We start from the raw sequence: 57,108 nt of genomic DNA, 5'->3' as shown, positions 1-57,108 counted from the left end.
GCCGGGCGGCAGACATGGGTCGACTGGATCGAGAAGACCGAGGCCGCGGGCCATCCCGCGCGCGCCACGGCAAGGCTCTATGCCGAACTGATCCAGGCCGAGGGCGGCAGCCTGCCCGAGGGCGTGGCCGAGTACCTGGCCGAGTGATCGCACCGGCGGGCGCATCCCGCGCCCGCCACTCCTGCACCCCGAACACCTGAGCAGAGATGTCCCAAGTCGTCATCATATGGTTCGTGCTGGGCTGGTTCCTTGCCTTCCTCGTGCTGGGGCAGGCGGTGGCAAGTTGCCTCCTGGGCGCCGGTATCGTCGGCATCGTTCTCTGGACCGACGGGTTCCGGGTGCTGTCGGGGATCATCGGCGGCGACGTCTTCTACACCACCTCGACCTACTCGCTGTCGATCATCCCGCTGTACCTTCTGATGGCGCAGATGCTGGTGCGGGGCGGTGTCATCCTCGACTTGTTCCGCGTTGGACACCGGATCGTGGGCTACCGGCGCTATCCGCTGGGGGTCGCCACGCTGATCACGGGCGGGATGCTGGGCGCCGTTTCTGGGTCGGCCTCGGCCTCGTCGGCGGCGCTTGCCTCTCTCGCGGGGCCGGAGCTGGAGCGGGTCGGCTATACGCGCGCCTTCTCCGTCTCGCTGGCCGCCGTGTCGGGGTCGCTGTCCGCGATCATTCCGCCCAGCATCGTCTTCATCATCTACGGCTCGCTCACGCTGGTGCCGATCGGGCACATGTTCATCGGGGCGCTGGGGCCGGCGCTGGTCTGCATCCTGGTCTACATGCTGTGCCTGCGGCTTTTCGCGCGTGTCCAGCCCGGCGCGGTGGACGGCATGAAGGCGGGGGGCGAGGCTGTGGACGACCGGGTGACAGGGCGGACGCTGACCGCGACGGGCTTCGTCGTCTTCCTGATGGTCACGGTATTCGGCACGATCTACGGCGGGATCGTCACGGTGGGCGAGGCGGGTGCGCTGGGGGCCTTCCTGTCGGTCGTCGGCATGTTCGCGATGCGCCGCGTCACACTGGCGGGCTTCGGCGAGGCGCTGGCCGAAAGCGTCAAGGTCACCGCCATGCTGATGATGCTGGTGATCGGCGCGCAGATCTTCGCCCGCTTCCTGTCCTTTTCGCGTGTGCCGCGGATGCTGCTGGAAGTCACGGAGCCTCTGCTGGCGCAGCCCAGCCTGCTGATCGCGCTGCTGCTGGCCATCATCTTCGTCGCGGGCATGTTTCTCGAAAGCGCGGCAGTCATCGTGCTGATGGTGCCCATCCTGATGCCGATCATCGACGCCGCGCAGATCGACCCGCTGTGGTTCGGGGTGATGGCGATGCTGATGATATCGGTCGGGCTGCTGACGCCGCCGGTGGGGCTGGCCGTCTATGCCGCCGCCGCGGCGGGCAAGGTGCCCGTGGGCCCGGTGTTCCGGGGTGCCTTTCCCTTCGCGCTGCTGGCGGCGCTGGTCTGCGGGCTGGTGATGATCCTGCTGCCGGGCATCGTGACCTGGCTGCCCGGGCTGATGTGAGGGTGTCGTCATGAGTTTCCGTTCATCCCTCGGTCTTTTCGAGCATCGCCTCGCCGCCATCGGCGCGGGCACGGCCCTGACGCTGATGATGCTGATCTCGGTCGCCAGCGTGGTCGGGCGCTACGTGTTGCACACCGACCTGATCCCGGGCGCCTACAACATCATCGAGCGGGTGATCTTTCCGCTGCTGGTGTTCTGGGCGCTGCCCGCGGCGCACCGCGAATCGTTGTTCCCCCGGCTGGAACTGCTGGCCGATTCCCTGCCGGCGCGCGGTGCCGCGGCGGTGTCGGTCTTCGTGCTGCTGGTGGAACTGGCGATCTACGCCGTGCTGGTGTGGTTCGTGTTCTGGTTCGCGGTGGATGCGATTCAGACGGGGCGGCAGATGCAGGTGGGCACCGGATTCTGGCCGCTTTGGCCGGTGGTGATCTTCGTGCCCTTCGCCTTCGGCTTGATGGTGATCGAGATGCTGCGGGTGATCTGGGTGGACCTGCGGCGGCTGACGGGGCAGGCCGATGGCTGATACGCTCAACGATATTCGGCCCTTCGACCCTTTCGACAGCGCGCGTGTGCAGGGGGAGCTGACCGACTTTCTCGAACGCCGCACTGGTGGACCGGTGGAGGTGGGCCGGCTCAACCGCTTCACCGTCGGCTTCTCGTGGGTGACTTACGGGTTCACCGCCCGTTGGGGAGGCGAGACGCGAGAGCTGATCCTGCGCGTCGGCCCGCCGAACGGCATCTTCGGCCCCTACCGGGCCAAGCCGGAGTTCGTGGTGCTGGGCGCGTTGAAGGAGGCCGGGCTGCCGGTGCCGGGAGTCTACTGGTACGACGACAGCGGCGCGGTCTTCGGTGCGCCCTTCTTCATCTGCGACCGGGTGGCGGGCGAGGTGCCGATCCCGTGGACGGCGGACGGCGGCCCGGCCTTCGACGAGGTGATGCGCAAGCGGCTGGGGCACCAGTTCTTCGACATCCTTGGTGATCTGCACAATTTTGACTGGCGCAGCACCCCGGTGGCCGACCTCGACCCCGGCGTGACGGCTCGGAACGCGACGGTGCGCCAGATCGACCACTGGGTCGCGCGGATGCACGAGTGGTCGGACCAACGCATCCCGATGCTGGAATGGGCGGCGGAATGGTTCCGCGAACATGCGCCCGAAGCGGAGCGGATCAGCGTGATCCACGGCGATTTCCGCATCGGCAACTTCCTTGAGGTGGACGGCGACATTCAGGCGTTCCTCGACTGGGAGACGGTGCATCTGGGCGACCCGCTGGAGGACTTGGGCTGGACCTGCCTGCGGGCATGGCGGGGGAAGTCGCAGTACATGTGCCACCTGCTCACGCGGGAGGAGCTGGTCGACCGTTACGTCGCGCGCACGGGGCTGGAGGTTGCGCCGAAGCGGCTGGCCTATTTCGAGGCGTTCGGGACGTTCAAGCTGGCTGTGATGCACCTCGGCGCCTTCGACTGCTTCAACCGGCGGGGGTTCAACGACATGCGGATGGCCGGGATGGGGGCGCAGATACCGCGCCTTCTTTTGCAGGTGGAACGGGCATTGGAGGCGGCGGCATGAAACCTTCGGTGGCGCGGATGATGCAGGGGATCGTGGAGACGCTGCGCGACGACGTGATCCCGCATGTCGGTGACGGATACGCCCGCGGTCAGGCGCTGGGGGTGATCGACCTGCTGAACAACTACGGCGCGCGGCTGGACTGGGACGGCGTGCAGATCGCGGGCCAGATCGCGGCCAAGCGGGCGGCACTGGCCGAGGCGGAGGCGCTGGCGGGCGGCTCCGGGGCAGTCACGGGCACGGTCGAGGTGCCACAAAGCACGGCTTTGCTGGCCGAGGCTGCGGAACTGGACCGGCAGATATCGGAGCGGCTGCTGGGCTGGATGGCCGAGGGCGCGGGGGCCGAGGCCGCCGTCGCCCGGCTGCGCCGCCACATGCACGACGAGCTGCGCGAGGACATGAAACTGACGCACCGCCCCTCCTTCGCCGAGATCGCGAAGGGCGGGGCCAGCGGAAAGGAGAGCGGGACATGAGCGTTCACGTCGATCCCCGGATGCCGGCGGCGGAAGACTGCATCCAGCGGCACCTGCTGGAACGGCACGCCGCTACGCAACCCGACAAGGTCTTTGCCGTCTGGCCGGATGGTGGCACATGGACCTATGCCGAGACGCTGGCGCTGACCATCCGCACCGCTCATGCCCTCCGCGCACTGGGGGTGAAACGCGGCGACCGGGTGCTGGTCTGGATGCCCAACTGCGCCGAGGCGCTGCGGGTCTGGTTCGGGCTGAACTACCTCGGTGCCGTCTTCGTGCCGATGAACACCGCCTACCGCGGCACCCTTCTGGCCCATGCCGCCACCTTGTCCGAGGCGCGGCTGGCCATCGTCCACGCGGAGCTTGCGCCGCACCTTGGCGACGTGACGCCGGGGCAGGTGGCGGAGGTCGTGGTGCTGATGGGCACACCCTGCGCCTTGCCGGGGCTGACCGTCCACGGCGCGGAGGTACTGGAGAGCGAGGCGAAAGATCCGATCCCGCTGGACGAACCGATGCACCCGCGCGAGTTGCAGTCGATCATCTTTACCTCGGGCACCACGGGGCCGTCGAAGGGGGTCATGTCCTCCTACTGCCATCTCTACTTCATGGCGCTGTCGGCGCCGTTTCTCGATGCCGACGACCGCTACATGATCAACCTGCCGCTGTTCCATTCGGGCGGGGTGATGCCGGTGACGGCGATGCTGATCCACGGCGGGTCGATCGCGATGGTCGAAAGCTTCAAGACCGACGCTTTCTGGGATGTCGTGCGCGAGACGGGTATCACCACCGCGATCCTGCTGGGGGTGATGGGCAGCTTCCTCATCAAGCAACCGGTGCGCGACGACGACCGCGACCACAGTCTGCGCAGCTGCACCTACGTGCCGATGAACGAAAGCGCGGTGCGGTTCCACGAACGTTTCGCCACCGACGTGCACACGCATTTCAACATGACCGAAATCTCCATGCCGATCGTGTCGGACCCGAACCCGACCGCGATGGGCAGCGCCGGGCGGCCGCGCAAGGGGGTCGAGGTGCGCATCGTCGATGCCAACGACTGCGAGGTGCCGGTGGGCGAGATGGGCGAGCTGATCGTGCGCACCGACTGTCCCTGGGCGATGAACCACGGCTATGCCGCCAACCCGGAGGCGACGGCCGAGGCGTGGCGCAACGGCTGGTTCCACACCGGCGACGGGTTCCGCAAGGATGCCGACGGCAACTTCTATTTCTGCGACCGGATAAAGGACGCGATCCGCCGGCGGGGCGAGAACATCTCTTCCTTCGAGGTGGAGAGCGAGATCGCGGCGCATCCGGCGGTGCAGGAGGCCGCCGTCGTCGCGGTCAGGAGCGAGGTGGCCGAGGACGAGGTCATGGGCATCGTCGCCCTGCGTGCCGGAGAGGTGCTGGACCCCGCCGACCTGATCGAGTTTCTGCGCCCCCGCATGGCGCATTTCATGGTGCCCCGCTACCTGCGCTTCGTTCCCGAACTGCCGCGCACGCCGACCGCGAAGATCCGCAAGGTCGAACTGCGCGAGGCCGGGCTGACCCCCGACACCTGGGACCGCGAGGCCGCCGGCATCACCATCAAGCGCGAGAAACTGAACACGTAAGGCAGGCCATGTTTGCAGAACTCGACGACAAGACACGCGATCTGAAGGACAAGCTGACCGCCTTCATGGCGGAGCATGTCTATCCCAACGAAGGCGAACTGCTGGACGAGGGCCGGGTGGAGAACCGCTGGCGCCACACGCCGCTGATGCGTGCGTTGCAGGAGAAGGCGCGGGCGCAGGGGCTGTGGAACCTGTTCTATCATCACGGCCCGGAAGGGCAGGGGCTGTCGAACTACCAGTACACGCACCTGTGCGAGATCCTCGGGCGGTCGCTGGCGGCACCCGAGATCTTCAACTGCAACGCGCCCGACGTGGGCAACATGGAGATTCTCGCCACCTACGGCACGGAGGCGCAGAAGGAACGCTGGCTGAAACCGCTGCTGGCGGCGGAGATCCGGTCCTGCTTTGCCATGACGGAGCCCGCGGTCGCCTCGTCGGACGCCACCAACGTCGAGACCCGGATCGAGCGGGACGGCGACGGCTATGTGGTAACGGGCCGCAAGTGGTGGATCACCGGCGCCATGGCCGAGGACTGCAAGGTCGCCATCGTCATGGGCAAGAACGACCCCGACGCGCCGAAGCACCAGCAGCAGTCGATGATCCTTGTCCCGATGGACACGCCCGGCGTGACGGTCGAACGCCCGCTGTCGGTCTACGGCTTCCAGCATCCGCCATTGGGCCATGCCGAGGTCGTCTTTGACGGCGCGCGGGTGGGGGCAGACAACATGCTGCTGGGCGAGGGGCGCGGCTTCGAGATCGCGCAGGGCAGGCTCGGGCCGGGACGCATCCATCACTGCATGCGCTTCATCGGGCTGGCCGAGCGCGCCATCGAGGAGATGTGCGCGCGGGCCGCCAGCCGCACCGCATTCGGCAGCCGCCTGTCCGAGATGGGCGGCGTGCGGCAGGTGATCGGCCAGTGCCGGACCGAGCTTGAGGCGGCGCGGCTGATGACGCTGAAGGCGGCCTGGGCGATGGACCGCCACGGCAACAAGGCGGCGCGCAACGAGATCGCGATGGCCAAGATATTCGTGCCCACCGTGACCGGCCAGATCATCGATCGGGCGATCCAGGTGCACGGCGGCGGCGGCCTGTCGGAGGATTTCTTCCTCGCCGCCGCCTTCGCCGAGACACGCTTCCTGCGGATCGGCGACGGGCCGGACGAGGTGCACCGCGAGGCGCTGGCCCGGGCCGAGCTGAAGCGGGCAGCAACGCGAGAAAAGGAGACCGAGCAATGAAAGACGACACCTTCCTGATGCGGCCCGAGGACGAATACCCGCACACCCCAGACGCGGTTTCTAACTTCAATGAAAGCGTCTACGTCAACGGCTTCGACTTCCGGCAGCGCGTCGGTGGCTGGATGCGGCTGGGCAACCGGGTGAACGAGGGCCGGGCCGAGTTGTCGGTCTGCCTCTACCTGCCGGACGGCCGGGTCGCCTGCCAGTTCCAGCGTCCGCCGATCAGCCACAACGAGGCCTTCGACGCGGGCGGGTTGTCCTACGAGGTGGTCGAGCCGTTCAAGGCGATGAACATGCGCTTCGAGGGCGAGGTCATCATCGTCGAGAACCCCGATGACCTGCGCGAACCGCAGAAGCTGTTCGCGGAAGGGCCGCGCGCCGGTGCCGAGGTGCGGTTCGAGCATCGCGCGTCCTCGCCCGTCCACGGCGGAGAGCCGCAGGACGACGTGACGGAGACGATGTACGGCCGCGATTTCTCGCGCGGGCATTTCAACCAGCACGGGCGCGTGACGGGGCTTGTCCGGGTGGGCGATGAAAGCTGGCAGATCGACGGGCGCGGCTGGCGCGACCACAGCTGGGGACCGCGCTACTGGCAGGCGATCCATTACTACCGGCTGTTCATCGGCAATTTCGAGAACGGCGACGGTTTCATGCTGCTGCGGATCACGGATGCCGAGGGCAAGACCCGGCGGCCCGGCGTGCTGCTGGTTAACGGCGACTACGAGGAGATCACCGACCTCAACATCATCACCGACTGGACTGAGCAGCAGGACCCCGCACGGGTGAAGCTGGGGGTCGCCACGGCGAAACGCCGGGCGATCATCGACGTCGAGGTGCTGACGCTGGCGCCCCTGCGCAATCGGCGCAAGGTCGAGGACGAGGTGCTGATCTCGCGCATCGCCGAAGGGTATTCCCGTTTCACCTGGGACGGGCGCGAAGGCTACGGCATGACCGAGTACATCGAGCGCATGATCGACGGACAGCCGGTCGGGTATCCGCTGTGACCACCATGCTGAAAGGCCTGAACCAGGAGCGCATCGTCGGCGTGATCGCCGTGCTGCTGTTCGTGGGTTTCGCCATCGGGCTGCCGGGATTCCTGGGCGGCGCCAACATCCTGTCGCTGATCCAGAACGTGTCGATCCTCGGCATCCTCGGGATCGGCATGGCGATCGGCATCATCGGGCGGGGGATCGACCTGTCGATGGTCTCGACCATGGTGATCTCGGTCGCATGGATGCTGGTCATGGTGAACGACGGCACGCACCTCTGGCTCGCCGTGGCGCTGGCTTTCGGGTTCGCCGTGATCGTCGGGCTCGTGAACGGTTTCCTGATCGCCTATGTCGAGGTGCCCGCGATCTTTGCCACCCTGGCAATGGGGATCGTGGTCTACGGCTTCGGTAAGTCCTTCATGATCGGGCAGGACGTCGTCTATCTGCCGCAGGGGGAAAGCTGGTTCTACCGGATCGGCAGCGGGCAGGTCGCGGGGATCCCGAACCCGGTGATCGCCTTTGCGCTGGTGGCGCTGGTGGCCGCATTGTTCCTGAAGTTCACCAAGGTCGGGCGCTACGTCTATGCCATCGGCAACAACGTCGCCACGGCGCGCATCACGGGGGTGCCGGCGCGGCCGGTGATCCTCGCGCAATACGTGCTGATCGCGGTGATCGCCGTCGTGGCGGGCATCGTTGTCGCGACTGCCGTGACCTCGATGAACACGCGGCTGGCGCTGTCGACGCAGGTCTACGACGTGATCCTCGTCGTGGTGCTGGGGGGCATCGGCCTGTCGGGCGGCAAGGGCGGGGTGCGCAACGTGATCGTGGGCACCATCCTGATCGGCATCCTGCTGAACGGCATGACCATCATGAACCTGGGTTACACCACCCAGAACATCTTCAAGAGCGTGATCCTTCTGGCCGCCATCGTGATCGACACGATGCTGAACCCGAGGGATGAGCAGACCGCGCAGCACGGCGACATCTGACGCGCGGTCATAACAAGAACGGGTCAACGAGGAGGAATGACCATGAAGACGAGAAAGATCCTGGCGGCCGCTGCCGCCGTGGCAACAGCCATCGCCGGTCTCGCGACCGCATCGCTGGCGGAGCCCTTCGACGACGGACAGTCCAAGACCTACTACGAAAAGCTGACCGGCAAGAAGGTCGGCTTCGTGCCGCTGTCGATGGGCTTCGACCTGACCGAGGGCTGGAACGCGGGCCTGCAGAACCAGGCCGAGGCGCTGGGATACGAGGTCACGATCCGCGACCCGAACTGGAACACCGAGGCCGGCGTGCAGGCGGCAAACGGGCTGATCGCGGAGCAGCCGGACGTGCTGATCCTGCATCCGCTGGACATGCAGGCCTATAACCGGACGGTGCAGAAGGCGATGGCATCGGGCATCAACGTGATCCAGGTCAACCTGAAGTCGGTGACCAATGGCGATGTCTATGTCGGGACCGACTGGTACGAGATGGGCCAGAAGCAGGCGCAGGCCGTGGTCGATGCCTGCGGCGAAGGCTCGGGCGGGAACGGCAAGATCGCCTTCGTGCAGGGCATGCTGGCGACGCCGACCGCCACGATCTCGGGGCAGGGGGCGCAGGACGTCTTCGATCAGCATCCCGAGATCGAGGTCGTCGCCACGCAGGCGGCGGACTGGGATGCGTCCAAGGCGCAGGCCATCACCTCGACCATTCTCAAGCAGCACCCGGATCTTTGTGGGATCCTCGGGCTCTGGGACGGGCAGGACATCGGCACCGCGGCGGCGATCCGCGAGGCCGGGGTGCAGGACCAGGTGTTCCTTGTCACCTCGGGCGGCGGCAACCAGTCGGCGGCCTGCGACAACATCGAGAACGGCAACTTCGACGCCTACTACAGCTACGACGTGCCCGGACAGGCGCGTGACCTGAACTCGGCGGTGAAGATCCTGCTGCAGACCGATCCCGAGCCGGGGTCCGCGCCCTTCGCGCTCTACACGCCGCTCAAGTACATCACGAAGGAGAACATGACCGCTTCCTCGTGCTGGACGCTGGACGAGTTGAAGGCCAACGGCGGCTGACCCGCCCGTGACACCGCGCGGTCCGCTGCGGCGGGCCGTGCCTATCTCGTTTCCTGGAGTTGCAGAAGATGTCCCTTTCCGAGAGCATGATCCGGTGGCGTTATCGTTACGTCCCCGACAAGGCCATCGGCGAGATCCTGTCGAAGAACTGGATCGACACGCTGATACCGGCCTTCTTTCTCGCCGTCGTGCTGGTGGTCTTCGGCACGCAGATGCCGACCTTCCTGTCGGCGGCGAACCTGTCGGACATCGGGCGCATCTACGGGGAATACCTGTTCATCGCCATCGGGCTGACCGTGGTGATGATGGCGGGCGGCATCGACCTGTCGGTGGGGTCGATCTTTGCGCTGTGCAACTTCGTCGCCCTGTCACTGATCAACTACCTTGAATGGAACATCGCCCTTGGCATGGTGCTGGTCGTGGCCGTCGGCGCGCTCGTCGGGCTGATCAACGGCATCCTCATCGGCTACCTGCGGTTGCGCGCCTTTTTGACCACGCTGGTCATGCTGATCATCGTGCGCGCGGTGGTGGACATGCTGCTGCTGGACTACGCCATGATCATCGGACGCGGGTTCAACATGTCGACCGTCTGGGAGTTCATGGCGCTCGGATCCTTCTTTGGGATCCCGGCAAGCCTGCTGGCGGCCATCGCGGTGGCCATCGCGGCGCATGTCACGCTGACGCGGCTGCGCTTCGGCTGGCACGTCATGGCGGTGGGCGGCTCGCGTCGCTCGGCCTTCAACGCAGGCATCAAGGTGAAGCGGACGGTCTGCCTGACCTACGTCCTGTCGGGCGCGCTCTGCGGGCTGGCGGCCTGTTTCTACGCTGCGCGCCTGTCGAGCGCGAGCGCGGACGTGGGCCGGGGGCTCGAGGTCACGATCCTGACCGCCGTGGTGCTGGGCGGCATCAGCCTCGGCGGCGGGCGCGGGTCGGTGGTGAAGGCGGCCCTCGGGACGCTCATCATCCTGCTGGTGCAGAACAGCCTGATCCAGATGGGGTTCCTGTCGGGCACCTCCTCGCTGATCCTCGGCTGCGTGCTGCTGGCGGCGGTGGCCATCGACGTGCGCTGGGTCAAGAACCGACACAAGGTGCTGGCGCGGGCCTATGTCTCGCCCACCTTCTTTAAGCTGCCGCCTCTGCCGGAGACGGCGCAGGGCTCGGGCAGCGACTATGCCCTGAACGACCGGCTGCGCGGGGTCGAGGCCATCGGCCTGGGCGAGCTCGACGGGCCGGAGGACATGATCTTCGACCGCGAGGACAACATGTACTGCGGCAGCCGCCACGGCGACGTGATGCGCATCCTCGCGCCGGATTACAAACAGGTTGAGGTCTTCGCCCATATCGGCGGGCACCCGCTGGGCATGGCCTTCGACGCGGAGGATAACCTGCATGTCTGCGTCGGTGGCATGGGGCTGTTCAGGATTGCGCCGGACCGGACCGTGACCAAGCTGTCGGACGAGACCAACCGCACCTGGACCTCCATCGTCGATGACAGCCGGTTGCGGCTGGCCGACGACCTCGACATCGCTCCGGACGGCCGCGTGTTCTTCTCCGAGGCGACGGTGCGCTACGAGATGTACGACTGGATGGTCGACGCGCTGGAGGCCCGGGGCAACGGCCGGATCATCTGCTACGACCCCAGGACCGACACATCGCGCACCGTCGTGCCGAACAAGCAGTTGCCCAACGGCATCTGCGTGGAGTTCGAAGGCCAGTCGCTGCTTTACGCCGAGACATGGGGTTGCCGGATCACCCGCTACTGGTTCGACGGGCCGAAAAAGGGCCAGACCGAGGTCGTGATCGACAACCTGCCGGGCTATCCCGACAACATCAACCGCGCCTCGGACGGGACCTACTGGTGCGCGCTCTGCGGGATGCGCTCTCCGGTCTTCGACCTCGCGCAGGAGATGCCGGGCTTCCGCCGCCGGATGGTGCAGGCGGTGGCGCGGGACGACTGGCTGTACCCGAACATGAACACCGGCTGCGTCATCAAGTTCGATGCCGAGGGCAACGTGCTGGACGTGCTCTGGGATCTCGGCGGCGAAGCGCATCCGATGATCACCTCGATCCGCGAGCACAAGGGGTACCTCTACCTCGGCGGGATCTACAACAACCGCGTCGGGCGCTACCGCATCCCGGGGGCGGACCCGGAGTGGACCTCCTACGACTCCTATTGGGGCAAGAAGTCATGATCGCTTTTCTGAAACGCCGGCTCGACCATATCCGGGGCAGCGGGGAGGCGGCGGTGACCGTGCCCTCGCTGGACGGGGCGCTGCGGCCGAACCAGTTGCTCGACCGGGCGGAGGCGGTGCGCGAGGTGCGCGCGCCGGATGTGCTGGCGGTGGCGGGGGAGCGGGTTCTCTATGCCGCCGGGCCTGCGGTGCACGCGCTCGACGGGACGGAGGTGCACCGCTTCGACAGCGACGTGAGCGCGCTGGCGGCGGGGCCGGAGGAAGTGCTGGCCGTGGGGCTGAACGACGGCGGGGTGCGGATCGTCGGCGGGCCGCATGCGGGCGGGGTGCCGGGCGGGCCATACCCTTGCCCGACCGCGCTGCTCTTCGACGGGGCCGGAACGCTGTGGATCGCGAACGGCTCGCAGGATCGCGCGCCCGACCACTGGAAGCATGACCTGATGAGCCGGGGCGCATCGGGCAGCGTCTGGCGGGTGGACCTCGCGGGCGGCAAGGCCGAGCGGGTCATGGACGCGCTTGCCTGGCCCTTCGGGCTGGGGCTGTCGCCGCAGGGGCTGATCCTGACGGAGGCGTGGCGGCACCGCGTTTCCCTGCGCTGCCCGGATGGCAGCGTCACCTATCCGCTGGCCGACCTGCCTGGCTACCCCGCGCGCATCGCGCCGAGCGGGGACGGCGGCTGGTGGCTGGCGGTCTTCGCGCCGCGCAACCAGCTGACGGAGTTCATCCTGCGCGAACCTGCCTTTCGCGCCCGGATGATGGCCGAGATCGACCCGGCCTTCTGGGCCGCCCCCGCGCTGGAGGCGACCGACAGCTTCATGCGCCCCTTGCAGGGCGGTGCGCAGAAGCATCTGGGCGTGGTGAAACCCTGGGCGCCGACGCAGTCCTACGGGCTGGTGATCCGGCTGGACGAGAAACTGCACCCGCTCTTCAGCCAGCACAGCCGCGCGGACGGGCGGCGGCACGGGATCACCAGCGTGGTCGAGGCGGGCGGGCGCGTCTACGCCGCGTCAAAGGGCGGCGACGTGATCCTCGCGCTGGACATGACGAAGGGGAGGGCCGGGGTATGAGCGCCTTGCTGGAAATGCGCAACGTCACCAAGGAATACCGGGGCGTTCCGGCCATCACGGACGTGGATTTCCGCCTGCAACAGGGCGAGGTCCACGCCCTTCTGGGAGAGAACGGCGCGGGGAAGTCGACGCTGACCAAGATGATGTGCGGCGTGACGCAGGCGACGCGGGGGGAGATACTCCTCGACGGCAAGCCGGTCAACTTCCAGACGCCGGCCGAGGCGCTGGAACACGGGGTGGCGATGGTCTTCCAGGAAACCAGCCTCGTGCCATCGATGACCGTGGCGCAGAATCTCTACCTGGGTGACGAGAAGCTGTTCAACCGCATCCGGGGGCTGAACATCGCGGCGCAGACCTTCCTTCAGTCGTTGAACTTCAACGTGAACCCGACCGCGACGGTCAGCAGCCTTGGCGCCGCGCACAAGCAGATGGTGGAGATCGCCCGCGCGGTGCGTAAGAACGTGCGGATCATCATCTTCGACGAACCGACCGCCGCGCTCACGCCGGAGGAAAAGCACCACTTCTTCTCGCTGGTCGCACGGCTGAAGGAACGCGGCGTATCGATCATCTTCATCTCGCACGCGCTGGAAGAGGCGCTGCAGATCGGCGACAACATCACCGTCCTGCGCGACGGCGCGCTGATCGAGACGGCGCCGGCCAAGAGTTTTGACCGCGACCGGATCATCAAGGCGATGGTCGGCCGGTCGATCGAGAATTCGACACACGGGGTCAAGCGCCGGTCGGTCCGGCAGGGGCAGGAACGGGTGCTGTCGGTGCAGAACGTGTCGATGGGCACCATCGTGCGCAACACTTCCTTCTCGGTGTACTCGGGCCAGATCACCGGCATGTTCGGGCTGATCGGGTCGGGCCGCACCGAGGTCGCCAAGATCATCGCGGGCGTGGTCAAGCGCAACTTCCTCAACGGCGGGGAAATCTGGCTCGACGACCGGTCCGTCCGCTACCGCGTGCCGCGCAGCGCGATGGAGGACGGGATCGTCTACGTCACCGAGGACCGCAAGGCCGAGGGCTTCTTCGAGACCATGTCGATCGCCGAGAACATCTCCATGGGGGTGCAGACGGCGGGGCTGAACAAGGCCGCGGTGGTGACGCGCAGCGAAATGTCGGCGCTGGCGGCGGAATGGACGAAGCAGCTGAACATCAAGGCCATCGACAGCGATGCGCGGGTGATCGAATTGTCGGGCGGCAACCAGCAGAAGGTGGTGATCGCCAAGTCGCTGGCGCAGCGACCGCGCATCGTGATCTTCGACGAACCGACGCGCGGCGTGGACGTGGGCGCCATCGCGGAGATCCACCAGCTGATCAACCGGCTGGCGGACGAGGGGCTGGCGGTGGTGGTGATCTCCTCCTACCTGCCCGAGATCATGTCGATCTCGGACCGCATCCTCGTCTGCCGCGCGGGTCGGGTGGTGGAGGAGTTCGATCCGCTGGAGGCGACCGAGGAGCAGATCATGTTCGCGGCGGTGCACTGAAGGCGCCGTCGCGCAGCCGCGCCTCCAGTTCATGCCGCATGATCTTGCCGGTGGTGAAGCGTGGCAGGTCGTCGTAGTCGACGAAATGCACCTCCTTCGGGCGCTTGTACCCGGCGAGTTCGACGCGGCAGAGCGCCTCGATCCCCGCTTCGTCCAGATCGCTGCCCTTGCGCGCGACGAAGGCGACCGGCACCTCGCCCCAGTGGGCGTCCGCCTTGCGCACGATGACCGCGTCGCGGATGCGCGGGTCGGCCAGCAGCACGCGCTCGATCTCGGCGGGATAGATGTTCTCGCCGCCGGACTTGATCATGTACTTGGCGCGGTCCACGAAATCGAAGGTGCCGTCGGCGTGGCGGACGAACATGTCGCCCATGCGGAACCGTCCGCCGCGGAAATCCTTGGCGTTGGTCTCTGGCGCGTTCCAATAGCCGGAAAAGATCGTCGGGCCGCGCACCGCCATCTCTCCGGGCGTGCCGTCGGGGACCTCGTTGCCCTCCGCGTCCACGAGGATCGCGTCCACCAGCATCGACAGGCGTTTGGACAGGTTGCCCTGCAACAGTTCCTCCGGCGTCATGGTGCGCGCCGATCCGGGCGGCAGACCGGTCTCGGTCGAGCCGAAGCTGTTGAGGTAGCCCGACCCCGACAGCCGCGCGAGGTCGGCGGCGAGATCGCGCGGCACGAGGTCGATCATCGCGCCGATGGCGCGCACGCCGGCGACCTGCGGGCGCTCGGCGCGCAGGATCTCCACCACCGGCTCGATCGTGCCGGGCATCAGCAGCAGCCAGCCCAGCGTCTGGCGCGCCATAATGTCGACGATGGCGCGCGCGTCGTAGCCGTCGAGGATGTGCACACAGGCACCCATCATCAGCGTCGCCAGCACTTGGTCGGTCGAGCCCATATGGAACATCGGCGCCCAGGCGATGAAGTCGTCCTCGGGCGTGACGTTCAGATCCATGCGGTAGGCGCACATGCGCGCGATCTCGGCCCGGTGGCTGATGAGCGCGCCCTTGGGCAGGCCGGTGGTGCCGGAGGTATAGAGGATGATGAGCCCGGCCTCGGGGTCGACCTGCGGCAGCGCGGGCAGGGGGTCGTGCGCGGTCAGGGCGGGCCAGTCGTCCTCGATCACCAGCAGGGGCGCGTCATGGCCGGTCTCGGCATAGGCTGAGGCATGGCGGGCGGAGGCGATGACGAGTGCGGGTTCGACCAGCTGGATGCAATGGGTCAGCTCGGCCCGCTCCAACCGCCAGTTCTGGCAGGCGACGATCAGGCCGAGCGCGGCGGCGGCGAGTTCGAGCTCGGCGTACTCCTGCCGGTTCTCCGACAGCAGCGCCACCCGGTCGCCCGCCTGCAATCCCCGCGTGGCCAGCGCGCCGGCCAGCGCAAGCACGCGACCTTCAAGCGCGCGGTAGGTGACATCGCCCGCAAGCGAGGTGATCGCCACCTTGTCCGGCGACCGCCGCACGGTCGCGCGGAACAGGTCGAAGACGCTCGCCTTGCCGCTACCCGAAGTTCCTTCCAGCATCCGCTTTCCTCCCCGATCGCGGTTCAGTGTCTCTCCAGCGACTCGGCCAGTGCCGACAGCCGTGCCGCCACCGGATCCGGCGCCGCGATGCCGCCCATCACGATCTCCACCATCGCATCGGCCAGCGCATCCGGGTCCAGTGTACCGCCGCCCCAGAGGTAACCCCAGATGGCATGTTCGACGCCCCCGTATATCAGGTCGCGCACCAGCCGCAGGTCGTCGCCTGCGCGGATTTCACCGGCGGCGATGCCGTCGCGGATGATCTCCAGCGTGCGGGCGGTATAAAGGCTGTTCAGCCGATAGACCTGCGTGTCGCGGTAGCCTGCGCTGCCGCGCACGTGGTTGAACATCAGCCGGCAGAGTTCCGGCTCCTCGAAGACGGTCTGCAGGTGGCGCCAGACCATGAAACGCAGGCGCGGGCGGGTGCCCTCGATCCCCGCCAGTTCCTGCGCATAGCTGTGCAGCATGCCTTCGTACCATGTTTCGATGGTACGTGTCAGAAGCGCTGCCTTGCCGTCGAAGAAGCGGTAGATGCTGCCTTCGACCATGCCGGCGCGGGCAGCGATGGAGGACATCGACGCGCCGTCGAAACCGGCAAGGCGGAATTCCTCGGTTGCGGCGGCGAGGATCTGCGCCTCGCGGACCTCGCGCGACAATCGTGCGGTGCGGGGCGCCCGGGCGGTCATTCGTCCGCCACGTAGTAGGAAGGTTTGCGCTTCTCTACGAAGGCGGTGATGCCTTCGCGCGATTCGGGGTTGGAGAAGGCGTCGAAGACCGCGTCGAGCGCGATGCGGTTGGCCTCGGCCAGCGGCACGTCGGCGGCGCGCAGGGCGGCGCGCTTGGTCAGGGCCACGGCATCGGGGCCGCACATGAGGAAACGCGCGGCGAAGGTTTCGGCCTCGGCCGCCAGCGCGTCGGGTGCGACCACGCGGCTCACGAGGCCCCGCGCCAGCGCCGCCTCTCCGTCGAGGGCATCGCCCGACATCAGCATGTCGAGCGCGGCTTCGCGCCCGATCAGGCGGATGAGCTGCTGTATGCCGTTGCCCCCCGGCACGAGTCCGTGCCGCACCTCGGGTTGGCCGATCCGGGCGGAGGCGGACATCAGCCGGAAGTCGCAGGCGAGCGCGAGTTCCATGCCGCCCCCCAGCGCATGACCGTTGATGGCGGCGATGGTCGGACAGGGAAGCCATTGCACCGTGTCGAAGACTTCGAGGATGCGGTGCACGTAGGGGTCGCGGGCGGCGCGGGGGTTGTCCGCCAGCCCCGACTCCGGATCGACGAAATACTTGAGGTGCGCGCCGCCGCAAAAGACACGGTCCTGCCCGGTCACGATCAGCGCGCGCGGCGGGTCGGCACGCAGGCTTCGGAAGGTGGCGAGCAGGCTGTCGAGCATTTCCCAGGTGAGCGTGTTCATCCGGGCGCCCTGCGCCAGCGTCAGGCGCAGGATGCCGGGCCGCACCTCTTCCGTGGTGACGTGGTCTTTGGCGGTTTCGGTCATGGGGGCCTCCCTTCGCTGCGCGGAAAACCGTTGACAGCCGGTTGCCGCATCATATTAATGAATACAGTTCATTAAGGTGAGCACTTCGGCAAGTCAAAAATGAAAGCCACTTGCTGCTTTGTGTATAAGGGAGGGGAAAATGCGCCAATTTTCAGTTTTCGTAGCTGATTCGTGCCATGGCGTAGATCTTGGCCGCGCGTTTGCTGCGCAAATAAGTCAACCTCACCTTTTCGCGGATCGCGCCGCCGATGCTTGAGCTGCGAAACGTTCAGGTTCTCTATGATCGTGCCATCGAGGCGGTGCGCGATGTGTCCTTGAGCGTGCCCGATGGCGCGATGGTGGCCCTGCTGGGCTCCAACGGGGCGGGAAAGTCCACGATTCTCAAGGCGATCAGCGGCGTTCTGACCCAGGAGGATGGCGAGGTCGTCGCGGGATCGGTGATGTTTGACGGCAAGCCACTGGGCGGGTCCGCCCCCCGCGACATCGTGCGGCGCGGCATCATCCAGGTGCCCGAGGGCCGCGCGCTCTTTGCCCCCCTGACGGTGGAGGAGAACCTGCTGATGGGGGGATTCACCCGGTCGAGGTCCGCCGCGAAGGAGGGGATCGAGCGGGTCTATGACCTGTTTCCCAAGGTGCGCGAGCGGCGTCACCAGATCGCGGGCTACCTGTCGGGCGGGGAACAGCAGATGGTCGCCATCGGGCGCGCGCTGATGGCCGAGCCGAAGGTGCTGATGCTGGACGAACCCTCGCTGGGCCTGGCACCGCAGATCATCGAGGACATCTTCTCGGCCGTGGTGGCGCTGAACCGCGATGCCGGTGTGACCGTGCTGCTGGTCGAACAGAACGCCCAGCTGGCGCTGGAGGTGACATCGCGCGGTTACATCATCGAGAATGGGCGCATCGTGCTGGACGGCGCGTCCGAGGATCTGCGCCGCAATGCGGATGTGCAGGAATTCTACCTTGGCATGGCAAAGGGCGAGCGGCGGTCGATGCGCGACGTCAAGCACTACAAGCGCCGCAAGCGGTGGCTGTCATGAGTTTCCTGAAGCTGGAGGGCGTGACCAAGCGGTTCGGCGGCCTGACCGCGGTCAGCGAGATCGACATGACCGTCGAACGCGGCCAGATCTACAGCCTGATCGGGCCGAACGGCGCGGGCAAGACGACACTGTTCAACCTGATCTCGTCGGTTCTGCCGGTCAGCGCAGGGCGGATCACGTTCGACGGGCAGGACATCACCCGCACACCGACCCACGCGATGGCAAAGCTCGGCATGGCGCGGACGTTCCAGAACCTCGCCGTTTTCAAGCACGAGAGCGTGGTGAACAACATCCTGACCGGCCTTCATTCCCGCCTGCGCACCGATCCGTTGTCCGCGGCGGTGTTCTGGGGCCGCGCGCGCCGCGAGGAACTCTGGGCGCGCGAGCGGGCGGAAGAGATCATCGACTTCCTCGAGATCGAGGACCTGCGCGACCTGCCCGTGGGCACCCTGTCCTACGGGCAGCAGAAACGGGTGGAGCTGGGCCGCGCGCTGGCGGTGGAGCCGAAGCTGCTGCTGCTGGACGAGATGGTGTCGGGCATGAACCAGGAGGAGCGCGAGGACATCGGGCGCTTCGTCCTGGACCTGAAGGAGGAACTGGGTATGACCGTGCTGATGGTCGAACACGACATGGGCATCGTGATGGACATTTCGGACCGGGTTTGCGTCATGCACCATGGCGCTAAGATCGCGGAAGGCACGCCAGCGGAGGTGTCGGCCGACCCGGAGGTGATCGAGGCCTACCTGGGCGGGAGCCGGGCGGCATGAGCCTGAAACTCGACGCCATCCCCGGCATGACCATGCCGCAGGTGCTGCGAGAGCGGGCCCGGCTGCACGGGTCCGACCTTGCCCTGCGCGAAAAGGTGCGCGGGCTCTGGCAGCGGACGACCTGGGCCGACTACTACGAACAGGCGCGCCTGACCGCGATCGGTCTCTATGCCCTGGGGTTCCGCCCCGGCGACCGGCTGGCCATTGCCAGCGACGATACCCCGCAGTGGTATTTCTCGGACCTCGCGGCACAGATGCTGGGCGGCGCGGGGCTGGGCATCTATCCGACGAACCCCTGGCCGGAACTGCAGTATATCGTCCGCCACTCCAAGGCGCGGTTCGTCGTCGCGGGTGACCAGGAACAGACCGACAAGGTTCTGGATGCGCAGGCGAACGAGGGTGGGCTGCCGGACCTTCAACAGCTCATCTGCGTCGACATGAAGGGCATGCGCGCCTATTCCCGCGAGGGCCTGATGGGTTTCGACGATCTGCTGGCGCTGGGGCGCGAGCGGGAGGCCGAACTGGGTGCCGAGGTGGACCGGCTGATCGACGCGGGCCAACCCGAGGATACCGCGATCATCGTCTATACCTCGGGCACGACGGGCATGCCCAAGGGCGCGATGCTGAGCCATCGCAACATGCTGTCCAACGCCTGCGACATCGCCCGCATCCACGGGCTCGACGCCCGCAGCTATTCTGTGTTGTGCTACCTGCCGCTGTGCCACGTGGCCGAACGCAGCTTCTCGCTCGTCCAGCAGATCGTGACCGGCTGCACGGTCTCCTTCGCCGAAAGCGTGGACACCGTGGTGCCCAACCTGCGCGAGATCGCGCCGCTGGGGTTCCTCGGCGTGCCGCGCATCTGGGAGAAGATGCAGCAGAGCATCGACTACCGCGTGCAGGACACCACGCCGCTGCAGCGCCGTGTCTTCAACTTTGCCATTGCGCGGGGCAAGCAGATCGCGCGGCGGCGGCTGGCGAACGGCGGACGCTTTGCATCCGGTGGGGATCGGGTGATGTTCGGCCTGCTCTGGCTGGTGTGTCTGCGTGCCTTGCAGAAATACCTCGGGCTGAACCGGGTGCGGACCGCCTTCTGCGGCGGGGCCTCGATTTCCGAGGAGGTGCTGCTGTTCTTCTGGACGCTCGGCGTGCCGGTCTACCAGATCTATGGCATGACCGAATGTGCCGGTGCCTCCCACTCGCAGCGGCCCGGGGCGACCTCGCTGGGCACCTCCGGCCCGCTCCTGGGCGTGTTCGAACAGAAACTGGCCGAGGATGGCGAGCTGCTGATCCGGGGCGAGGCCTGTTTTCAGGGCTATCTCTTCAACGACGAGGCGACCGAGGCGGCCTATGCCGATGGCTGGCTGCACACCGGCGACATCGTCCAGATCGAGGACGGCGGCGAGTTGCGGGTGATGGACCGCAAGAAGGACATCCTCATCACCTCGGGGGGCAAGAACATCACCCCCAGCCTGATCGAGAACGCGCTCAAGGACAGCCCCTATATCCGCGAGGCGATCCTGCTGGGTGACGGGCGCAAGTTTCTCTCGGCCCTGTTGCAGATCGACCTCGAGACGACGGGCAAGTGGGCGCAGGCCAATGACGTGCAGTACACGACCTACCGCACGCTGGCCGAGAACCCCAAGGTGCGCGAGTTGATCGCGGGTGAGGTGGCCCGCGTCAACGACCGCTTTGCCCGGGTCGAGAACATCCGCAAGTTCGAGATCCTGCGCAAGGAACTCGACCACGACGATGGCGAGTTGACGGCGACCATGAAGGTGCGCCGCAAGGCCATCGAGGCCAAGTTCGCCGACGAGATACAGACGATCTACGGGGATGCTGCCTGATGGACTACTTCTTGCTCCTGCTGTCGACCGGCCTTGTGATCGGTGCCTCCTACGGGTTGATCGCGATGGGTTTCGCGCTGGTCTACAAGGCCACGGGCGTGGTCAACTTCGCCCATGGCGAGCTGGTGATGCTGACGGCCTACGTCGCGTTCACCCTGACCACGACATTCGATCTTTCCTTCGTTCCGCTGATGCTGCTGACCATTCCCATCGCCATGGTGATCGGCCTGACGCTGGAGCGGCTGTTCATCCGCCCGATGCTGGGCGAGCCGGTGTTTTCCATCGTGATGGTGACGATCGGGCTTGCGGTCATGCTGCGGGGTATCACGATCATGATCTGGGGACCGGATCCGCACAACCTCACGGCGGGGGTCACGACGCAGGTGATCATGATCGGCAACCTGCCGTTTTACGCCGCGCAGCTGATGTCCATCGCGGCGCTGGCGATCTGCATGGTGGCGGCCTGGGCGTTCCTGCGCTTTTCGCGCATCGGGATCGCCATGCGCGCCGTCGCGGCGCATGAAACCGCGGCGCTGCTGGTCGGCATCTCGGTGAAGGGTGTCCACGCGATGGCCTGGGCGCTGTCCTCGGCGCTGGCTGCGGTGGCGGGGGTGCTCTTCGCCATGAACTTCAAGCTGGCGCCCGACCTGTGGTTCCAGGGGCTGAAATCCTTCCCGGCGGTCATTCTCGGCGGGCTGGATTCGATCCTCGGGTCGGCTCTGGCGGGGCTGGTCATCGGCATCATCGAGATGATGTCACAGGGCTACATCGGCCAGGGATTGCGCGAGATCTCGGGCTTCATCGTCATCGTCATCGTGCTGATGGTCAGGCCCTACGGGCTGTTCGGCGACAAGGACATCGAGAGGGTCTGACATGCGTACCGGTCACTTCCAGGAAACCACCGGGCAGCTTATCGCCCTCACCGACAACCGGGTCACGCTGAGCTGGCTGGCCGTTTTGATGATCGCCTTGCTGCTGGCCCCGCTGCTGGTGGGGAACTACACGCTGACCCTGATGGTCACGGTGCTGATCGCCGTCGTGGGGGCGGTGGGTCTCAACCTGCTGACCGGGACCACCGGGCTGATCTCGCTCGGGCAGGCGGGCTTCCTCGCCGTCGGGGCCTACGGCAACGCGGTGCTGCTGACGGATTACGGCTGGCCGGTCTGGCTGTCGCTGCCCGCGGGCGGCGTGGTCGCGGGGTTGATCAGCCTGCTGGTGGGCGTGCCCTCGCTGCGGCTCAAGGGGCTGTACCTCGCCATCACCACGCTGGCGTTTTCCTTCATCGTCAGCCACGTCATCCTTTACGCCGAGCCGATCACCCACGGGCCGAACGGCATCTTCGTGAACGGGGCGACGCTCTTTGGCGTGAACGTCCAGAAGGGCGCGCCGCTCTATTACCTCGCGCTGGGGGTCGCCGTGGCGGTGATCCTGATGGTGCTGAACATGCAGCGCACCCGCATCGGGCGAGCGTGGCTCGCGATCCGCGACCACGACATCGCGGCCCGCGCCATGGGCATCGACCTCACGCGCTACAAGCTGCTGGCCTTTGTCGCGTCGTCGTTCATCGTCGGCATCGCGGGCGGGCTGATGTCGCTGCAGATCCGCTTCATCAACATCGACGTCTTCGCGCTGATCCTGTCGATCGAGGCGCTGGCGATCATCATCCTCGGCGGACTCGGGTCGGTGGCGGGGGCGGTGCTGGGCGCGGTCTTTCTGACCCTCCTGCCGGAGGCGATCCGAATCTTCTTCAACCTGATCCTCGAGCCGGGGTCGGCGTTCTATTCCACTTACGTCTACGAAATTCGCGGCGTGGCCTACGGGGCCGTGATCGTCGCGTTCCTGCGTTTCAAGCCCGATGGGCTCATCGGGCTTTGGCGTGACCAGAAGAAATTCTGGAGCAACTGGCCGCTGGCATACTGACCTGCGGCTTTCAACGGGAGGAAGACATGAAAACATTTGCCTGCGCCGCACTCGCGGCACTGCTCGGCACCACGGCGATGGCCGCGGACCCGGGCGTCACGGACACCGAGATCAAGATCGGCGACGTGAACATCATGACCGGGCCCGCGTCCTTCATCGGGCGCGCGGTGTCGATCGGATCCAAGATCGCCGCCGCCGAGATCAACGAGAACGGTGGCGTGAACGGGCGCCAGATCACCATCGTGACCGAGGATGACGGCTATGTTCCGGCCCGGTCCTTCCAGGCGCTGACCAAGCTGATCGAGGTCGACGAGATCTTCGCACTCAACGGCACGTCGGGCACCGCCAACGTGCTCGCCATGATGCCGCTGATCGAGGAGAACAACCTGCCGACCATCGTCTCGACCGCGCCGAACGAACTGGTCTACGATCCGGTCCGGCCGTCGGTCTTTACCCTTGGCGCCAGCTATTCCGACGCCTTCTACGCGCAGCTCAAGTACATCCACGAGAACGCCGAGCCGGAGAACGCCGTCTACGGGCTCATCCGTCAGGACGACGACTTTGGCGTGGCGGTGGAACACGGCTACGACCGCGCGATCGAGGAATTCGGCGTGACGGACGGCGCCCGGGTGGCCTTCAAGAAGGGGACGTCCAACTTCGCCGCCGAAGTGGTGCAGTTTAGGTCGGCCGGGGTCAACGTGCTGGCCAACGGCGGGATCATCTCGGGGGCGGCCAACATCCTGTCCGAGGCGCGCAAGCTGGGGCTCGACCTCCAGTCGGCGCAGGTCTGGTCCGAGGACATGCCGCTTTCGGTGAACCTCGCCGCCGAAGCGGGCTACAACTACTACGTGGCGGACTACGTGGCGCTGGTGGGCGAGGCCAACGAGGCCTTCCGCGAGAAGGCGGCCAAATACGTGACGGAGGACGACCTCGGGGCGATGAACCGCTATACCTACGTCACCTATGCCTCGCTGATGGCGATGGCCGAGGCGATGCGCGGCTGCGGCGAGGACCTGACCCGGCAGTGCACCATCGACAACCTGCGCGCGATGGAGAATTTCGACGTCGGCGGCATCGTCGCCCCGCTGAGCTTCAACAACGACCTGCAGCTGTCGGGCACCGCGCTGGCCGTCTATCAGCTCGACGCCGAGACCAAGACCTTCACTCAGAAGACCGACTTTATCGACTACTGAGTGCTCCCCGGGGGCGCGCGTGCATCGCGCGCCCCATCCAATTTTTCCCGGAGAATGACGATGGCTTTGCCCGAAGCATGGCGGGGGCGACTGGCCCTTCCCGTGATCGCCGCGCCGATGTTCCTGATCTCGACGCCCGCGCAGGTGATCGCCTGCTGCCGCAATGGCGTGGCGGGCACCTTCCCGGCACTGAACCAGCGGAGCACCGAAGGCTATGCCGACTGGCTGGCCGAGGTGAGCGAGGCGCTGGGGCCGCAGGACGCGCCTTTCGGGGTGAACCTCGTCGTGCACGGCTCCAACGCGCGGCTGGAGGCGGACCTCGCCGCCACGGTGACGCATCGCGTTCCGCTGGTCGTGACCTCGCTCGGTGTCGATCCGGCGGTCATAGAGGCGGTGCATGCCTACGGTGGGCTGGTGTTCCACGACGTGACCAACCGGCGTTTTGCCGAACGCGCCATCGCGGCGGGCGTCGACGGGCTGATCGCGGTCAGCCAGGGCGCGGGTGGCCACGCAGGCGCAATCAATCCCTTTGCGATCCTGACCGAGCTGCGCGCGGTATTTGACGGCCCCTTGGTCCTGGGCGGCGCGCTTTCCACCGGCGCGCAGGTCGCGGCGGCGCAGATGGCGGGGGCGGATCTGGCCTATCTCGGCACGCGGTTTCTTGCCACCAAGGAGACCAGCGCGCTGCAGGGACACCTGGACATGATCGTCGCGGGCCACGCCGAGGACATCGCCCTGTCGCCCGGCGTCAGCGGCATCCCCGCCAACTTCCTGCGCGCCAGCCTGTCGGCGGCGGGCATCGACCCGGACAGCGGCGAACCTCCGGCGGAGCGCAATTTCGGCACCACCGGCAACCTCAAGCCATGGCGCGACATCTGGGCGGCGGGGCAGGGCATCGGCGCGATCCGCGACGTGCCGGCAACAGCCGATCTGTGCGCCAAGCTGGTGGCGGAGTATCGCGCGGCCATCGACGGGGCGGCAACGCTTGCGGTCGGTCTGCGCTGAGCGCGCGCCGCGCGCTTCTGCGGACAACCGGGCGAATTGAAACCCGCGGGCAGGCTGCTAGGATGATCCTCCGCGGCCCGTGCTGCCGGGCGATTGGCCGCAGCCTCACACTTCGAAAGTCGTCTCCATGAAAACCGCTTCGCCCGACCGGCGCCCGATCCCCGCTGTGCTTGCCGTCATGCAGCACGAAGACCGGTTTCTCCTCGTGCGGCGCGCGAACCCGCCCGACGCGGGATACTGGGGGTTTCCCGGCGGCAAGATGGAACCGGGCGAAACCGTCACAGATGCTGCCGTCAGGGAACTATTCGAGGAAACCGCGGTGGTCGCCGAGCCCGTTCACCCGTTCACGGCGCTGGACGTCTTCGACCGGGGGGAAGACGGGGGTCTGCGGCGTCATTTCGTCCTCATCGCGGTTCTATGCCGCTACAGATCCGGCGTGCCGGTGGCCGGGGACGACGCACTGGAAGCGCGCTGGTTCGACCTGTCGTCGCTCGCGTCTCCGGATGTGCAATTCAGCCGCAACGTCGCGGCCGTGGCGCGCCTCGCGGCAGATCTCGACGCAGGGGGGGTGCGCTCGGGGCTGTGAACGCGCCTTCCGGTCCAGACGCCGCTTTCCCGGGCTCTACGCTCTGGCCAGAGCGTCCAGTTCGATGCGTGCCGCATCGGGGTCAAAGCTGTCCTTCTGCCCGATCAGGACAAGCTGGCAGCCCTCGGCCCCGTCCTCTTCGGCAGCGGAGAGCGTGGCGCGTTGGCCGGAAAGCTGGAAGAGGACGCGCGTCTCGCGTCCCTTGAGGCGCAGAAAGCCCTTGGCCCGAAGCAGATCTGGCGCCAGGCGGCCCATCACGCGCTGGAAGGCGTCGAGCGGGACCGGGCCGTCGCACGTCCAGTCGAGATGGACGAAACGATCGTCGCGCAATGGCGTGGGCGAGGATGCGCGCAGGGTGGGGCCGTCCGGGTCCAGCAGGGCGGGCAGGGGCAGGCCGCTCTCAAGGTCCAGCAGGCGCTGGCGGAAGGCCGCCGCGAGCGACAGCGAAAGTCGGTCGCGGGCGGCCATGTCGACAAGTCCGGACTTGGCCAGAAGCAGCATGTCCGAGCCACGCGCCTGCGCCTGCCACAACGGATCGTCGCGCCGCCTTGCTGCATCGGTGGCGTCGATCACGCAGGCCACGGTCTGAAGCCGCGCGGCATTCCAGATCACCGGATCGGTGAGCGACCGGGTTATGCCAGCGGGATCGGCCACGCCGCTGGCCTCTATCACGATGAGCTCGGGCGAGGGCGACTGGCCGAGCACGATCTTCAAGGTGCGCAGCAGGTCGCCTTGCAACGAGCAGCAGATGCAGCCGTTGCGCAGGCCGATGACCCCGTCGGCGGACGGGCCGACAAGCGCTGCGTCGATATTGATGGCGCCGAAGTCATTGACGATGGCGGCGATGCGCAGCCCGTGGTCCGCCTGCAGCAGCGCGTTGATCAGGGTCGTCTTCCCCGCACCGAGAAAGCCGGTCACAAGAAGGACGGGAACGCTCACGTCGGGGTGCGGCGGATCGGGCGGCCCGGCGCGGCGTCCGGCAGCAGGGCCCCGTCCGAGATGACGGGGGTGCCGTTGACGATCAGGTGGCGGACGCCTTCGGAAGGGCGGTTCATTGCGGTGAAGGTGGCGCGGTCCTGCAGCGTGTCGAGGTCAAAGACGGTGATGTCCGCGTCGCAGCCTTCCTGCAGACGGGCCTTGCGGCGCATCTGCGGGGCGCAGCCTTCGATCACGCGGCAGGGCAGGATGGTGCATTTGGCCAGCCCTTCCATCAGGGGGACAAGGCCACGGTCGCGGACGTAGCTCGCGAGGAAGCGGGTGAAGGTCGCCGAAGACCTCGGGTGCGCCGAAAGCCGGTCGGGCAGGGGCCATTCGGTGCCCTCGTAGATGCTGCCGTCCTCCTCGATCCAGGGCATCGCGTCGGACGCGATGGAGCCGCCGGGATAGGTGACCGAAAGATCGAGCAGCCGGCGGTGTTCATCGTTCACCTCCACGTCGAGGAAATGCCACATGACAAGGTCGGCGGGCGCTTCCGCGCGGGCCCGCTCGATGTCCTCGCGGCCGGTGAAGCGGTGGTGGTTGTGCACCAGTTCGACGGCGGAGTAGTCGCTGCCGGTCCGTTTGGTGAAGTCGGGATCCCGGAAGAAGCCGGCGCTCACCACGGTGGACCCTGTGCCGTAGGGATAGGCCTCTGTCGTGACGGGCAGACCCTGCGCCTGCGCTTTCGCCACCAGTTGGGTCACCCGGTCGATGTCCATCAGCGAGGTGGAGTTGAGGTGACAGATGTGCATGTGCGCGCCCGTGGCACCGGCCAGCCCGATGAGCCGGACGTAGCTGTCCACCGAGCTTTGCGGGTCGATGTTGCTGAGATAGGCGATGTGGGTGAACGTGGGCGTCCCGTATTCGAAGGCGAGATCGCAGATCTCGGACATCTCCTTGACCCCTGCGCCGGGGGCATAACCGTTGGGGATGCCGATGCCGATGGCGCCTTCGTCCAGGCCCTGCCGGACATGGGCGACGATCTGTGCCGTCTGGTCCGCGTCCGCCGCGTCGACCGACCAGCGCATGTCGTCGGCGCCCGCACCCATCTGGTCGATCGGATGCATGTCCGCGTCGAGTTCCAGCGCGCCCATCGCGGCCTTGCGCCCGAAGATCCACGCGGCGGCGGTCCCGTAGTTGAGCGCGCGCGGGATGCCTGCCTGCCGCTCGTACCATCCGGCGACGGGCAGGGCCCCGACCTCGAGTTCGAGGGAAGTGGTCACGCCGTCGAAAGCCTGCATCCGGTCCGCGGCGACGGATTGGCCGTGCGCGTGGATGTCGACGAAACCGGGTGCCACGACGAGGCCGGTCGCGTCGATCTCGCGGGTTCCGGCTTCCGGTACGTCCCCGACCCGCGTGATCCTGTCGCCGGTGATGGCGATGTCGCAGATCCTGTCCAGTCCGGTTTCGGGGTCCATCACGCGGCCGTTGCGGATCACGAGGTCGGGGGTGTCTGCCATGTCGTTCCGTCCTGTCTATTCAAAGGGATTGTCGACCCGGGGCCAGTAATTGCCGTCCCGTTTGGTCAACGGCAGGTTGGCGAAGTCGGGCGTGATGGCGCCGGGCGTGCCGAGGTGGATGACTTCGCCCGCCATGGGGGCGAAACCGTCGTAGAAATGCTGGGAGGACTTCACCACCACGTATTTCATCCCCGACAGGTCGAGCCCGAGGTTCTCGAAGGCCTCCGGGTGGAAGGTCTGGGTGCGGCGGGTGTTCATCACCAAGTGAATGCCTTCGGACGTTTCGAGCCAGACACAGTCGCCCATGTTCATCTCGGCCTTGCCCAGATGCTGTATCGCGTCACGGACGATGCCGCGCACGGTGACGGTCAGATCCACGGGATCGCCCGACATGGGGCCGATCTTGCCGCCGACGCGAACGTCCATGACGGCACCCACGCCCGCGTCCATGCACATGCCCACGAGGACCGGATCCCAGAAGGTGCCGATCGCGACGTCACGCAGTCCGCGCTCCATGATCGCGCGCAGCACGTAGGTGGAATCGGAAGGGGCGCCGCCGCCCGCGTTGTCCGCGAAGTCCGCCAGCACCACCGGTGCGGCGTTGGAGGCGACAGCGCGGTCCAGTCCTTCGTCCATGGGGGGAAAGCGCCGCAGGTCGTCACGCATGTCCCACAGTTCCCGACCCAGTGCCTCGGCCCGGTCGGCGGCAAGGCGGGCGTCGGCATCCGTGATGACCAGTGTACGGGTGCCGCAGCGCGGATTGTCGCCCCAGGGAAAGCCGTGCGCGAGGGAGACCGACAGGATGCCGTCCCTGCCTTCCATCGCCGACATCCGGTCGACGTAGCTGCGTACGGGTTCGAACGGCGTGTGGTACATGGCCATCATCCGGCAGTCGTAGTCGCGCATGACCGGATCGGTCCGGCCCGCTGCCGCGTCGGCGCAGATCGTGAACAACTCGTCCGCGCGCTCGGGCACGTCGATGTGGGGATATTCCTTGTAGCAGATGATCGCCGTCGCGTTTTCCAGCATCGCCTCGGTCAGGTGGCAATGGGGATCGACCTCCAGTCCCAGCTTGGCATCGGGCCCGATGATGGCGCGCGCCCGGGCGAGCAGATCGCCCTCGCAGTCGTCGTAGCCCTGCGCGATCATCGCGCCATGCATGGACAGCAGCACGACGTCCACCGGCATCGCCGCCTTCAGGTCGTTCAGGATGTCGTCGCGCATCGTTTCGTAGACCTCGCGCACGGTCGGCCCCGCGGGCTGGGCGTAGGTGGACAGACCTTCGACCACCTCCCATCCCAATGCCTCGGCCCGCCGGCGCCAGAGGGTCACGGCGGCGGCATAGAGCCCGGCCTCGCCGCGCGATGCTTCCTTGGTGTAGAGGTGTTCCCTGAACCCGCTCCAACCGGTCGGAATGGGAGAGAAGGAATTGGTTTCGGTCGCCAGCGAGGCCATGAAGAGTTTCATCGGGGTTCCTTGAGATCGGCGATGGCGCGGGCGATGTCCGCCAGCACGTGCAGCAGGATCAGCGTGAATGCGAGGGGGATCGCGACCCCGAACACGATCATCGGCAAATCCATCGTTTCGGTTTGCCGCCCGGCCAGCCGGGCGAGGTAGCCGCGCGCGGGGTTCGCGCCCGGTCCGAACACGCTGAACCACAGGATCGGCAGGATGAAGCAGAGCACGCCGAAGGCGCGGACCAGTGTGAACAAGAGGCCACGACCGCCCGTTACCTTGAGCGCCTCGGGAAACAGCGTCGGATCGCTGCGGAATCGGAAGGCGCATGTCGCGCCCAGAAGCCCGCCCCAGACCATCGAGAAGCGGGCAAGCTCCTCTGTCCAGATCGGGGGCTGGTTGAGCAGGTAGCGGGCGATGACCTGCCAGCCGGCGGCAAAGAGCATGATCGCGACGGCCAGGGCGGCGCCGATCAGCGCCGCACGGTTCAGGCCGCCTGACAGCCGGTCCAGCAGGGATGCCACCGCCCGCACGGGATCAGCGTCCGACCGCCGCGTTCCAGGCGTCGAGCGCGCCTTCGGGCATCGGCGTCGACTCGTAGATCGGCTGGCTCGCGTCGCGGAACTTCTGGCGCTCCTCGGGCGACAGTTCGATCACCTCGATGCCCGCTTCCTCCAGCTCTTTCAGGACCGCGGCGTCATCCGAAACCAGCTTGCGGTTCGCGGCATGCGCGGCGTCGACCGCTTCCTGCACGGTTGCGCGTTCCTCGTCCGTCAGGCTCTGGTACCAGTCCTCGGACGCGATGGCGACGCGGACCGAAGGGCTCATCCTCGCATTGGTGAAGTAATTGATGAAGGACGTGTGCCCGTAGGTCAGCGGCACGAACGCGGGGTTGATGTAGCCGCCGGCCACGCCGGTCTGAAGGGCGTTCGGAACCTCGGACCAGGAGACGATCGTTCCCTTGGCGCCCCAGTTCTCGAAGGTGTTGATCTGCACCTCGTCCAGCGCGCGCATCCGCACGCCCGCCAGATCCTCGAAGGTGCGGATCGGGGTTTCGGTGGTGAAGATCCCGGTGGGGGTGCCGGTGTACACGATGTCAAGCACCCGGACGCCCTTGGGCGTCGTGCCCTCGTTTATCTTCTCCAGCATGCCGCCTTCATCCAGCGCCGTGTCGAGCTGCGCCATGTCGTCGAAGAAGTAGGGCATCATGGACCCGTTGATGGTGGCGTCGAGCGTGCCCGCCGACTTGGCATCCGACATGGAGACCTCGAGCAGGCCCTGGCTGACCTGGTCGAGGCGTTCCGCCTCTTCGCCGAGGGAGTTGCGTTCGTATTCGACGGCTTCCATGCCGTTGGCATTGAGATATTCGCCGAAGGTATGCGCCCACATGTAGGTGCCGGACTTCTCCAGGTCGGGGGGGCTGTCGAGCGCGATCTTGACCTCTGCCTGCGCGGGCAGGGCAAGCGCCGTGGCCACGGCTGTGGCGGATAGTATCGGTGTGAGTTTCATGTTGTTTCCTTCCCTTGTTGGTTCGGTCCCTGTTACCGCCAGAGCCCCAGTGTGCGGGGCAGCCAGAGGCTGATTTCGGGCGTGAAGACCAGCACGCCCAGAACGATGATTTCGGCCACGACGAAAGGCATTACCGCGCGGGCGAGCCGCCAGTAGTTCACGCCGGTGACGGTGGAAACGATGAGCAGGCAGCCACCCAGCGGGGGCGAGACGAGACCGATGCACAGGTTGAAGCAGATCACAATGCCGAGGTGGACGGGGTCCGCCCCGTTGGCCAGCGCAACGGGCGCCAGCAGCGGCACCAGCAGGGCGAGGGCGACGGGAACGTCCATCACCATGCCCGCGATGATGAAGAGCAGGTTCATCACCAGCAGGAAACCGACGGGACCGAGGCCCATCTGGTCCACCAGACCGGCGATGGCCTGCGGGATGCGTTCCAGCGCGGCAAGGTGGCCGAAGGCGGCCACGGCGCAGAGGATCATGAAGATCGACCCGGTGAGCACGGCCGTGCGCGAGAAGCTTTGCCACAGGTCGTCTAATGTCAGGGGCGAGTAGAACAGGGCGGCGATCACCGCGGCGAGCACCGCGACGGAGGCGGCCTCGGTCGGGGTCATCCAGCCCAGGACGATGCCGCCGACGATGATGATCGGCAGGCAGAGGGCGGGCAGGGCGGCGATGATCGCCCGGCCGAGGGGCGGGGCCTCTCCCTTTTCCACGCGGGGGTGGTCGTCGCGCCACGCGTAGAAGCCGTTGACCGCGAAAAGGGCCGCCGCGAGCACGAGTCCCGGCAGGATGCCCGCCACGAAAAGCGCCGCGACCGAGGTCTGCATCAGCGCGCCATAGAAGATCAGGATGATCGAGGGCGGCACGATGGGGCCGATGATCGAGGAGGCGGCGGTGATGGCGCCGGCGTATTCCGCGGTGTAGCCGCGTTCGCGCATCGCGGGCACCAGCGTGTTCGAGAGCGCCGCCGCGTCCGCCACGGCGGAGCCCGAGATGCCGGCGAAGAACACGGAGGTCATGATGTTGACGTGCCCCAGCCCGCCCCGCAGGCGCCCGATGAGGGCCATGGACAGGTCGATCAGCGACCGGGTCACCCCGCCGCGGTTCATCAGTTCGCCCGCGAGGATGAAAAGGGGCATCGCCAGCAGGGAGAAGACGCTGATCTGCGAGAACACCTTTTGCGGCAGCACCGCGAGGTATCGGGTATTGTCCGAGATGATGAAGCTGAGGACCGCCGCGCCGCCGATGACATAGGCCAGCGCGAGCCCGCAGCCGAGAAAGGCCGCCGCGGCGAGAGGCGCGAGCCAGATCATGCCGCGACCGCCAGCCGTCCGGGCGACACCCGGGCGGTATCGAAGCCGGTGTCCGCAATGGCCTGCGGGACCGGTCTGCCCCGCACGAGTGCCGCCGCGAGTTCGGATGCCGCAGGGGAGGATTGAATCCCGTAGCCGCCCTGGCCGGCCATCCAGAAAAAGCCCTCGGCCACATCGGAATAGCCGATCACGGGTTCCTTGTCGGCGACGAAGCTGCGCAGGCCAGCCCACTTGTTCTCGATCCGGCGGATGTCGAGCTCGAAGGCGGTCATGATCCGGTCGGCGCAGATCGCCACGTCCATCTCGTCCGGCTGGGCATCGCAGGGATCCGTGGGCGTCTCGTCGGCGGGGGAGATCAGCAGGCGGCCCGCGTCGGGCTTGAGGTAGAACTCCTCTTGCACGTCGATGGTGATCGGCGCGTCGCGCCGGGTAAATCCCGCCGGTTCCGCCACCATCAGCGCGGTGCGACGCTTGGGGACGAGGCCGATTTCCTCGGCCCCCGCCATGCGACCCACGTGCCCAGCCCATGCCCCCGCCGCATTGACGAGGGTGTCCGCCGTCAGCGCGCCACCCCGGTCGGTGCTGACGGTCCAAGTCCCGGACAAACGTGCGATGTCATGGACTGCCGCGTTCGTGCGGACGGTGCCACCCCGCGCGCGCAGTAGCCGCAGATACCCTTGATGCAAGGCGGCGACATCGATGTCCTGACCGCCGCGATCCAGCATTCCCGCCACCGCGTAGCCCTCGCGGAGCAACGGCTGATGGTCATGCAGCGCCGACGCGGTCAGTCGTTCGACATGCGCGCCGGGCGCGACCGACGCGATGAGCGCGTCCAGCGCATCGGTCTGGTCTGCGCGGGCGATCATCAGGATCTCGCGCGGGGTCAGCAGGGGCGCGTCGACAAAGCCGTTCGGCGGGGTGTCGAAGAACGGGCGTGAGGCCCGGGTAAGCGCGCGAACGCCCTCGGGGCCATAGCTGGGGGCAAAGACGGCGGCGGACCGACCCGTGGTGTGATAGCCGGGCTGGCTTTCCATCTCGAGCACGGCGACCCGCATGTCGGCCGCCAGATGGGCGGCCACGGACGCGCCTGCGATGCCCGCGCCGATCACGATCGCGTCGAAATGGTTTTCGGTGTCGGCCATCAGTGCGGTTTCCTCGATTCCATCTCTGCAGGCTAGGCAAGTCCTGAGAGGATGCAAGAAAAAATTTTCGTATACGAAAACAATTTCCTTTTAGGGTAATACGGTCTATCTCTCCGGCACCGTATTTCGGAGATCCGGATCACATGACCACGGCACAGGCGCTTGGTGCGCGGCTCAGGCACTTGCGCAAATCCAGACAGCTGACGCTCAGCACGCTCGGCGCGTTGTCGGGCGTGTCAGTCTCGACCATTTCCAAGATCGAAAACGGCAGCCTGTCGCCGACGCTCGACAAGGTCCTGCGACTTGCCGAGGGGCTGGAGCTGTCCATCGGCCAGCTGATCGGCGACGAGCAGAGCGATTTCGACAAGCCCGCGCCGAACAGCCGGATGGTGCCCGCGCGGCTGGAGGACGGGATCGTCATCGACACCCAGAATTACGAGTATCGCTACCTGTGCTCCGAACTGACCAACAAGCGGATGATGCCGATCCGCGCGCGGATCAAGACGAGCGATATTCACCGCTTCGGCCCGCTGGAACAGCATGGCGGCGAGGAGTTCCTGGTGGTGCTGGAAGGCAGCGTCGAGGTCCACAGCGAATTCTATGCGCCCGTGACACTGAACAAGGGCGAGTGCATCTATCTCGACAGCACGATGGGCCATGCCTATCTGAGCGCTGGAAAGGAAGAGGCCGAGGTGATCTGCATCTGCACCGATCCGCAGCGGATGCCATCGGATCTGCGGGCGGAGCAGGCGCGGAAGGACTGACCCCGCGACCTCAGGAAGAACGGCGCCGCAACCCGTCCAGCAGGCTGGTCGCCACGAAGATCACCGCCGCGACGCAGACAATCGAGGGGCCCGCGGGCGTGTCGAACACGAACGCCGCCCTGAGCCCGGCAAGCGCCGAAAGCGCCCCGATCACGGCACCGGTCAGCGCCATGCGCTCCGGGGTCTGCGACAGCGGCCGCGCCGCGGCGGCGGGAATGATGAGCATCGCCGCGATCAGCAGGACGCCCACGACCTTGATGGCCACGGCGACGGTGATCGCCAGCGCGAGGGTGAGGATGAGCTGCTCGCGCCGGGGATCGACGCCACTGGCGTAAGCCAGATCTTCGCTCAGGGTGGCGGTCAGCAGGGCGGACCAGCGCCAGGCGATCAACCCGACAACCACGACTGCGCCGCCCCAGATCACCGCGAGGTCGGCCCGCGACACGGCAAGAATGTCGCCAAAGAGATAGGCCATGAGGTCGATGCGGATACCGGAAAGGAAGGAGACCGCCACGAGACCGAAGGCCAGCGCCGAATGGGCCAGCACCCCCAGCAACGTGTCCATGGCATAGCCGCGCCCCGAAAGCAGGGTGACCGTCAGCGCCATGACCAGCGCCACCGCCACGGCCCCGGCAAAGATCGAGATCTGCAAGGCGAGCGCCAGCGCGACACCGAGGATCGCGGCGTGCGCTGTGGCATCGCCGAAATAGGCCATCCGCCGCCAGACGACGAAGCTGCCCAGCGGGGCCGTCGCAAAGGCGACGCCGACGCCGGCCAGTGCGGCGCGGGTCATGAAGTCATCCAGCACTATTCCGCAGCCTCTGTCTTGTCGTGATGGTGGTCGTGATCGTGATCGTGCGCATGGTCGTGTTCGTGCCGGTAGAGCGCAAGCGCGCCGCCCGTGCCCGTCCCGAAGAGCGCGCGGTACTCCGGGGCGGCCGATACGATGTCGGGCGTGCCTTCGCAACAGACATGGCCATTGAGGCAGATCACCCGGTCGGATGCGCTCATGACCACGTGCAACTCATGGCTGATCATCATCACGGCACAACCGGTCTGGCGGCGGACGTCCTCGATCTGGAGATAGAAGGCGGCGGAGCCGGGCTGATCGAGGCCCTGGGTCGCCTCGTCCAGCAGCAGGAGTTCGGGCCGGTTCATCAGGGCGCGGGCCAGCAGCACGCGCTGAAGCTGTCCGCCCGAGAGCGCGGACATCTGGCGCTGCGACAGGTCGGTGACGCCCGCCCGGTCGAGCGCCGCCGCCGCGTCCGTCCGGGTCGTGCCGCCCGGCAGGCGCAGGAACCGGTTCACGGTCATCGGCAGGGTCCGGTCGACGTGAAGTTTCTGCGGCACGTAGCCGATGCGCAGGCCGGGGCGGGTGGTGATCCTGCCCGAGGTGGGCCGCGCCGCGCCGATCAGGGTGCGCAGCAGCGTCGTCTTGCCCGATCCGTTGGGGCCGACGACGGTCACGATCTCGCCCGGTTCGATGGACAGGGACACGTCGCGCAGGACGGTATTGGCGCCGTAGGCGACGCTCATCTTCTCGACGCTGACGAGGCTCATGCGTCGGCCTTGTCCGCGCAGCCCGGGCACAGGCCGAGTGCTTCCACCACCGTGCGTTCGATGCGGAAGCCGGTGGCGCGCGCCGCGTCACCCAGGGCGCCGCGGGCGGGGGTCGTGTGGGTCTCGGCCACCGAATCGCAGGCGCGGCAGATCATAAACACGGGCGAATGCGTGTCGCCGGGATGCGCGCAGGCGATGAAAGCATTGAGCCGCTCGATCTTGTGCGCGAAGCCGTTGGCGACGAGGAAGTCCAGCGCCCGATAGGCCACCGGCGGTTGCGAGCCGAAGCCGGAATCGCGCAGGCGGTCCAGCATCTCGTAGGCACCGACGGCGCGGTGTTCCTGCAGCAGCACCTCGAGCGCCTTGCGCCGTACCGGCGTGAAGCGCAGGCCTTCCTGCCGCGACCTCGATTCCGCTTCGGCCAGGGCGGTGGCGATGCAACTCGCGTGATCGTGCCGTTCGAAACCCAGCGGGCGGGCGGTGTCACCGGATGATTTTTCGCGTCTTGTCATAATATAACATTCGCTGTAGGGGGTCGGGAATGTAATAAAATCACATGGAGCGCCAGATGTCCAGAAACCTCCTTTCCCCTTTCGCCGCCACCGTCATGGCCACGCTGCTTTCCGGCACCGCCGTGACCGCCGAGGTGCCGCGCGTCGCCGCCGATATCGCGCCGGTGCATTCGTTGGTGGCGCGGGTGATGGCGGGGGTCGGTACGCCCGACCTGATCGTGCCGCCGGGGGCCAGCCCGCATGCCTACAGCCTCAGGCCGTCGCAGGCCGCGGCGCTTCAGGAGGCGGGAGTGGTGTTCTGGGTCACTCCGGACCTGACGCCGTGGCTGGACGGCGCGCTGGAAACCCTCGCAGGCGGGGCGACGGTGGTCGAACTGTTGGGCGTCCCGGGCACGCAGGAGTTGCCGCTGCGTCAGAACGCGCTGTTTGAAGCGCATCACCACGACGACGGGCACGAAGGGGAGGCGCACGACGACCACGATCATGCGGAGAACGGTCACAAGGGTCACGACCACGAAGATCATGCCGACCACGCCGAAGACGACCACGCCGCAGGTCATGACCATGACCACGCGGGCGAGCATGATCCCCATGCCTGGCTTTCACCGCAGAACGGGGCGGCTTGGCTCGACGCAATTGCCATGACCCTGTCAGAGGCGGACCCGGACAATGCAGCGGCCTATCGCGCCAATGCCGCAGCCGGGCAGCAAGAGCTCGCGGCCCTGACCGGAGAGATCGAGACGATCCTCGATCCCGTCCGCGACGGCAACTTCATCGTCTTCCACGACGCCTACCAGTATTTCGAGGCCGCTTTCGACTTGCCCGCCTCGGGCGCGATTTCGCTGTCTGACGCATCGGATCCAAGCCCTGCGAGGATCGCGGAGGTTCAGGCGCGGGTGACCGAACAGAACATCACCTGCGTCCTGTCCGAACCGCAGTTCAACCCCGGCATCGTCGCTTCCGTCATGGAGGGAACGGCGGCCGAGACCGGCGTGCTCGATCCGTTGGGATCGGACCTCGAGCCGGGGCCGATGCTCTATCCCGACATGCTGCGCAACCTTGCCCGCGCACTGGCCGACTGTCTCTGAGCGGGCGGCGGCCATCGCAACGCGGTAAATGCCGCGTTCAGGCGCCGGTTTTCAATGTGTTGAAATTTCTGCCCACCCGGTCTGAACCCTCAGACTGGGTGGGTTCGCCTTTCTGCGTGTGCAGCGGGAAGCCACGCCCCGAAAGCTGCCCGCCTGTGCCTTTTTATCCATTATTATCATATGATTGATCCATTCTTGCAGCTAGCTTGAGGAGTTGCCCGCAGAAACCTGATTGACGTACCTCAGAATTTGCTGAATTCTTGTGCGACAGGGAGGATTCGGCGGATGAGCGGACCAACGGTACGCGATGTAGCGCAAGTCGCGCAGGTCAGCCTTGCGACCGTCGACCGGGTTCTCAACAACCGTGGCGGCGTATCGGCCAAGGTCGTGGACCGTGTGAAAGCCGCCGTCGCTCAGACCGGATACGTGCGCAACCTTGCCGCCGCGAACCTGTCGCGCCGCCGGATCTACCGTTTCTGCTTCGTGGTGCCGTCGGGGGACACCGGTTTCGTCGCGCTGCTGCACGCCGCGCTTGCACAGGAACAGCAACGCCTGATGGAAGAGCAGGTGCTTGTGCAGATCGTTCCGACCAAGGCCTTCGACGTGGAGGATCAGGTGGCGGCGCTGCGCGACCTCGACTGCGATGCGGTCGCGGTGATGGCCAACGAGGCTCCCGAGATCAACGAACAGATCGCGGCGCTCAAGACCTCGGGGATCAGGGTTCTCAGCCTTGTCGCGGATCTGCCCAGTTCGGGGCGCGATGCCTACGTGGGCCCCGACAACGTGATGGCGGGCCGCACGGCGGCGGAGTTCATGGGCCGGTTCACCGCCAACCGCGGCACGATCCTGATGATCGCCGGTTCGCTGGCTGCGCGGGATCACAGCGAGCGCCTGCTGGGGTTCCGGATGGTCATGCAGGAACGCTACGGCGGCTGCACCCTTCTGCCCGCGGGCCAGGGCGCGGACGACGCCGAGAGGGTGGAACGGATCGTGCTGGATGCCGCGAAGGCGCAGCCGCTGGCGGGCATCTATGCCATCGGGGCGGGCAACCGCGGCCTGGTACGGGCCATCGGCACGCTGGATCCCAAGCCGGTGACCATTGTCCACGAGCTGACCCCGACCTCGCGCGAGGCGCTGCGCACCGGTACCTTCGACCTCGTGATCGACCAGGACATTCGGGCCGGAGTTATCGCCGCGGTCAGGATCATGCGCGACCTGACCGAAGCCACCACGCCCCCTGCCGATGCCGGCAGGATCAAATTGAACATCTACAGCCGTGAGAACATACAGTGAGCCAATATTTCGCAGACATCGCCCCGGTGACGTATCAAGGTGCCGACAGCGCCAATCCGCTGGCCTTTCGTCACTATGACCCCAAGGAGAAGCTGGGGGACCGGACGATGGAAGAGCATCTGCGGTTTGCGGTGTGCTACTGGCACAACTTCGTGTGGGAGGGTAACGACCCCTTTGGCGGCCAGACCTTCGAGCGGCCGTGGTTTCCGGCGGACACGATGGATCTGGCCCGGGCCAAGGCGGATGCGGCGTTCGACATGTTCCGCATCCTCGGCGTGCCCTATTTCTGCTTTCACGATCATGACGTGCGCCCCGAGGGTGACAGCCTGACGGAAAGCCACAAGCGCCTGAACGAAATGGCCGACTATTTCGAGACCAAGATGGCCGATGGCGGCCCCAAGCTGCTGTGGGGCACCGCGAACATGTTCTCCAACCGGCGCTACATGGCCGGGGCGAGCACCAATCCCGATCCGGAGGTGTTTGCCTATTGCGCGTCCACCGTGAAGGCCTGCATGGATGTGACGCACCGGCTGAACGGCGAGAATTACGTTCTGTGGGGCGGGCGCGAGGGGTACGAGACACTGCTCAACACCGACCTGGGCCGGGAGTTGGACCAGATGGGCAGGTTCCTTTCGATGGTGGTCGAATACAAGCACAAGATCGGCTTCAAGGGTGCGATCCTGATCGAGCCGAAACCGCAGGAACCGACCAAGCACCAGTACGATTACGACGTCGCCACCGTCTATGGATTTCTCAAGCGCTTCGGGCTGGAGAACGAGGTGAAGGTGAACGTCGAACAGGGGCACGCGATTCTCGCTGGCCACTCCTTCGAGCATGAGCTGGCGATGGCGCGGACATTGGGGATTTTCGGGTCCATCGACATGAACCGCAACGACTACCAGTCGGGATGGGACACGGACCAGTTTCCCAACTCGCCTTCAGAGGCCGCGCTTGCCTACTACGAGGTTCTGATGGCGGGCGGGTTCACCACCGGCGGCACCAACTTCGACGCCAAGCTGCGGCGGCAGTCGCTGGACCCCGAAGACCTGATCGCGTCTCACGTGGGCGCGATGGACATCTGCGCGCGGGGATTGAAATCTGCCTGGCGGATGATCCAGGACGACGCGCTGGAAGGCCCGCGGCGGGACCGCTACGCCGGCTGGGAAAGCGATGCGGCGAGGGCCATGCTGGCCGATGGCGCAACCTTGGACGGCATCGCGGCGGATGCCGAGGCGCGCGGCGCGAACCCGCAGCCGCGGTCCGGCGCGCAGGAAAAACTCGAGAACATCGTCAATCGATACGTGTGACGAAAGGGAGGAAGTGATGAAGACGATCAAGGGCCCGGCGCTGTTTCTGGCGCAATTTGCCGGCGATGAGGCGCCATTCAATTCCTGGGACGCGATCACCAAGTGGGCCGCCGACTGCGGCTACAAGGGTGTGCAGGTGCCCAGCTGGGATGCGCGGATGATCGATCTGGATCAAGCGGCGGAATCGAAGGACTACTGCCAGGAATGGGCAGGACAAGCGCGCGAGAACGGCGTGGAAGTGACCGAGCTTTCGACGCACCTGCAGGGCCAGCTCGTGGCGGTGAATCCCGCCTACGACGACGTGTTCGACGGGTTTGCCGCGGAAAGCGTGCGCGGGAACCCCAAGGCGCGGCAGGCCTGGGCGGTTGACCAGGTCAAGAAGGCGCTGTCCGCCTCGGCCAATCTGGGCATCACGGCACATGCGACATTTTCCGGCGCGCTGGCCTGGCCCTATGTCTATCCCTGGCCGCAGCGGCCTGTCGGGTTGGTCGAGACCGCGTTCGACGAACTGGCGAAACGCTGGACACCGATCCTCGATCATGCGGAGGACTGCGGTGTCGACGTCTGTTATGAGATCCATCCGGGCGAGGATTTGCACGACGGGATCACCTACGAGATGTTCCTCGAGCGCACCGGCAACCACCCGCGGGCGAACATGCTGTACGATCCGTCGCACTACGTGCTGCAATGTCTCGACTACCTCGACAACATCGACATCTATCGCGACCGGATCCGCATGTTCCACGTCAAGGATGCGGAGTTCAATCCGACCGGGCGCCAGGGTGTTTATGGCGGGTATCAAAGCTGGGTCGACCGTGCGGGACGTTTCCGCAGCCCGGGCGACGGGCAGGTCGATTTCGGGGCCGTCTTCTCGAAGATGGCGGCGAACGACTTCGACGGCTGGGCCGTCGTGGAATGGGAATGCGCGCTCAAGCATCCGGAGGACGGCGCGCGCGAAGGGGCGCAGTTCGTCAAGAACCACATCATCCGCGTGACGGAACGCGCCTTTGACGACTTCGCGGACGGCGGTGCGGATGATGCGCTGAACGCCAAGATGATGGGGATTTCGTGATGGCACCAATCCGACTGGGCATGATCGGCGGCGGTAACGACGCTTTTATCGGCGGGGTGCATCGCATCGCGTCGCGGATCGACGGGCGGTTCCAGCTTGTCGCCGGGGCGCTGTCCTCGACCGCCGAGAAATCCAAGGCCTCCGGCGCGGCGCTCGGTCTGGCGGAGGACCGTTGCTACGGCGATTTCACGGAGATGGCCAAGCGCGAGGCGCGGCTGAAGGACGGGGTGGAGGCGGTGGCGATCGTCACGCCGAACCACGTGCACTACCCGGCGGCGCGCGAATTCCTCAAGCGCGGCATTCACGTCATCTGCGACAAGCCGCTGACCTCGTCCCTGGCGGATGCCAAGAAGCTGGTGGCGGCGGCGGAAAAATCCGACGCCCTGTTCGTTCTGACGCACAATTACACGGGCTATCCCATGATCCGTCAGGCCCGCGAGATGGTGCGGCAAGGCGACATCGGAAAGATCCGGGTGGTGCAGGTGGAATACCCGCAGGACTGGCTGACCGACGCTGTAGAAGCCGACGGCAGCAAGCAGGCGGAATGGAGAACCGACCCCGAGCGGTCGGGCGCGGGTGGTTGCGTGGGCGATATCGGCACCCACGCCTATAACCTCGCCCGCTTCGTCACCGGGTTGCAGCTTGAGAGCCTCGCCGCCGATCTCAGCACGTTTGTCGAGGGGCGGCGGCTGGATGACAACGTGCACGTGATGCTGCGGTTCGATGGCGGCGCGCGGGGCATGCTGTGGTCCTCGCAGGTGGCGCCGGGCAACGAGAACGCGCTGAAGTTGCGGGTCTACGGTGAAAAGGGCGGGCTGGAATGGGCCCAAGAGGATCCGAATTACCTGTGGTTCACGCCGTTTGGCGAGCCCAAGCGCCTGCTGACACGCAACGGGGCCGGGGCGACTGCGGGCAATCAAAGCGCCTCGCGCATTCCGGGGGGGCATCCCGAGGGCTATCTCGAAGGCTTCGCCAATATCTACAACGAAGCTGCCGACCTGATCGTGGCGGCGCGTGATGGCAACAAGCCCGACCACCTGTTGCCGACCGTGCAGGACGGCCTCGAAGGCGTTGCCTTTATCGACGCCTGCGTGCGGTCGTCCAAGCGTGATGCGGCCTGGGTCAAGCTATGAGCGACAACCGCGCCCTCACGCTGGCTGACGTCTGCCGAAGCTTTGGGCCCGTGCAGGTGCTGCACGACATCAATCTGACCCTGCACCCCGGAGAGGTGCACGCCCTGATCGGCGAGAACGGGGCGGGCAAGTCGACCGCCATGAAGATTATGTCGGGGTACCTCGAACCCACGAAGGGGCAGGTGATGCTGGACGATACGCCGGCCCGGTTCGCCGGTTCGCAGGAGGCGGAAGCCCAAGGCGTGGTGCTGATCCATCAGGAGTTCAATCTCGCCGACCAGCTGAGCGTGGAGCAGAACATCTTTCTGGGCCACGAGAAACGGCGGGGACTTTTCCTCGACAAGGCGGCGATGCAGGCAGAGACGCGCCGGTTGCTGGAGCGGCTGAACTGCAACGTGTCGCCCGATGCGCGGGTCCGCGACATTTCCAACGCCGACAAGCAGATGGTCGAGATCGCCAAGGCGCTGTCGCGCAGGGCGCAGGTGCTCATCATGGACGAGCCGACCGCCGTGCTGACGGAACGCGAGGCCGAAGTGCTGTTCGAACAGGTGGACCGGCTGAAGGCGGAGGGGGTCGCGATCCTGTTCACCTCGCACAAGCTGGACGAAGTGAAGCGCATCTCGGACCGGATCACCGTGCTGCGGGACGGCCACGTGGTGGCGCAGGGCATGACGACGGAGTTCGACGAGGACCAGATGGCCGAGGCGATGGTGGGGCGCGACGTCTCGTCCCTCTATCCGGACCGGACCACCGAGATCGGCGGCGAGGCCGCGCTGGAGGTCAGGGGGCTGACGGTGCCGGGCTATGCCCGCGACGTGAGCTTCACCCTGCGGCGGGGCGAGATCCTGGGCATCTCCGGCCTGATCGGGTCGGGCCGGACCGAAACGATGGAGGGTCTGGTGGGCTTGCGCACCGCCAGCGGCGAGGTGCGGATCAACGGACAGCCGGTCACCCTGCGGTCGCCCGGGCAGGCACAGGCCGCCGGCCTTTGCTACCTGACCGAGGACCGAAAGGGACGTGGCCTGCTGTTGCAGAAGGGGATGCGCGAGAACCTGACGCTGCAATCCCTGCCGGAGTTTTCCAACTGGCTGATCGACCAGAATGCCGAAGAGGACGCGCTGACCCGCGCGATCGCGGAGTTCGATATCCGCGCGCCCACGCGGGACGTGCTGGTGGGCAATCTCTCGGGCGGAAACCAGCAGAAACTGCTGATTGCCAAGATCATGCTGACCGACCCCGAGATCGTGATCATCGACGAGCCGACACGCGGCATCGACATCGGGACGAAGCAGCAGATCTACGAATTCATCCACGCGCTGTCCGCGGCGGGAAAATCCATCATCGTGGTCAGTTCGGAAATGCAGGAAGTCATCGGCCTTGCGGACCGCGTTCTCGTGATGCGGCTGGGGGCCATCGCGGGCGAGGTCAGCGGCGATGACATGACGGAAGACAAGATCGTGCGCCTGGCCATGGGCCTCGGCGCGAAAAGGCAAGAGGCAAGCTGATGACGGCAACCGAGACACAGACCCGCAACGTGGGACGGGGCGTGAACCTGAAGGTACTGGGGCCGATCCTGGCGCTGGTCGTTCTGGTGATCGTGGGGGCCGCGCTGAACGGCAATTTCCTGAGCGCCGCGAACATAACCAACGTGCTGTCGCGGTCGGCCTTCATCGGGATCATCGCGGTGGGCATGACGTTCGTCATTACCGGCGGCGGGCTCGACCTGTCGGTCGGGTCCATGGCCGCCTTCATCGCCGGGCTGATGATCCTTGTGATGAACGCGATGCTGCCGATGATGGGGCCGGGCTGGCCCCTGGTTTTCGTCGGCATGCTGACGGCGATGGTGGCAGGCACGCTGGCGGGCTTCGTCAACGGGTTTCTCATCACCACGATGCGGATCGAAGCCTTCATCGTGACGCTGGGGACCATGGGCATCTACCGCAGCCTCGTGACCTGGCTTGCGGACGGAGGCACGCTGTCGCTTGACTTCGGCATGCGGTCGGTGATCCGGCCCATCTACTTCGACGGCATACTGGGGATCAGCTGGCCCATCATCGTTTTCGCGCTGGTGGCGATCACGGGCGAGCTGGTGATGCGGCGGGCGGCGTTCGGACGGCACGCGGCGGCGGTCGGCTCGAACGACCAGGTGGCGCGTTATTCGTCGGTCAACGTGAACCGGGTGCGGATGCTGACATATGTCTTCCTCGGCATTCTGGTGGGCGTCGCGACGATCATGTACGTGCCGCGGCTTGGCTCTGCGTCGCCCAGTACCGGGGTGTTGTGGGAACTGGAGGCGATCGCGGCGGTGATCATCGGCGGCACCATGCTCAAGGGCGGCTTCGGCCGGGTCTGGGGCACGGTGATCGGCGTGCTGATCCTGTCGCTGATCGACAACATCCTGAACCTGACGGATGGCGTGTCGCCCTATCTCAACGGGGCGATCCAGGGGGTGATCATCATCCTCGCCGTCATCCTGCAGCGCGAGAAGAAGGCGGAGAGCTGATAGCGGCTCTTCGGAAAAGACATGGTAAACAGAGGAGAAAAGCCATGAAATTCACGAAAATCACGGCGGCCGCCCTGGCCGCGACACTGGCAATGCCCGCGATGGCCCAGGACACCAAGGTGATCGGCGTGTCGATCCCGGCGGCGACCCACGGCTGGGCGGGCGGCATGAACTTCCATGCACAGCAGGCGGTGGACCGCCTCGAGGAAGTCTATCCCGAGCTGGACTTCGTTCTTGCCACGGCGTCCGACCCTGCCAAGCAGGTCAACGATATCGAGGACATGCTGGCCACCCGCAACATCAGCGCGCTGGTCGTGCTGCCGTTCGAGTCCGAGCCGCTGACCAGCCCGGTCAAGGCCGTCGCGGACAGCGGCGCATGGGTGACGGTGGTGGATCGCGGCCTTGCACAACCGGGCATCGAGGATCTCTACGTCGCGGGCGACAACCCCGGCTTCGGCAAGGTCTCAGGCGAGTACATGGTTTCGGCCATGCCGGACGGTGGCGACATCGTCGTGTTCCGCGGGATCCCCACGACGATCGACAACGAGCGCGTGGAAGGTTTCCAGGAAGCGATCGAGGGATCGGGCATCAACATCCTCGCGATGGAGCACGGCAACTGGAATCGCGACGACAGCTTCACGGTGATGCAGGACTTCCTGTCGAAATACGACAAGATCGACGCGGTCTGGGCATCGGACGACGACATGGCTATCGGCGTTCTGGCGGCGATCGAACAGTCCGGCCGTGACGACATCCAGTTCGTGCTGGGCGGCGCGGGCATGAAGGAGATGGTCGCCAAGGTGCGGGACGGCGACCCGATGATCCCGGCGGACGTGACCTATCCGCCGTCCATGATCGCCACCGCCATCGAGATGACCGCGGTCGGCCTCACCTCCACCGCGCCGGTGTCCGGTACCTTCACGATCGGATCGGTGCTGATCACGCCTGAGAACGCTGCTGACTTCTACTACGAAGATAGCCCGTTCTGATCCGCTCATGACGTCGAGGGGCCCGAGGGCCCTTCGACACCCCGGGCAGGGCGCCACCGTTTCGAGCCGTCGGGAACCGGGTTCCGGGCCTGTTGCCATGCCCGCATCGGTGACGCTGCCAGCCAGGAACGGCCTGGATAAATACCGATTTCCGGTTGATTTTTTCTACCTGCGCTGGACATTCCGGGTCTCGCCCCGTTAGCTGCGCGCAGAGGCCGGGTGGGAGCAAAAGCCCGGGTCTTTGTGCAAGTTCAGTTACAAATCGGGAGGTCCCATGGATCGTCGTTCCTTTATGAAAAGTGCCAGTGTCGTCGGCGTTGGCGCAGCTGCGGGCGGGTTGGCCGCTCCGGCTGTGGCGCAGGGCAACATGACCTGGCGCATGGTCACAACGTGGCCCAAGAATTTCCCCGGACTGGGTGTCGGCGCCCAGCGTCTGGGTGACCGGATCACCGCGGCGTCCGGTGGCCGGCTGACGGTTCAGGTCTACTCGGCCGGCGAACTCGTGCCGCCGCTCCAGTCGCTGGACGCCGTGATCGACGGCACCGCCGAGATGAGCCACGGCGCCGCCTACTACTGGCAGAACAAGACGCCTGCGCTGTCGTTCTTCACCGGCGTGCCGTACGGCATGACCACGCCCGAACTGACCGCATGGATCCGCTACATGGGCGGTCAGGAAATCTGGGACGAAATCTACGACCAGTTCGGCGTTCAGGGCTTCCTGTCGGGCAACACCGGCACCCAGGCCGGCGGCTGGTTCAAGAACGAGCTGACCAGCGTGGACGACCTGCAAGGCGTGCGTTTCCGGACCCCGGGTCTGGGTGGCCGCGTCTGGGAGAAACTCGGCGCCACCGTAACCAACATGGCAGCGGGCGAGATCTTCCAGGCCCTGCAATCCGGCACGCTGGACGCGGCGGAATTCGTCGGCCCCTACAACGATCTGGCGCTCGGCTTCCACCAGGTGGCCAAGAACTACTACATGCCGTCCTTCGTGGAATCCGGCCTGGCAACGGAGCTTGTCGTCGACAAGGCAAAGTACCAGGAACTGCCGGACGATCTGCAGGCCATCGTCAAGGACATCTGCCAGGCCGAATACGACCAGGTTGCAGCGGACTTCTATGCGAACGACCCGCGCGCCCTGCGCACGCTGGTCAACGACCACGGTGTGAACGTGCGCCAGTTCCCCGACGACATCATGGAAGCCGGTGCCAAGGCATCGCAGGAAGTGGTGGAAGAACTGCGCAGCAGCGACGATCCGCTGGTGAAGAAGACCACCGAAAGCTTCATCGAGGCGCTCAACCTCGTGCGCGAGCGGACGGAAATGGTCGATCTGCCCTACCAGGTCGCGCGCCAGAAGTACCTCAAGTACTGATCCCTTCAGGGATAGAAACGAAGCGGCTGCCGGAAAATTCCGGCAGCCGTTTTTTTTGCGGGACTGCGCCGCGCTGGCTACCGGATTTCCAGAGACTTGGTTTTGTGCCCCGGTCGCAAGCGCCGCCCGAACGGCGGCGCTGCAAGCCGCCTTAATTCGCGATCAGGCGCGGCAACCAGGTGACGATGTCGGGAAAGGCGAAGAGAACCGCGATCGCGATGACCTGAAGGCCCACGAAGGGAATGATCCCCTTGTAGATCGCGGAGGTGGGCAGGTTCTCCGGCGCGACACCCCGGAGATAGAAGAGCGCGAAGCCGAATGGCGGTGTGAGGAAGGAGGTCTGCAGGTTGACGCCGACGATCACACCCAGCCACACCGGATCGACGTCGAGGGCAAGCAGGACAGGCGCGGTGATCGGGATCACGATGAAGATGATCTCGAACGTGTCGAGGATGAAGCCCAGAACGAACATGATCGCCATGACGACCGCGACGGCCATCAGCGCCCCGCCGGGCAGGTTCGACAGGAACTCGTGCACCAGGTTGTCGCCGCCCATCAGGCGGAACACGACCGAAAAGACCGACGCGCCCAGAAGGATCACGAAGACCATCGAGGTGATCGTGGCCGTTGCCACCGCGGTCTCGCGCAGGACCGTGAAGGACAGCCGCCACCGCAGCGCGGCGAGGATCATCGCGCCGACAGCGCCGACGGAGGCCGCTTCGGTCGGGGTGGCGATGCCTCCGAGGATGGAACCGAGCACGGACATGATCAGAACCAGTGGCGGCACGAGGGAAACGACGACTTCGCGCAGAAGATCGCCTTTCTCTTCCGCGGGTACGGGCGTCGCGGGACAGCTTTCGGGATCGGTGATCGCCTTGAACACGGTGTACGACAGGTAGAGGCCGACAAGCAGGACACCGGGCAGGAGCGCACCGGCGAAGAGATCGCCGACGGAAACCGTCGTGGGCGCGAAGTTCCCTTTCGCCATCTGCACCTGGGAGTTGATGCCGGACAGCATGTCGCCCATGAAGATCAGCACGGTGGAGGGCGGAATGATCTGGCCGAGGGTGCCCGATGCGCAGATCACGCCGGTCGCCAGCTTGGGGTCATAGCCGGCCCGCAGCATCGCGGGCAAGGAGATGAGCCCCATCGTGACGACCGTGGCACCCACGACCCCCGTCGAGGCCGCCAGCAGCGTGCCGACCACGATCACCGACATGCCGAGACCGCCGCGCAGGTTGCCGAAGAGTTTGCCCATCGTCAGCAGGAGCTGCTCGGCGATGTTCGACCGTTCCAGCATCACCCCCATGAAAATGAACAGGGGCACGGCGACGAGCACCTCGTTCGTCATGAAACCGATGTATCGGTTGGGCAGCGCGCCGAAGTTGGAGGGGTCGAACACGCCAAAGGCCATGCCGACGGCGCCGAACATCAGCGATACGCCCGCGAGCGTGAACGCCACCGGGAAACCCAGAAGCAGGAATCCGATGATGCCGAAGAACATGAGCCCCGCGAGGAGCTCGCCAATCACGATGGGATCCATCAGGCAATGCCTTCGTTATCTGGGAGGTTGGTCGTGTCACCGTAGCGCTGCGACGGAGGAAGCATCGCTTCGTGACCGGAAAGGACGAGAATGGACCGCAGGATCATCGCAACGCCTTGCAGGGCCAGCAGCAGGGCGAACGCGATGATGAAGGTCTTGAGGATGTAGAGCCCGGGCATGCCGCCCACGTTCGCGGACCCTTCGTAATAGCCCCACGCGCGCTGCACGAAGGGCATCGAATAGAGATACACCACCGCGCAGAAAGGCAGCAGGAAGAAGATCGAGCCGAAAAGATCGACGAACGCCTTGGTCCGGATCCCGGCCGGACGATAGAAGATGTCGACGCGCACGTGATCGCCGCGCATCAGGGCAAAGCCCGCGACGGCGGTGAACATGGCGCCGTTCATCCAGATGTAGAGATCCTGCATCCAGACGAAACTGGTGGCAAACACGTATCGCTGAACGACCACGGTGAAACAGATGACGACGATTCCGAGCGACAGCCAGGAAAAGACGTGACCGATGATCGAGTTCAATCCGCTGATCGCCCGGATCACCAGCGCCAATGCGCGCATCTCATTACTCCCGTTGTGTCGTGGAGTGCTGGATGCCAAATATCTTGGGTTTCTACAATAGGTGAGGGCACAGTTTGGCGCGGTTCCGCGGAACGCGGCGACGGGTGCAATGATCCGCAGGGTGCGGTCTCGCTGTTCATTCCGCTGGGAATGGTGGCGCAGGCATCTACATTTCACCCGGTCATCCATGAGCGTACGTGAGGAATGAGCGCAGATCGTGAGCCCCAGACCGTCCGCGATGCCGTGCTGACCCACGGCGTCGTCAGTAGCCGGCCCGAAGTCCTGCTGACGGGCTCCGGCTGGCGCGTCGCCATGGCGGTGACCCAGGAAGCCCTGCTGCGGCTCTGGAGCGACGATGCCTTCGGGCTTTCCGGCAATATCGCCTTCCGCATGTTGCTCGCGATATTTCCGTTCCTGATTTTCACCAGTTCGCTCACCGCCTTTGTCGGGGACCGCACGATGGCCGATGACCTGATCGCGTTCCTGATCGAGATCGTGCCGACCGTGATCGTCGATCCGATCGTGTCGGAGGTCGAGAAGGTCATGACCGCGCAGCGCGGCGGGGTGCTCAGCGCCGGTATCCTGCTGACCATCTGGTTCGCGGTGGGCGGGGTGGACGGCGTGCGTGTCGGCCTGAACCGGGCCTACGGCATCCGCGAGACCCGGTCCGCGGTGGCGATCTATGCCCTGCAGGCAACCATGGTGCTGGTCTCGGGGTTCGCGATGGTGATCGTCGGATACCTTCTGGTGCTGGCGCCGAGAGCGGGATCATGGCTGCACCAGCTTCTGCCCGGATTCGACCCGGCCTCGGTCAAGATCAGCCTGATCCGGTATCCGGCGGCGGCGATCATCTTTCTGTCCCTCCTGTTCGCCGCGCATGTCATCCTGCCGGCACGACGTACCCGGTTCTCCAGCATCTGGCCCGGCGTTCTGTTCACCGTCGGCGGTTGGGTGGTCCTGACGGCGGCATTCTCGGCCTATCTTGCGAGGTTCGCGACCTATGGAAGCTACTATGCGGGCCTCGCCGGTATCATCGCGGTGCTCTATTTCATGTATCTCGCGGCGCTGATCCTGATTTTCGGGGGGGAACTGAACCGGGCCATCCGAATTCGGCGGCTGGCGCTTTCGCTGCGGGTCGCCAACCGGAACAGAGACGAGAGCCAGACACCGTCGCGCGAAGGACTCGGGAGGTGATCTAAACGCTCGTCACCAGTGGCGGGCAAGTCCACCGGCGTCTTGATTGACCTTTCTGGGCATTTCGGCGTCGGTGATCTGAACCCACGCCGATGCAAGGCTCGGAAAACTGCCCGACCGATCTCGATGATACGCATAATCAGTCTTATGCCAAATTTGCCATTCTGTCGTGATGCCACGTGCAACGGCGGTTCTTGCCGGACGATCCTTTGACGACTTTCACAAGACCGACTTACCACCTCGAACTTTGCCATGTCCTATCGACTAATCCGGCGGCTGCTGTACCTTGCGAACTGCCAGACACCCCGCATCAGACTTGGACACCAAAAGTGGACACCGAACATACCAACCTTGCGATTCATGCCCGCGGACTGGTACGCCGCTTCGGAAATTCGACTGCCGTCGCCGGGGTCGACCTCGAGGTGCCGCGCGGCATGATCTTCGCCGTGCTGGGCCCGAACGGCGCGGGCAAGACCACGTTGTTGCGGATGCTGGCCACCTTGACTGCGCCCGATGCCGGAAGTGCCGAGGTGATGGGCCATGACATCGCCACAGCACCGGAAAAGGTGCGTTCCTCCATTGCCATGACGGGCCAGTTTGCCTCGCTCGACGAGGATCTGACGGGCCGCGAAAACCTTGTGATGCTGGCCCGCCTCTGGGGTTTCCGGTCAGGTCCGGCGCGGGCGCGGGCTGACGAATTGCTCGACGCTTTCGAGCTGTCGGCGGCTGCGCACAAGCAGGTAAAGGATTACTCCGGCGGGATGCGGCGCAGGCTCGACATCGCGGCGTCCCTGATCGTGACGCCGGGCGTCCTGTTTCTGGATGAGCCGACGACGGGGCTGGACCCTTCGGCGCGTCAGGGCGTCTGGCGGCTGATCCGGCAGCTTGCCGGGTCGGGCGTGACGATCCTGCTGACAACCCAGTACCTTGAAGAGGCCGATCAACTGGCGGACCGGATCGCGGTCATCGACAATGGGCGCAAGATCGCAGAAGGCACCAGCCGCGAGCTGAAGGCGGCCACCGACTCGGGCGTCCTGCATGTCTCGCTCGCCGACCATGGGCAGATCGAGGCTGCGGCCCACCTGTTGTCCGAGCATCTGGGAAACGCGGTGCAGCGCAGCCCGGAGGGTGCCGAACTTTCAGTGCTGTCCGGCGACGCGGCTGCGGCCAACGCGGCGGTGGCGGCGCTGATCTCCGGCGGCTTCGCATTGGCCGACTTCCGCATGGGTGCGCCAAGCCTCGACGAGGTCTTCTTTGCGTTGACCGGAAAACCGGAAGCATCGGCGCCCGATGCAGACGGGGATAAGGACACCGAAACAGCAAAGGCTCAGCCATGACCGACGTGACCGCGCGCTCCCCGGCGACAAGCGCCCCCAAGCCCGGAACACCCGACATCCGGGCCCTGCGCCGGGTTCCTGCGCCGCCGCCGCCCGGACCACTGTCGAACGCGCTGGTATTCGGCTGGCGCGCGATCCTGAAATTCCGCCACGTGCCGGAACAGCTGTTCGACCTGATCATGACGCCGATCATGTTCACGCTTCTGTTCACCTTCGTTTTCGGCGGGGCGCTGGCCGGATCGACGGGCGACTACCTGCAGTACTTCCTGCCGGGCATTCTGGTGCAGACCGTCGTGTTCAACTCGGTCTACTCCGGCATGGGGCTTTCCACGGATTTTCAGAAAGGCCTGTTCGACCGCTTCCGCACACTGCCGATCTGGTCGCTTGCACCCTTTGCGGGTTTGATGGTCGGGGATCTCCTGCGGCACCTGATTGCGGGCGGGATCATTCTGGGCATCGGGCTGATCCTTGGCTACCGCCCCGAGGCGGGTGTGGTCGGCACGCTTGCCGCCTTTGCCATGCTGCTGACGATCGGTTTCGGCATGGGCTGGGTGTTCATCGTGCTGGGCCTTCTGGTGCGGACGCCGATGACCGTCATGACCCTCGGTTTCACCATCCTGTTCCCGGTCACCTTCGCCTCGAACATCATGGTCGATCCGGCGACGATGCCCGACTGGCTCCGCAGCTTTGTCGAGGTCAACCCGGTGTCCCTGATGACCACTGCCCTGCGGGGCCTGATGTCGGGCACGGCCGGCCTGTCGCAGGTCGCGCTCGCCTTGATCGCGCCGGTCGTCCTGACCGTGATGCTGGCACCCGTGGTGTTGTGGCTTTACCGGCGCAGGTGAGGCCGCCGGATGTAGCAGGACCGAAGCGGCGTGCGCTGCAGTCCGACTATGTCGTTTGGAAATCGCGTGATCGGGTGTCGGATTGGTCTTCGCGCTTTTCCCGAAGCATCAGCATTGCGGGCGTGACCACCAGCGTCAGGACCGTGGCGACGATGAGCCCGCCGGCGATCGCGCTGGAAAGCTCCGTCCAGTATTGCGTCGATGGCGCACCGTAGACGATCTCGCGCGTGAAGAAATCGATGTTGAGGCCAATGACCATGGGCAGGAGCCCGAGTGCGGTCGTCACCGAGGTCAGGACGACGGGGCGCAAGCGTTGCGCGCCGGTCCGCAGCGCCGCTTCGAGCGGTGCCATGCCGGACTTGCGCAGATCGTTGAAGGTGTCGATCAGGACGATGTTGTTGTTCACCACGATCCCTGCAAGGGCAATGACGCCGACACCCCCCATGACCACGCCGAAGGGGCGGCCGGTAATCACGAGCCCGAGAAGCACCCCGCCGACCGAGAAGACGATCGCGCTCATCACCACTGCCGCCTGGAAGAAGCTGTTGAACTGCAAAAGCAGGATCACGAACATCAGCACGATCGCCGCGACGAAGGCGCTCGCAAGGAAGATCATCGATTCCAGCTGGTCCTCGGCCTCCCCTGCAAATGTGTATGAAGCGCTCTCCGGCAGATCGGCGGCGGCAAGGGCCGCCTCCAGCTGGGCGATCTGATCGTTGACCAGAAGACCGGGGGCGACGTTCGCCTCGATGGTGGTTACCCGTTCCTCGTCGATGCGACGCACGACACCGATGCGCTCGACCGGCGCGAAGGACACGAAGTTGGAGATCGGCACCAGCCCCGCCGAGGTCGGTACGCGCAGGCTTCCAAGCTCCGACAGGGACCGCTCCTCGCTCGGGAAGCGGACCCGCACGTCGAGCTCGCCATCCGCGTCGGAGGGGCGGTAGTCGGTCACCGTGATCCCCTGTGTCAGAAGCTGGATCGCCTGCCCGAGCAGACTGACATCGGCACCGTAACGCGCGGCTTCGGCCCGATCGACGCTGATCGCCACCTCGACGCCGGGCAGCGGCCGCGTGTCGGTCACGTCGGTGAAACCGCCGACACGCTCCATGACGGCGAGCACCTGTTCGACGGCCGCGCCCTGCGCCTCGGGTGATCCGGCCGTAACCTGCAGGTTCACGGGCTTGCCGCTGGTCGGGCCGCCGCTCTCGGTCTGCACCTGCACGTCGATACCGGCGATGTCGGCCATCTCGTCGCGGATGTCGGCGCCGATCTCGGCCGCGCTGCGGCGCTGGTCCCAGTCGACAAGATCGAGCTGGATGGTGCCGATGACCTCCTCGTCACCCTGACCCGCTCCGATGGAGGAACGTGCATAGACGCTGGCCACGCCGTCCTGCCCGATGAGCCTGTCCTCGACCTGCCGCACGAGCGCGTCCCGTTCGAAGATCGAAAGGTTGTCGCGGGCGCGCACTTCGACCTGCATGAACTCGGGCTCGATCGACGGGAAGAAGGCGATCCCCCGGCCGAACTCACCGTAGATCGCGAAGCCGCCGAAAAGCAGTGCCACGGCGAGGATGAGCGTCGTGGCAGGGCGCAGAATGGCCTTCTCCAAAAGGCGGACATAGGCACCTGTGAACCCGCCGATCTCGCGCGGGTCGCCCGCCTCGGCGGCATGAAGCGCGGCCTTGGCCTTGGCGGTCTGCGGCTGGCGCTTGCCGATCAGCCCGCCCACCACGGGGATGAAAATCAGCGCCATGAAGAGCGACGCGAAGAGCGTCAGGATCACGGTGATCGGCAGGAACTTCATGAATTCGCCAACGAGCCCGGTCCAGAACAGCAGCGGGAAGAACACGCTGAGCGTGGTGGCGGTCGAGGCGATGATCGGCCATGCCATCCGCTTGGCGGCATGGGAATAGGCCGTCTTCGGATCGTCGCCTTCCTGCAGGCGACGGTCGGCCAGTTCAACCGTGACGATCGCACCGTCGACAAGCATCCCGACCACGAGGATCAGCGAGAACAGCACCACGATGTTCATCGTGTATCCCATGGTCCAGAGCGCGGTGACGCCAGCGAGGAAAGCGCCGGGGATCGACAGGCCCACCAGAACCGCCGATCGCAGGCCGAGCGCGAAGACGATCACGATCATGACGAGGATCACCGCCGCGATGACGTTCGATTCAAGGTCCGACAGCAGGGTCTTCACCTGCTCGCTCTGGTCCTGCAGGTAGGTGACATCGACCGAATCCGGCCAGTCGGCCCGCATCGTCTCGATCGTTTCCTGCACCGCCGCCACGGTGTCGATGATGTTCGCGCCGGACCGCTTCTTGACCTCGAGCGCCAGCGCGGGCTGGCCGTCGATCCGGGCAAAGCCGGTCGGGTCCTCGAACGCCCGCCGGACCGTCGCCACGTCGCCGAATGTGACGACCGTGTTGCCGTCGACCTTGACGGGCATCGCCATCACGTCCTCGAGGTTCTCGATCAGTCCCGGCACCTTCAGCACGATGCGCCCACCGCCCGTCTCGATGGCCCCGGCGGCGATCAGGCGGTTGTTGCGCTGCAACTGGCTTGTCAGCGCGTCGAAGCTGAGGTTGTAGGTCTGAAAGACGGTCGGGTCGATCAGCACCTCGAGGAACTCATCGCGCGCGCCGCCGATATCGACCTCCAGAACGCCCGGAAGACCCTCGACCGCGTCCTGTACATCTTCGCTGAGGTCGTTCAGCGTCCGCTCGGGGACCGGTCCAGACAGGATCGCGGTGATGATCGGAAAGAGCGCCGTGTTGATCTCGGTCACGGTCAGGTCATAGGCGTCCTCGGGCAGTTCGCCCTCGGCGCGGTCTGCCGCCTCGCGCACCTTGTCGAGCGCCTCGTCGATGTCGCCGCCGGCGGTGAACTCGAGCTGCACGCTGGCAAAGCCTTCGGCGGCTTCGCTCGACATCTTCTCCAGCCCCTCGATGGCACCGAACTCGGCCTCCATCGGTTCCAGAAGCAGCCGCTCTGCATCCGTGGGGCTGATCCCGTCGATGCCGGTGGACACGTAGACCAGTGGCAGGGGGACTTCCGGGTTCGCTTCCTTGGGGATCGAGACGTAGGCGATGGCACCCACGCCCAGGATCATCGCCAGCGCGAGGATCATGACCCGGCTGCGCGAAAAGGCAGCGTCGATGATCGCGTTCATTCCCGATCCTCCGAAGCGCCGTCCTGCGGTGCGCGCGCGGCGCTGGTCACATCGCCGTTCTCCGTGTCGGACGTCTGGGCACGGACTTGTTCGCCGGCCTGAACGAAGCCCTGGCCGATGGTGATGATCTGGGCCGTGTCGGGCAGTCCGGTGGCCCATACCCCCTGCAGTTCGGCCTTGACGATCTGGATCGGATAGAAGCGCACGGTACCGTCTTCGACCGTCTTGACGCCGATCTCGCCGTCCGCATTCAGAGACACGATCGAGGGCGATACGAAATGCGCCATCGTCTGGCCGGTGGGGATCAGGATCTCGGCGGAGACCCCGGCGGGGATCGCGCCGTCCTCGTTGGCGACCTCGATCTCGGCAAGAAATGTCCGCGTCTCGGCCGCGGCGGAGGTGCCGACGAACGTCACCTCGCCTTGCCGCGTCTCGCCCGTGATGAAAGTGACCTCGGCCGGTTGTCCGTTCTGTATCTGCCTCAGTGACTGCTGCGGCACCTGGATCGCCACGGTCAGGGGCTGGTTGTCGACGATGCGCCCGACTTCTTCGCCCGCCGAGACGAACTCGCCCACATCGAGGGTCAAGGTCTCGATCCGTCCCGGGAAGGGCGCGAGGATATTCAGATCCTCCAGCGCCTGTTCGGCGGCGATCACCTGCGCCTCGGCCGATGCCAGGGCCGCGCGCGCCTCTGCGACCCGGTCCGCGGTGCCGACGCCGCGCTCGAGAAGCTGCTCGGCATTGTCGATCTCGCGCTGTGCGCGGGCGCGCTCTTCGGCGGCGCGGGAGAGATCGGCCTCGGCCCGCGTGGACGAGAGCCGCGCGATCAACTGCCCGGCCTCGACGTTCTCGCCCTTGTCAGCCAGAACCTCGACGATGTCGCCGGTCGCTTCGGCGCGCAGCGCCGTGTCCCGGTCGGGCTGCGCCTGGCCCTCGGCCTGGAACGTCAGCGTCACCTGCTCGGCCTGCGACGTTCGGACCAGAACGGAAGCGAGCTCCTTGTCTGCAACCTGCTGCTGCGGGGCCTCGGTCTCGGACGGCAGGATGAACCCGCTCCCCATCCAGAGAACCAGCGCCGCGAGGATCGCTGCGGCGATCCAGACAGAGCGGGACGCCCCGCGATCCGTCTTGAAATCGAGCGGGCGGGGACGCTCGGCGGTCTCGGGTGTCTTGTCCATCTCGGGCGTCTCCTTGCGTCAGTCGGGTCCGCACGGCTTGACGGGCGGACCTCCACCTTACATACCGACTGTCGGTAGGTTGGCAAGAATTCATCGAAAATGACCGAACGGCAGACATCACATCGTCGTCACCGGATGGCCGCATCCGACCGGCGCGAGGCGATCCTCGACGCCGCGCAGGCGCTGTTCATGGAACGCGGATGGGAGATCGTGACGATCGCCGACGTGCTGGAAGCCGCCGGCA

52 protein-coding genes (2 of these 52 running past the window's edge) are annotated in these 57,108 nt (G+C 66.0%); 35 read left to right on the top strand and 17 right to left on the bottom strand.

From position 1 onward, the window contains the following. The 13 genes from dctP to BOO69_RS20895 all read left to right on the top strand — a co-directional run. A protein-coding gene (dctP, locus tag BOO69_RS20955) for a TRAP transporter substrate-binding protein DctP (protein WP_071974306.1) crosses the window boundary here: on the top strand, positions 1-147 show its 3' portion. It extends 948 nt beyond the left edge of the window; the window shows 147 of its 1,095 coding nt (coding positions 949-1,095); the start codon falls outside the window, past its left edge; its stop codon occupies positions 145-147. A gap of 59 nt (positions 148-206) precedes the next feature. Then, complete coding sequence (locus BOO69_RS20950; RefSeq protein ID WP_071974305.1) at positions 207-1,520, top strand: TRAP transporter large permease; 1,314 nt, start codon at positions 207-209, stop codon at positions 1,518-1,520. A gap of 10 nt (positions 1,521-1,530) precedes the next feature. After that, positions 1,531-2,040 carry a TRAP transporter small permease gene (locus BOO69_RS20945; RefSeq protein WP_071974304.1) on the top strand — a complete coding sequence of 170 codons (510 nt, stop codon included), beginning with the start codon at positions 1,531-1,533 and terminating at the stop codon, positions 2,038-2,040. Continuing rightward, positions 2,033-3,085 (top strand): phosphotransferase family protein, encoded by a 1,053-nt coding sequence (locus BOO69_RS20940; protein WP_071974303.1) that lies wholly within the window; start codon positions 2,033-2,035, stop codon positions 3,083-3,085. Before BOO69_RS20945 ends, BOO69_RS20940 begins: the two co-directional genes overlap by 8 nt. Next, the gene (locus BOO69_RS20935) at positions 3,082-3,555 is read left to right on the top strand and encodes a hypothetical protein (RefSeq protein ID WP_071974302.1); all 474 of its coding nucleotides are present in this window, start codon (positions 3,082-3,084) and stop codon (positions 3,553-3,555) included. The genes BOO69_RS20940 and BOO69_RS20935 overlap by 4 nt, the downstream gene beginning before the upstream one ends. Next, positions 3,552-5,162 carry an AMP-binding protein gene (locus BOO69_RS20930; protein WP_071974301.1) on the top strand — a complete coding sequence of 537 codons (1,611 nt, stop codon included), beginning with the start codon at positions 3,552-3,554 and terminating at the stop codon, positions 5,160-5,162. The genes BOO69_RS20935 and BOO69_RS20930 overlap by 4 nt, the downstream gene beginning before the upstream one ends. 8 nt (positions 5,163-5,170) lie before the next feature. Further along, a complete protein-coding gene (locus BOO69_RS20925) occupies positions 5,171-6,397 on the top strand; it encodes an acyl-CoA dehydrogenase family protein (protein ID WP_071974300.1) in 1,227 nt (408 codons plus the stop codon). Next, complete coding sequence (locus BOO69_RS20920; protein WP_071974299.1) at positions 6,394-7,401, top strand: DUF7064 domain-containing protein; 1,008 nt, start codon at positions 6,394-6,396, stop codon at positions 7,399-7,401. Before BOO69_RS20925 ends, BOO69_RS20920 begins: the two co-directional genes overlap by 4 nt. A 5-nt stretch (positions 7,402-7,406) precedes the next feature. Continuing rightward, positions 7,407-8,375 carry an ABC transporter permease gene (locus tag BOO69_RS20915; RefSeq protein WP_071974348.1) on the top strand — a complete coding sequence of 323 codons (969 nt, stop codon included), beginning with the start codon at positions 7,407-7,409 and terminating at the stop codon, positions 8,373-8,375. A 42-nt stretch (positions 8,376-8,417) separates the two neighbouring features. Beyond that, positions 8,418-9,446: a sugar ABC transporter substrate-binding protein gene (locus BOO69_RS20910; RefSeq protein ID WP_071974347.1), complete on the top strand. Its 1,029-nt coding sequence runs from the start codon at positions 8,418-8,420 to the stop codon at positions 9,444-9,446. A 68-nt stretch (positions 9,447-9,514) separates the two neighbouring features. Continuing rightward, the gene (locus tag BOO69_RS20905; RefSeq protein WP_071974298.1) at positions 9,515-11,638 is read left to right on the top strand and encodes an ABC transporter permease; all 2,124 of its coding nucleotides are present in this window, start codon (positions 9,515-9,517) and stop codon (positions 11,636-11,638) included. Continuing rightward, positions 11,635-12,705, top strand: a complete 1,071-nt coding sequence (locus BOO69_RS20900) for an NHL repeat-containing protein (protein ID WP_071974297.1) — start codon at positions 11,635-11,637, stop codon at positions 12,703-12,705. Before BOO69_RS20905 ends, BOO69_RS20900 begins: the two co-directional genes overlap by 4 nt. Further along, positions 12,702-14,195, top strand: a complete 1,494-nt coding sequence (locus BOO69_RS20895) for a sugar ABC transporter ATP-binding protein (protein ID WP_071974296.1) — start codon at positions 12,702-12,704, stop codon at positions 14,193-14,195. Before BOO69_RS20900 ends, BOO69_RS20895 begins: the two co-directional genes overlap by 4 nt. On the opposite strand, the gene BOO69_RS20890 is transcribed toward BOO69_RS20895, so the two are convergent. Genes BOO69_RS20890 through BOO69_RS20880 form a run of 3 tightly spaced genes read right to left on the bottom strand, consistent with a single transcriptional unit; the run spans position 14,173 to position 17,215 of the window. Continuing rightward, complete coding sequence (locus BOO69_RS20890) at positions 14,173-15,717, bottom strand: class I adenylate-forming enzyme family protein (RefSeq protein WP_071974295.1); 1,545 nt, start codon at positions 15,715-15,717, stop codon at positions 14,173-14,175. The genes BOO69_RS20895 and BOO69_RS20890 overlap by 23 nt on opposite strands. 23 nt (positions 15,718-15,740) lie before the next feature. Next, positions 15,741-16,403, bottom strand: coding sequence for a TetR/AcrR family transcriptional regulator (locus BOO69_RS20885; RefSeq protein WP_083545789.1), 663 nt, complete (start codon positions 16,401-16,403; stop codon positions 15,741-15,743). Then, entirely contained in the window at positions 16,400-17,215 is an 816-nt protein-coding gene (locus BOO69_RS20880; RefSeq protein ID WP_071974293.1) for an enoyl-CoA hydratase/isomerase family protein, read from the bottom strand. Before BOO69_RS20880 ends, BOO69_RS20885 begins: the two co-directional genes overlap by 4 nt. Before the next feature lie 248 nt (positions 17,216-17,463). Between BOO69_RS20880 and BOO69_RS20875 the strand changes: the two genes are divergently transcribed. The 8 genes from BOO69_RS20875 (at position 17,464) to BOO69_RS20840 (ending at position 25,567) form a co-directional block, all read left to right on the top strand. Then, the gene (locus tag BOO69_RS20875; RefSeq protein ID WP_071974292.1) at positions 17,464-18,252 is read left to right on the top strand and encodes an ABC transporter ATP-binding protein; all 789 of its coding nucleotides are present in this window, start codon (positions 17,464-17,466) and stop codon (positions 18,250-18,252) included. Beyond that, the gene (locus BOO69_RS20870) at positions 18,249-19,019 is read left to right on the top strand and encodes an ABC transporter ATP-binding protein (protein WP_071974291.1); all 771 of its coding nucleotides are present in this window, start codon (positions 18,249-18,251) and stop codon (positions 19,017-19,019) included. The genes BOO69_RS20875 and BOO69_RS20870 overlap by 4 nt, the downstream gene beginning before the upstream one ends. Then, on the top strand, positions 19,016-20,863 hold the full coding sequence (locus BOO69_RS20865; protein ID WP_071974290.1) for an AMP-dependent synthetase/ligase: 1,848 nt from the start codon (positions 19,016-19,018) through the stop codon (positions 20,861-20,863). The genes BOO69_RS20870 and BOO69_RS20865 overlap by 4 nt, the downstream gene beginning before the upstream one ends. After that, complete coding sequence (locus BOO69_RS20860; protein ID WP_071974289.1) at positions 20,863-21,735, top strand: branched-chain amino acid ABC transporter permease; 873 nt, start codon at positions 20,863-20,865, stop codon at positions 21,733-21,735. Before BOO69_RS20865 ends, BOO69_RS20860 begins: the two co-directional genes overlap by 1 nt. A 1-nt stretch (position 21,736) precedes the next feature. Further along, positions 21,737-22,783 carry a branched-chain amino acid ABC transporter permease gene (locus BOO69_RS20855; protein WP_071974288.1) on the top strand — a complete coding sequence of 349 codons (1,047 nt, stop codon included), beginning with the start codon at positions 21,737-21,739 and terminating at the stop codon, positions 22,781-22,783. 26 nt (positions 22,784-22,809) lie between these two features. Next, positions 22,810-23,976 (top strand): ABC transporter substrate-binding protein, encoded by a 1,167-nt coding sequence (locus BOO69_RS20850; RefSeq protein ID WP_071974287.1) that lies wholly within the window; start codon positions 22,810-22,812, stop codon positions 23,974-23,976. 60 nt (positions 23,977-24,036) lie between these two features. Continuing rightward, positions 24,037-24,981 carry an NAD(P)H-dependent flavin oxidoreductase gene (locus tag BOO69_RS20845; protein ID WP_071974286.1) on the top strand — a complete coding sequence of 315 codons (945 nt, stop codon included), beginning with the start codon at positions 24,037-24,039 and terminating at the stop codon, positions 24,979-24,981. A 127-nt stretch (positions 24,982-25,108) separates the two neighbouring features. Beyond that, positions 25,109-25,567 carry an NUDIX hydrolase gene (locus BOO69_RS20840; protein WP_071974285.1) on the top strand — a complete coding sequence of 153 codons (459 nt, stop codon included), beginning with the start codon at positions 25,109-25,111 and terminating at the stop codon, positions 25,565-25,567. 36 nt (positions 25,568-25,603) lie between these two features. On the opposite strand, the gene BOO69_RS20835 is transcribed toward BOO69_RS20840, so the two are convergent. From BOO69_RS20835 to BOO69_RS20805, 7 genes are read right to left on the bottom strand one after another with little or no spacing between them, the layout of a single operon-like run. Then, positions 25,604-26,506, bottom strand: coding sequence for a CobW family GTP-binding protein (locus tag BOO69_RS20835; protein ID WP_071974284.1), 903 nt, complete (start codon positions 26,504-26,506; stop codon positions 25,604-25,606). Beyond that, complete coding sequence (locus tag BOO69_RS20830; RefSeq protein ID WP_071974283.1) at positions 26,503-28,005, bottom strand: amidohydrolase family protein; 1,503 nt, start codon at positions 28,003-28,005, stop codon at positions 26,503-26,505. Before BOO69_RS20830 ends, BOO69_RS20835 begins: the two co-directional genes overlap by 4 nt. Before the next feature lie 15 nt (positions 28,006-28,020). Then, positions 28,021-29,472, bottom strand: a complete 1,452-nt coding sequence (locus BOO69_RS20825; protein ID WP_071974282.1) for a M81 family metallopeptidase — start codon at positions 29,470-29,472, stop codon at positions 28,021-28,023. After that, positions 29,469-29,993 (bottom strand): TRAP transporter small permease, encoded by a 525-nt coding sequence (locus tag BOO69_RS20820; RefSeq protein WP_071974281.1) that lies wholly within the window; start codon positions 29,991-29,993, stop codon positions 29,469-29,471. The genes BOO69_RS20825 and BOO69_RS20820 overlap by 4 nt, the downstream gene beginning before the upstream one ends. 4 nt (positions 29,994-29,997) lie before the next feature. Beyond that, positions 29,998-30,969, bottom strand: coding sequence for a TRAP transporter substrate-binding protein (locus BOO69_RS20815; protein ID WP_071974280.1), 972 nt, complete (start codon positions 30,967-30,969; stop codon positions 29,998-30,000). Positions 30,970-31,001: 32 nt separating this feature from the next. Next, positions 31,002-32,285, bottom strand: coding sequence for a TRAP transporter large permease (locus BOO69_RS20810; RefSeq protein ID WP_071974279.1), 1,284 nt, complete (start codon positions 32,283-32,285; stop codon positions 31,002-31,004). Beyond that, positions 32,282-33,427, bottom strand: a complete 1,146-nt coding sequence (locus tag BOO69_RS20805; RefSeq protein WP_071974278.1) for an NAD(P)/FAD-dependent oxidoreductase — start codon at positions 33,425-33,427, stop codon at positions 32,282-32,284. Before BOO69_RS20805 ends, BOO69_RS20810 begins: the two co-directional genes overlap by 4 nt. 143 nt (positions 33,428-33,570) lie before the next feature. On the opposite strand from BOO69_RS20805, the gene BOO69_RS20800 reads away from it, so the two are divergent. Beyond that, entirely contained in the window at positions 33,571-34,191 is a 621-nt protein-coding gene (locus tag BOO69_RS20800; protein WP_071974277.1) for a helix-turn-helix domain-containing protein, read from the top strand. A gap of 10 nt (positions 34,192-34,201) precedes the next feature. Here the strand turns inward: BOO69_RS20800 and BOO69_RS20795 are convergent, their stop codons facing one another. Genes BOO69_RS20795 through BOO69_RS20785 form a run of 3 tightly spaced genes read right to left on the bottom strand, consistent with a single transcriptional unit; the run spans position 34,202 to position 36,263 of the window. Next, a complete protein-coding gene (locus tag BOO69_RS20795; protein WP_071974276.1) occupies positions 34,202-34,999 on the bottom strand; it encodes a metal ABC transporter permease in 798 nt (265 codons plus the stop codon). Then, the gene (locus BOO69_RS20790) at positions 34,999-35,751 is read right to left on the bottom strand and encodes an ATP-binding cassette domain-containing protein (protein WP_071974275.1); all 753 of its coding nucleotides are present in this window, start codon (positions 35,749-35,751) and stop codon (positions 34,999-35,001) included. The genes BOO69_RS20795 and BOO69_RS20790 overlap by 1 nt, the downstream gene beginning before the upstream one ends. After that, positions 35,748-36,263: a helix-turn-helix domain-containing protein gene (locus BOO69_RS20785; RefSeq protein WP_071974274.1), complete on the bottom strand. Its 516-nt coding sequence runs from the start codon at positions 36,261-36,263 to the stop codon at positions 35,748-35,750. The genes BOO69_RS20790 and BOO69_RS20785 overlap by 4 nt, the downstream gene beginning before the upstream one ends. A 56-nt stretch (positions 36,264-36,319) precedes the next feature. On the opposite strand from BOO69_RS20785, the gene BOO69_RS20780 reads away from it, so the two are divergent. The 9 genes from BOO69_RS20780 to BOO69_RS20740 all read left to right on the top strand — a co-directional run bounded on the left by BOO69_RS20780 (position 36,320) and on the right by BOO69_RS20740 (position 47,017). Continuing rightward, complete coding sequence (locus BOO69_RS20780) at positions 36,320-37,351, top strand: zinc ABC transporter substrate-binding protein (RefSeq protein WP_071974346.1); 1,032 nt, start codon at positions 36,320-36,322, stop codon at positions 37,349-37,351. 285 nt (positions 37,352-37,636) lie between these two features. Then, positions 37,637-38,644 (top strand): LacI family DNA-binding transcriptional regulator, encoded by a 1,008-nt coding sequence (locus BOO69_RS20775; protein WP_071974273.1) that lies wholly within the window; start codon positions 37,637-37,639, stop codon positions 38,642-38,644. Continuing rightward, positions 38,641-39,951, top strand: coding sequence for a xylose isomerase (xylA, locus tag BOO69_RS20770; RefSeq protein WP_071974272.1), 1,311 nt, complete (start codon positions 38,641-38,643; stop codon positions 39,949-39,951). Before BOO69_RS20775 ends, xylA begins: the two co-directional genes overlap by 4 nt. A 16-nt stretch (positions 39,952-39,967) precedes the next feature. Next, positions 39,968-41,023 carry a sugar phosphate isomerase/epimerase family protein gene (locus BOO69_RS20765; RefSeq protein WP_071974271.1) on the top strand — a complete coding sequence of 352 codons (1,056 nt, stop codon included), beginning with the start codon at positions 39,968-39,970 and terminating at the stop codon, positions 41,021-41,023. Further along, positions 41,023-42,156, top strand: a complete 1,134-nt coding sequence (locus tag BOO69_RS20760; protein WP_071974270.1) for a Gfo/Idh/MocA family protein — start codon at positions 41,023-41,025, stop codon at positions 42,154-42,156. Before BOO69_RS20765 ends, BOO69_RS20760 begins: the two co-directional genes overlap by 1 nt. Then, complete coding sequence (locus BOO69_RS20755; protein ID WP_071974269.1) at positions 42,153-43,661, top strand: sugar ABC transporter ATP-binding protein; 1,509 nt, start codon at positions 42,153-42,155, stop codon at positions 43,659-43,661. Before BOO69_RS20760 ends, BOO69_RS20755 begins: the two co-directional genes overlap by 4 nt. Next, on the top strand, positions 43,661-44,659 hold the full coding sequence (locus BOO69_RS20750; protein ID WP_071974268.1) for an ABC transporter permease: 999 nt from the start codon (positions 43,661-43,663) through the stop codon (positions 44,657-44,659). Before BOO69_RS20755 ends, BOO69_RS20750 begins: the two co-directional genes overlap by 1 nt. Before the next feature lie 44 nt (positions 44,660-44,703). Beyond that, on the top strand, positions 44,704-45,648 hold the full coding sequence (locus tag BOO69_RS20745) for an ABC transporter substrate-binding protein (protein ID WP_071974267.1): 945 nt from the start codon (positions 44,704-44,706) through the stop codon (positions 45,646-45,648). 274 nt (positions 45,649-45,922) lie between these two features. Then, on the top strand, positions 45,923-47,017 hold the full coding sequence (locus BOO69_RS20740; protein ID WP_071974266.1) for a TRAP transporter substrate-binding protein: 1,095 nt from the start codon (positions 45,923-45,925) through the stop codon (positions 47,015-47,017). 151 nt (positions 47,018-47,168) lie between these two features. Here the strand turns inward: BOO69_RS20740 and BOO69_RS20735 are convergent, their stop codons facing one another. Both BOO69_RS20735 and BOO69_RS20730 read right to left on the bottom strand, forming a co-directional pair. Continuing rightward, entirely contained in the window at positions 47,169-48,560 is a 1,392-nt protein-coding gene (locus BOO69_RS20735) for a TRAP transporter large permease (RefSeq protein ID WP_071974265.1), read from the bottom strand. Further along, a complete protein-coding gene (locus tag BOO69_RS20730) occupies positions 48,560-49,135 on the bottom strand; it encodes a TRAP transporter small permease subunit (RefSeq protein WP_071974264.1) in 576 nt (191 codons plus the stop codon). Before BOO69_RS20730 ends, BOO69_RS20735 begins: the two co-directional genes overlap by 1 nt. Positions 49,136-49,339: 204 nt before the next feature. Here BOO69_RS20730 and BOO69_RS20725 point away from each other — a divergent pair, with 204 nt between their 5' ends. The 3 genes from BOO69_RS20725 (at position 49,340) to BOO69_RS20715 (ending at position 52,511) form a co-directional block, all read left to right on the top strand. Further along, positions 49,340-50,329 (top strand): YihY/virulence factor BrkB family protein, encoded by a 990-nt coding sequence (locus BOO69_RS20725; RefSeq protein ID WP_071974263.1) that lies wholly within the window; start codon positions 49,340-49,342, stop codon positions 50,327-50,329. A 329-nt stretch (positions 50,330-50,658) separates the two neighbouring features. Continuing rightward, positions 50,659-51,666 carry an ATP-binding cassette domain-containing protein gene (locus tag BOO69_RS20720; protein WP_156875017.1) on the top strand — a complete coding sequence of 336 codons (1,008 nt, stop codon included), beginning with the start codon at positions 50,659-50,661 and terminating at the stop codon, positions 51,664-51,666. Then, positions 51,663-52,511 (top strand): ABC transporter permease, encoded by an 849-nt coding sequence (locus BOO69_RS20715; protein ID WP_071974262.1) that lies wholly within the window; start codon positions 51,663-51,665, stop codon positions 52,509-52,511. Before BOO69_RS20720 ends, BOO69_RS20715 begins: the two co-directional genes overlap by 4 nt. A gap of 46 nt (positions 52,512-52,557) precedes the next feature. Here BOO69_RS20715 and BOO69_RS20710 read toward each other — a convergent pair whose 3' ends face one another. Together BOO69_RS20710 and BOO69_RS20705 are read right to left on the bottom strand one after the other, a co-directional pair. Continuing rightward, positions 52,558-55,686: an efflux RND transporter permease subunit gene (locus tag BOO69_RS20710; RefSeq protein ID WP_071974261.1), complete on the bottom strand. Its 3,129-nt coding sequence runs from the start codon at positions 55,684-55,686 to the stop codon at positions 52,558-52,560. Continuing rightward, positions 55,683-56,864 carry an efflux RND transporter periplasmic adaptor subunit gene (locus BOO69_RS20705; protein WP_071974260.1) on the bottom strand — a complete coding sequence of 394 codons (1,182 nt, stop codon included), beginning with the start codon at positions 56,862-56,864 and terminating at the stop codon, positions 55,683-55,685. The genes BOO69_RS20710 and BOO69_RS20705 overlap by 4 nt, the downstream gene beginning before the upstream one ends. A 135-nt stretch (positions 56,865-56,999) precedes the next feature. Between BOO69_RS20705 and BOO69_RS20700 the strand changes: the two genes are divergently transcribed. Then, positions 57,000-57,108: the 5' end (the start) of a TetR/AcrR family transcriptional regulator gene (locus BOO69_RS20700; RefSeq protein ID WP_071974259.1), read on the top strand. It continues 581 nt past the right edge of the window; the window shows 109 of its 690 coding nt (coding positions 1-109); its start codon is at positions 57,000-57,002; the stop codon falls past the right edge of the window.

It is taken from the genome of Sulfitobacter alexandrii (assembly GCF_001886735.1).
Taxonomy (GTDB): domain Bacteria; phylum Pseudomonadota; class Alphaproteobacteria; order Rhodobacterales; family Rhodobacteraceae; genus Sulfitobacter; species Sulfitobacter alexandrii.
The sequence above is the reverse complement of the archived record's forward strand: the minus strand, read 5'-3'. Positions and strand labels throughout refer to the sequence as shown.

Coding starts and splice junctions, on each gene's coding strand:
- BOO69_RS20950 (WP_071974305.1), top strand. CDS start 207: ATGTCCCAAGTCGTCATCATATGGTTCGTGCTGGGCTGGTTCCTTGCC.
- BOO69_RS20945 (WP_071974304.1), top strand. CDS start 1,531: ATGAGTTTCCGTTCATCCCTCGGTCTTTTCGAGCATCGCCTCGCCGCC.
- BOO69_RS20940 (WP_071974303.1), top strand. CDS start 2,033: ATGGCTGATACGCTCAACGATATTCGGCCCTTCGACCCTTTCGACAGC.
- BOO69_RS20935 (WP_071974302.1), top strand. CDS start 3,082: ATGAAACCTTCGGTGGCGCGGATGATGCAGGGGATCGTGGAGACGCTG.
- BOO69_RS20930 (WP_071974301.1), top strand. CDS start 3,552: ATGAGCGTTCACGTCGATCCCCGGATGCCGGCGGCGGAAGACTGCATC.
- BOO69_RS20925 (WP_071974300.1), top strand. CDS start 5,171: ATGTTTGCAGAACTCGACGACAAGACACGCGATCTGAAGGACAAGCTG.
- BOO69_RS20920 (WP_071974299.1), top strand. CDS start 6,394: ATGAAAGACGACACCTTCCTGATGCGGCCCGAGGACGAATACCCGCAC.
- BOO69_RS20915 (WP_071974348.1), top strand. CDS start 7,407: ATGCTGAAAGGCCTGAACCAGGAGCGCATCGTCGGCGTGATCGCCGTG.
- BOO69_RS20910 (WP_071974347.1), top strand. CDS start 8,418: ATGAAGACGAGAAAGATCCTGGCGGCCGCTGCCGCCGTGGCAACAGCC.
- BOO69_RS20905 (WP_071974298.1), top strand. CDS start 9,515: ATGTCCCTTTCCGAGAGCATGATCCGGTGGCGTTATCGTTACGTCCCC.
- BOO69_RS20900 (WP_071974297.1), top strand. CDS start 11,635: ATGATCGCTTTTCTGAAACGCCGGCTCGACCATATCCGGGGCAGCGGG.
- BOO69_RS20895 (WP_071974296.1), top strand. CDS start 12,702: ATGAGCGCCTTGCTGGAAATGCGCAACGTCACCAAGGAATACCGGGGC.
- BOO69_RS20890 (WP_071974295.1), bottom strand. CDS start 15,717: ATGCTGGAAGGAACTTCGGGTAGCGGCAAGGCGAGCGTCTTCGACCTG.
- BOO69_RS20885 (WP_083545789.1), bottom strand. CDS start 16,403: ATGACCGCCCGGGCGCCCCGCACCGCACGATTGTCGCGCGAGGTCCGC.
- BOO69_RS20880 (WP_071974293.1), bottom strand. CDS start 17,215: ATGACCGAAACCGCCAAAGACCACGTCACCACGGAAGAGGTGCGGCCC.
- BOO69_RS20875 (WP_071974292.1), top strand. CDS start 17,464: ATGCTTGAGCTGCGAAACGTTCAGGTTCTCTATGATCGTGCCATCGAG.
- BOO69_RS20870 (WP_071974291.1), top strand. CDS start 18,249: ATGAGTTTCCTGAAGCTGGAGGGCGTGACCAAGCGGTTCGGCGGCCTG.
- BOO69_RS20865 (WP_071974290.1), top strand. CDS start 19,016: ATGAGCCTGAAACTCGACGCCATCCCCGGCATGACCATGCCGCAGGTG.
- BOO69_RS20860 (WP_071974289.1), top strand. CDS start 20,863: ATGGACTACTTCTTGCTCCTGCTGTCGACCGGCCTTGTGATCGGTGCC.
- BOO69_RS20855 (WP_071974288.1), top strand. CDS start 21,737: ATGCGTACCGGTCACTTCCAGGAAACCACCGGGCAGCTTATCGCCCTC.
- BOO69_RS20850 (WP_071974287.1), top strand. CDS start 22,810: ATGAAAACATTTGCCTGCGCCGCACTCGCGGCACTGCTCGGCACCACG.
- BOO69_RS20845 (WP_071974286.1), top strand. CDS start 24,037: ATGGCTTTGCCCGAAGCATGGCGGGGGCGACTGGCCCTTCCCGTGATC.
- BOO69_RS20840 (WP_071974285.1), top strand. CDS start 25,109: ATGAAAACCGCTTCGCCCGACCGGCGCCCGATCCCCGCTGTGCTTGCC.
- BOO69_RS20830 (WP_071974283.1), bottom strand. CDS start 28,005: ATGGCAGACACCCCCGACCTCGTGATCCGCAACGGCCGCGTGATGGAC.
- BOO69_RS20825 (WP_071974282.1), bottom strand. CDS start 29,472: ATGAAACTCTTCATGGCCTCGCTGGCGACCGAAACCAATTCCTTCTCT.
- BOO69_RS20815 (WP_071974280.1), bottom strand. CDS start 30,969: ATGAAACTCACACCGATACTATCCGCCACAGCCGTGGCCACGGCGCTT.
- BOO69_RS20810 (WP_071974279.1), bottom strand. CDS start 32,285: ATGATCTGGCTCGCGCCTCTCGCCGCGGCGGCCTTTCTCGGCTGCGGG.
- BOO69_RS20805 (WP_071974278.1), bottom strand. CDS start 33,427: ATGGCCGACACCGAAAACCATTTCGACGCGATCGTGATCGGCGCGGGC.
- BOO69_RS20800 (WP_071974277.1), top strand. CDS start 33,571: ATGACCACGGCACAGGCGCTTGGTGCGCGGCTCAGGCACTTGCGCAAA.
- BOO69_RS20790 (WP_071974275.1), bottom strand. CDS start 35,751: ATGAGCCTCGTCAGCGTCGAGAAGATGAGCGTCGCCTACGGCGCCAAT.
- BOO69_RS20785 (WP_071974274.1), bottom strand. CDS start 36,263: ATGACAAGACGCGAAAAATCATCCGGTGACACCGCCCGCCCGCTGGGT.
- BOO69_RS20780 (WP_071974346.1), top strand. CDS start 36,320: ATGTCCAGAAACCTCCTTTCCCCTTTCGCCGCCACCGTCATGGCCACG.
- BOO69_RS20775 (WP_071974273.1), top strand. CDS start 37,637: ATGAGCGGACCAACGGTACGCGATGTAGCGCAAGTCGCGCAGGTCAGC.
- BOO69_RS20765 (WP_071974271.1), top strand. CDS start 39,968: ATGAAGACGATCAAGGGCCCGGCGCTGTTTCTGGCGCAATTTGCCGGC.
- BOO69_RS20760 (WP_071974270.1), top strand. CDS start 41,023: ATGGCACCAATCCGACTGGGCATGATCGGCGGCGGTAACGACGCTTTT.
- BOO69_RS20755 (WP_071974269.1), top strand. CDS start 42,153: ATGAGCGACAACCGCGCCCTCACGCTGGCTGACGTCTGCCGAAGCTTT.
- BOO69_RS20750 (WP_071974268.1), top strand. CDS start 43,661: ATGACGGCAACCGAGACACAGACCCGCAACGTGGGACGGGGCGTGAAC.
- BOO69_RS20745 (WP_071974267.1), top strand. CDS start 44,704: ATGAAATTCACGAAAATCACGGCGGCCGCCCTGGCCGCGACACTGGCA.
- BOO69_RS20740 (WP_071974266.1), top strand. CDS start 45,923: ATGGATCGTCGTTCCTTTATGAAAAGTGCCAGTGTCGTCGGCGTTGGC.
- BOO69_RS20735 (WP_071974265.1), bottom strand. CDS start 48,560: ATGGATCCCATCGTGATTGGCGAGCTCCTCGCGGGGCTCATGTTCTTC.
- BOO69_RS20730 (WP_071974264.1), bottom strand. CDS start 49,135: ATGCGCGCATTGGCGCTGGTGATCCGGGCGATCAGCGGATTGAACTCG.
- BOO69_RS20725 (WP_071974263.1), top strand. CDS start 49,340: ATGAGCGCAGATCGTGAGCCCCAGACCGTCCGCGATGCCGTGCTGACC.
- BOO69_RS20715 (WP_071974262.1), top strand. CDS start 51,663: ATGACCGACGTGACCGCGCGCTCCCCGGCGACAAGCGCCCCCAAGCCC.
- BOO69_RS20710 (WP_071974261.1), bottom strand. CDS start 55,686: ATGAACGCGATCATCGACGCTGCCTTTTCGCGCAGCCGGGTCATGATC.
- BOO69_RS20705 (WP_071974260.1), bottom strand. CDS start 56,864: ATGGACAAGACACCCGAGACCGCCGAGCGTCCCCGCCCGCTCGATTTC.